Origin of the sequence: Bradyrhizobium sp. ARR65, from assembly GCF_000472385.1 — a bacterium.
GTDB lineage: Bacteria > Pseudomonadota > Alphaproteobacteria > Rhizobiales > Xanthobacteraceae > Bradyrhizobium.
On record NZ_AWZU01000004.1, the window covers coordinates 113,647 to 171,317 of the forward strand.

At 60.8% G+C, this 57,671-nt stretch carries 44 protein-coding genes and 1 pseudogene (2 of these 45 only partly in view); 17 read left to right on the forward strand and 28 right to left on the reverse strand.

Features of this window, described 5'->3' with window-relative positions:
* A protein-coding gene (locus F758_RS0106870; RefSeq protein ID WP_024507170.1) for a tyrosine-type recombinase/integrase crosses the window boundary here: on the reverse strand, nt 1-298 show its start. 860 nt of this gene lie to the left of the window's left edge; only the first 298 of its 1,158 coding nucleotides appear in the window; it begins with the start codon at nt 296-298; the stop codon falls past the left edge of the window.
* A 268-nt stretch (nt 299-566) separates the two neighbouring features.
* Between F758_RS0106870 and F758_RS49305 the strand changes: the two genes are divergently transcribed.
* Nucleotides 567-1,070 (forward strand): hypothetical protein, encoded by a 504-nt coding sequence (locus F758_RS49305; protein WP_157449886.1) that lies wholly within the window; start codon nt 567-569, stop codon nt 1,068-1,070.
* Nucleotides 1,071-1,160: 90 nt separating this feature from the next.
* Here F758_RS49305 and F758_RS0106875 read toward each other — a convergent pair whose 3' ends face one another.
* A complete protein-coding gene (locus F758_RS0106875; RefSeq protein ID WP_024507171.1) occupies nt 1,161-3,287 on the reverse strand; it encodes a nuclease-related domain-containing protein in 2,127 nt (708 codons plus the stop codon).
* A gap of 836 nt (nt 3,288-4,123) precedes the next feature.
* Between F758_RS0106875 and F758_RS0106880 the strand changes: the two genes are divergently transcribed.
* Entirely contained in the window at nt 4,124-5,329 is a 1,206-nt protein-coding gene (locus F758_RS0106880; RefSeq protein WP_024507172.1) for a hypothetical protein, read from the forward strand.
* 313 nt (nt 5,330-5,642) lie between these two features.
* Here F758_RS0106880 and F758_RS52975 read toward each other — a convergent pair whose 3' ends face one another.
* The 6 genes from F758_RS52975 to mblB form a co-directional block, all read right to left on the reverse strand.
* Nucleotides 5,643-5,831 (reverse strand): DUF2130 domain-containing protein, encoded by a 189-nt coding sequence (locus F758_RS52975; RefSeq protein WP_024507173.1) that lies wholly within the window; start codon nt 5,829-5,831, stop codon nt 5,643-5,645.
* 106 nt (nt 5,832-5,937) lie between these two features.
* Entirely contained in the window at nt 5,938-6,306 is a 369-nt protein-coding gene (locus tag F758_RS46345) for a hypothetical protein (protein WP_051386721.1), read from the reverse strand.
* Between the two features lie 354 nt (nt 6,307-6,660).
* Nucleotides 6,661-7,692 carry a ComEC/Rec2 family competence protein gene (locus F758_RS0106895; protein ID WP_024507174.1) on the reverse strand — a complete coding sequence of 344 codons (1,032 nt, stop codon included), beginning with the start codon at nt 7,690-7,692 and terminating at the stop codon, nt 6,661-6,663.
* A gap of 47 nt (nt 7,693-7,739) precedes the next feature.
* Entirely contained in the window at nt 7,740-8,387 is a 648-nt protein-coding gene (locus F758_RS0106900) for a hypothetical protein (RefSeq protein ID WP_024507175.1), read from the reverse strand.
* Nucleotides 8,384-10,660: an anti-phage 6A-MBL system cap2_3 protein gene (gene cap2-3 / locus F758_RS0106905; protein WP_024507176.1), complete on the reverse strand. Its 2,277-nt coding sequence runs from the start codon at nt 10,658-10,660 to the stop codon at nt 8,384-8,386. Before cap2-3 ends, F758_RS0106900 begins: the two co-directional genes overlap by 4 nt.
* 15 nt (nt 10,661-10,675) lie before the next feature.
* Nucleotides 10,676-11,866, reverse strand: coding sequence for an anti-phage 6A-MBL system MBL-fold protein (gene mblB, locus F758_RS0106910; protein ID WP_024507177.1), 1,191 nt, complete (start codon nt 11,864-11,866; stop codon nt 10,676-10,678).
* A 185-nt stretch (nt 11,867-12,051) separates the two neighbouring features.
* On the opposite strand from mblB, the gene F758_RS0106915 reads away from it, so the two are divergent.
* Both F758_RS0106915 and F758_RS0106920 read left to right on the forward strand, forming a co-directional pair.
* Nucleotides 12,052-12,972: a helix-turn-helix transcriptional regulator gene (locus F758_RS0106915; RefSeq protein ID WP_024507178.1), complete on the forward strand. Its 921-nt coding sequence runs from the start codon at nt 12,052-12,054 to the stop codon at nt 12,970-12,972.
* A 130-nt stretch (nt 12,973-13,102) separates the two neighbouring features.
* Nucleotides 13,103-13,708 (forward strand): hypothetical protein, encoded by a 606-nt coding sequence (locus F758_RS0106920; RefSeq protein ID WP_157449887.1) that lies wholly within the window; start codon nt 13,103-13,105, stop codon nt 13,706-13,708.
* 383 nt (nt 13,709-14,091) lie between these two features.
* On the opposite strand, the pseudogene F758_RS51590 reads toward F758_RS0106920, so the two are convergent.
* From F758_RS51590 to F758_RS0106940, 4 genes and pseudogenes are all read right to left on the reverse strand, one after another.
* Nucleotides 14,092-14,309, reverse strand: a pseudogene (locus F758_RS51590) (IS630 family transposase); the annotation flags it as partial.
* An 8-nt stretch (nt 14,310-14,317) separates the two neighbouring features.
* Entirely contained in the window at nt 14,318-14,560 is a 243-nt protein-coding gene (locus tag F758_RS50720) for a hypothetical protein (protein ID WP_198026420.1), read from the reverse strand.
* Between the two features lie 427 nt (nt 14,561-14,987).
* Nucleotides 14,988-16,106, reverse strand: coding sequence for an IS110 family RNA-guided transposase (locus F758_RS0106935; protein WP_024507181.1), 1,119 nt, complete (start codon nt 16,104-16,106; stop codon nt 14,988-14,990).
* Nucleotides 16,107-16,206: 100 nt separating this feature from the next.
* On the reverse strand, nt 16,207-16,995 hold the full coding sequence (locus F758_RS0106940) for a hypothetical protein (protein ID WP_024507182.1): 789 nt from the start codon (nt 16,993-16,995) through the stop codon (nt 16,207-16,209).
* A gap of 761 nt (nt 16,996-17,756) precedes the next feature.
* Here F758_RS0106940 and F758_RS43410 point away from each other — a divergent pair.
* Nucleotides 17,757-18,206, forward strand: coding sequence for a putative metallopeptidase (locus F758_RS43410; protein WP_245286428.1), 450 nt, complete (start codon nt 17,757-17,759; stop codon nt 18,204-18,206).
* Here the strand turns inward: F758_RS43410 and F758_RS49320 are convergent.
* Complete coding sequence (locus F758_RS49320; protein ID WP_024507183.1) at nt 18,197-18,667, reverse strand: hypothetical protein; 471 nt, start codon at nt 18,665-18,667, stop codon at nt 18,197-18,199. The genes F758_RS43410 and F758_RS49320 overlap by 10 nt on opposite strands.
* A gap of 85 nt (nt 18,668-18,752) precedes the next feature.
* Between F758_RS49320 and F758_RS0106955 the strand changes: the two genes are divergently transcribed.
* Both F758_RS0106955 and F758_RS49325 read left to right on the forward strand, forming a co-directional pair.
* A complete protein-coding gene (locus tag F758_RS0106955; protein WP_024507184.1) occupies nt 18,753-19,007 on the forward strand; it encodes a hypothetical protein in 255 nt (84 codons plus the stop codon).
* A 26-nt stretch (nt 19,008-19,033) separates the two neighbouring features.
* Nucleotides 19,034-19,189 (forward strand): hypothetical protein, encoded by a 156-nt coding sequence (locus F758_RS49325; protein WP_157449888.1) that lies wholly within the window; start codon nt 19,034-19,036, stop codon nt 19,187-19,189.
* 493 nt (nt 19,190-19,682) lie between these two features.
* Here F758_RS49325 and greA read toward each other — a convergent pair whose 3' ends face one another.
* Both greA and F758_RS0106970 read right to left on the reverse strand, forming a co-directional pair.
* On the reverse strand, nt 19,683-20,165 hold the full coding sequence (greA, locus tag F758_RS0106965) for a transcription elongation factor GreA (RefSeq protein WP_024507185.1): 483 nt from the start codon (nt 20,163-20,165) through the stop codon (nt 19,683-19,685).
* Nucleotides 20,166-20,437: 272 nt separating this feature from the next.
* A complete protein-coding gene (locus F758_RS0106970) occupies nt 20,438-21,712 on the reverse strand; it encodes a tyrosine-type recombinase/integrase (RefSeq protein ID WP_157449889.1) in 1,275 nt (424 codons plus the stop codon).
* Nucleotides 21,713-22,099: 387 nt separating this feature from the next.
* Here F758_RS0106970 and F758_RS0106975 point away from each other — a divergent pair, with 387 nt between their 5' ends.
* Both F758_RS0106975 and F758_RS0106980 read left to right on the forward strand, forming a co-directional pair.
* Entirely contained in the window at nt 22,100-23,563 is a 1,464-nt protein-coding gene (locus tag F758_RS0106975) for a sensor histidine kinase (protein WP_024507187.1), read from the forward strand.
* A complete protein-coding gene (locus F758_RS0106980) occupies nt 23,560-26,523 on the forward strand; it encodes a bifunctional [glutamine synthetase] adenylyltransferase/[glutamine synthetase]-adenylyl-L-tyrosine phosphorylase (RefSeq protein WP_024507188.1) in 2,964 nt (987 codons plus the stop codon). The genes F758_RS0106975 and F758_RS0106980 overlap by 4 nt, the downstream gene beginning before the upstream one ends.
* 151 nt (nt 26,524-26,674) lie before the next feature.
* Here F758_RS0106980 and F758_RS0106985 read toward each other — a convergent pair whose 3' ends face one another.
* The 5 genes from F758_RS0106985 to F758_RS0107005 are packed head-to-tail and all read right to left on the reverse strand — an operon-like array spanning nt 26,675 to nt 32,630.
* Nucleotides 26,675-26,887 (reverse strand): formate dehydrogenase subunit delta, encoded by a 213-nt coding sequence (locus tag F758_RS0106985; RefSeq protein WP_024507189.1) that lies wholly within the window; start codon nt 26,885-26,887, stop codon nt 26,675-26,677.
* Complete coding sequence (gene fdhD, locus F758_RS0106990) at nt 26,877-27,707, reverse strand: formate dehydrogenase accessory sulfurtransferase FdhD (protein WP_024507190.1); 831 nt, start codon at nt 27,705-27,707, stop codon at nt 26,877-26,879. The genes F758_RS0106985 and fdhD overlap by 11 nt, the downstream gene beginning before the upstream one ends.
* A gap of 3 nt (nt 27,708-27,710) precedes the next feature.
* Nucleotides 27,711-30,590, reverse strand: a complete 2,880-nt coding sequence (fdhF, locus tag F758_RS0106995) for a formate dehydrogenase subunit alpha (protein ID WP_024507191.1) — start codon at nt 30,588-30,590, stop codon at nt 27,711-27,713.
* A gap of 10 nt (nt 30,591-30,600) precedes the next feature.
* Nucleotides 30,601-32,157 (reverse strand): formate dehydrogenase beta subunit, encoded by a 1,557-nt coding sequence (locus F758_RS0107000; protein ID WP_024507192.1) that lies wholly within the window; start codon nt 32,155-32,157, stop codon nt 30,601-30,603.
* Nucleotides 32,154-32,630 carry a formate dehydrogenase subunit gamma gene (locus tag F758_RS0107005; RefSeq protein ID WP_024507193.1) on the reverse strand — a complete coding sequence of 159 codons (477 nt, stop codon included), beginning with the start codon at nt 32,628-32,630 and terminating at the stop codon, nt 32,154-32,156. The genes F758_RS0107000 and F758_RS0107005 overlap by 4 nt, the downstream gene beginning before the upstream one ends.
* Before the next feature lie 246 nt (nt 32,631-32,876).
* On the opposite strand from F758_RS0107005, the gene F758_RS0107010 reads away from it, so the two are divergent.
* Nucleotides 32,877-33,773: a LysR family transcriptional regulator gene (locus F758_RS0107010; RefSeq protein ID WP_024507194.1), complete on the forward strand. Its 897-nt coding sequence runs from the start codon at nt 32,877-32,879 to the stop codon at nt 33,771-33,773.
* 265 nt (nt 33,774-34,038) lie between these two features.
* Here F758_RS0107010 and oxlT read toward each other — a convergent pair whose 3' ends face one another.
* Nucleotides 34,039-35,355: an oxalate/formate MFS antiporter gene (gene oxlT / locus F758_RS0107015; RefSeq protein WP_024507195.1), complete on the reverse strand. Its 1,317-nt coding sequence runs from the start codon at nt 35,353-35,355 to the stop codon at nt 34,039-34,041.
* A gap of 507 nt (nt 35,356-35,862) precedes the next feature.
* Between oxlT and F758_RS0107025 the strand changes: the two genes are divergently transcribed.
* On the forward strand, nt 35,863-37,194 hold the full coding sequence (locus F758_RS0107025) for an acetamidase/formamidase family protein (RefSeq protein ID WP_157449890.1): 1,332 nt from the start codon (nt 35,863-35,865) through the stop codon (nt 37,192-37,194).
* 105 nt (nt 37,195-37,299) lie between these two features.
* On the opposite strand, the gene F758_RS0107030 is transcribed toward F758_RS0107025, so the two are convergent.
* The gene (locus F758_RS0107030) at nt 37,300-40,632 is read right to left on the reverse strand and encodes an adenylate/guanylate cyclase domain-containing protein (RefSeq protein WP_024507198.1); all 3,333 of its coding nucleotides are present in this window, start codon (nt 40,630-40,632) and stop codon (nt 37,300-37,302) included.
* A 226-nt stretch (nt 40,633-40,858) separates the two neighbouring features.
* Between F758_RS0107030 and F758_RS0107035 the strand changes: the two genes are divergently transcribed.
* Nucleotides 40,859-41,332, forward strand: coding sequence for a cupin domain-containing protein (locus F758_RS0107035; protein WP_024507199.1), 474 nt, complete (start codon nt 40,859-40,861; stop codon nt 41,330-41,332).
* 369 nt (nt 41,333-41,701) lie between these two features.
* Here F758_RS0107035 and F758_RS0107040 read toward each other — a convergent pair whose 3' ends face one another.
* The 6 genes from F758_RS0107040 to F758_RS0107065 form a co-directional block, all read right to left on the reverse strand.
* Nucleotides 41,702-42,706, reverse strand: a complete 1,005-nt coding sequence (locus F758_RS0107040) for a patatin-like phospholipase family protein (protein WP_245286429.1) — start codon at nt 42,704-42,706, stop codon at nt 41,702-41,704.
* Between the two features lie 870 nt (nt 42,707-43,576).
* Entirely contained in the window at nt 43,577-45,895 is a 2,319-nt protein-coding gene (locus F758_RS0107045) for a PAS domain-containing sensor histidine kinase (RefSeq protein ID WP_024507201.1), read from the reverse strand.
* A 205-nt stretch (nt 45,896-46,100) separates the two neighbouring features.
* Nucleotides 46,101-47,480, reverse strand: coding sequence for a cation-efflux pump (locus F758_RS0107050; RefSeq protein WP_024507202.1), 1,380 nt, complete (start codon nt 47,478-47,480; stop codon nt 46,101-46,103).
* Nucleotides 47,481-47,592: 112 nt separating this feature from the next.
* The gene (locus F758_RS0107055) at nt 47,593-48,561 is read right to left on the reverse strand and encodes a zinc-binding dehydrogenase (protein ID WP_024507203.1); all 969 of its coding nucleotides are present in this window, start codon (nt 48,559-48,561) and stop codon (nt 47,593-47,595) included.
* A 36-nt stretch (nt 48,562-48,597) separates the two neighbouring features.
* Nucleotides 48,598-49,593 carry an NAD(P)H-dependent flavin oxidoreductase gene (locus F758_RS0107060; protein ID WP_024507204.1) on the reverse strand — a complete coding sequence of 332 codons (996 nt, stop codon included), beginning with the start codon at nt 49,591-49,593 and terminating at the stop codon, nt 48,598-48,600.
* A gap of 267 nt (nt 49,594-49,860) precedes the next feature.
* Nucleotides 49,861-50,286, reverse strand: a complete 426-nt coding sequence (locus tag F758_RS0107065; RefSeq protein ID WP_024507205.1) for a CBS domain-containing protein — start codon at nt 50,284-50,286, stop codon at nt 49,861-49,863.
* A gap of 412 nt (nt 50,287-50,698) precedes the next feature.
* On the opposite strand from F758_RS0107065, the gene F758_RS47400 reads away from it, so the two are divergent.
* The 5 genes from F758_RS47400 to F758_RS0107090 form a co-directional block, all read left to right on the forward strand.
* A complete protein-coding gene (locus tag F758_RS47400; protein ID WP_051386724.1) occupies nt 50,699-50,932 on the forward strand; it encodes a hypothetical protein in 234 nt (77 codons plus the stop codon).
* Between the two features lie 258 nt (nt 50,933-51,190).
* Nucleotides 51,191-52,825 carry a porin gene (locus F758_RS43420; RefSeq protein ID WP_198026421.1) on the forward strand — a complete coding sequence of 545 codons (1,635 nt, stop codon included), beginning with the start codon at nt 51,191-51,193 and terminating at the stop codon, nt 52,823-52,825.
* A 187-nt stretch (nt 52,826-53,012) separates the two neighbouring features.
* The gene (locus F758_RS0107080; RefSeq protein WP_024507208.1) at nt 53,013-53,336 is read left to right on the forward strand and encodes a hypothetical protein; all 324 of its coding nucleotides are present in this window, start codon (nt 53,013-53,015) and stop codon (nt 53,334-53,336) included.
* Complete coding sequence (locus F758_RS0107085; RefSeq protein WP_024507209.1) at nt 53,333-55,873, forward strand: tetratricopeptide repeat protein; 2,541 nt, start codon at nt 53,333-53,335, stop codon at nt 55,871-55,873. The genes F758_RS0107080 and F758_RS0107085 overlap by 4 nt, the downstream gene beginning before the upstream one ends.
* A 464-nt stretch (nt 55,874-56,337) precedes the next feature.
* Nucleotides 56,338-57,671: the 5' portion of a tetratricopeptide repeat protein gene (locus F758_RS0107090; RefSeq protein ID WP_024507210.1), read on the forward strand. The gene runs 898 nt beyond the window's last position; only the first 1,334 of its 2,232 coding nucleotides appear in the window; the start codon lies at nt 56,338-56,340; its stop codon lies off the right edge, out of view.

Consider the following 57,671-nt stretch of genomic DNA (forward strand, 5'->3'; position numbering starts at 1 on the left):
GCAATGAACCTGGCTCGTCCAGGTGCTTGGGGTTGCTAAGGCGATCGATGTCGCCATTGGTGTACCAGTGAGAGAAACCACCCAGCGTCTCCGACCCGAAATCACTGGCAGGCCGCCTTGCCAGGCGGGGGCGATTGTAAGCATGCATCAGGTCCGGGTCTTCCAGCCTGCGCATTAGGTCCTCGCGCGAGCCGAGAAAGCCCTTGATGATGATTTCGCCGGTCGCCCGCCTGTAGACGTAGTATTTGCCGCGGGCACGCGCGACTTTAAGTCCTCGGAGCCGCACCCTGACCACCATGTGTTCTTTCCCCGATCCGCCTGATGGGCCGGGATGGTGGCGTATTTTGCAGTGCCGAGGCAAGGCTTTGAGCAGAACGGTGTCGGCTCCTTCTCCACAGGTCGATGGCGTCAAGGTCGAACATGCCGGTGTCTGCGTCCGGCTCTGGGAAGCCCCGTTTGATCAGGTTCGGCAGCAACTCGTTAAAGCGAGTGAGTGTGAGGTGTAGCCGCCGCGCCGCCTTCTCGGGTGGCACGTCACCTGGATCGACGCGGTAGCGGATCTGTGCTTGTCGAAGGCCGGTCATCCGACCATCATGTCCTTAAGAGTGCCGTACAGTCGTCAATTGCGCCTCGTACGATCGGATACGAGAGCGAACAAAGAAAAACCACCGACACATTTGTGCTTGCCTCGTTTTAGTCTTGCCTCGCCTAGTTGTGTGGCTCAAGGCGTTGCCTGGGCGACACCGCTTAAATGGCGGGACGAACGTTTCCTCAAGTCGAGATTCAAGTCTTCGATCGAATCATTCAATCACAGCGCCAATGGTGTCTCTACTGAAAGCAGAGAAGGTTTGGAGCGTCTTGGGATAGCTGAAACGGCCGCAAGGCCACTATCCACCAGCAAAATCGAAGAAGGGGATAGTGATCATATTTTGTTGACGGCTGATCACTGGGCTATCCTCAACATTGCGGCAGCCTTCAAGGCGGGATTTGTCGGAAACGCCGTATTCCCGTCCCTGGTTGCGAGCGGTCCAGCGGAAGGCGAATTGACGGAGGAAGTTGTCCCTGGTTGATGCCACCGACGGTCCGCGAAGAAAATCAGCCGAGCCCCCACAAGTTAGGCGACGGATACCGAAAATTCGGGGAAAACCCGTCGGGAGATGTCACTTGATACGAGACTGAGCTTGCCGCCACTTTCGGTCGGCCTCCCGAACGGTTTGTCGCTCGACAAGTCTCCTCTTGTGTAAGTCAGAACGCGAGGTGCCTCGTTGGATGAACCCGTATTCGGCTGAGAAGAGCCTTCCCATGCTCATCACGGGAGTGTCCTTATCCATTATGTCCGTCACCGCGACCGCGGTCTGTTCGCCGAGATCGAAATAGAACGGTGCGTGGTGCGTCCGTGCGATCAGCTCCTTTAGTGCTGGTGGCTCTTGCAGGTAAGCAAGAAAGTCGGCTGGCTTGTGCGCTTCTCCAGGCCGGAGTGATGTGACTGATTTTCTAGGTTTGGTTGTCGCCGGTTCAAGCGAGCTATGGAAGAAACGCTTAAGAAGAGAAACGTCCGTCATGTAGACGCCATTCCGCGCTCCAGTCTCTGCGTACGGCAACGAATTCAAAATGCAGGGAACGATTATCTTGTCCTTTACCTCGATCCCCGACACGTTACGAGCCGCGTCGGCATGGTCGCGTAACGCGTTAGCCAAACGGATGACCTGATTTACGGCAGACTTCATCTCCAAGGCAAAATAGTAAGCTGCGGCCGGGCTATGGGCCGACAATGTTCGGTTCTTGCACTCGAAGACGAAAAGATGATCGTCCCAAGGCACGACGACGTCGTACTCGAATTCTTCTCCCTCGATCTTCAGCCTAAAGGCTGTCGCGGCTAGTCCTTGACTGGTGAAATAGCGCAGCACTTCCTTCTCGAACGCTTTGCCTTTGCGCGCCAACTGCTCACCCTGTCGTCCGATGGCAGAAAGCGTTACGCGACCAGCCTCGGAATATAGGATTGCTGGGCCGAAGATCATCAGCGAGCCATCCCGCATCCTCACGAGCGGTTGGTCGAAAAGATCACGGCTGGCTTTGCGCAGTGAAGTTTGGTCAATAAAGATGTCGGCAGTTCCGTTCTTCAGGCCGACTCGTTCCAAGAGTGAGCGCAGCTCGCCGCGGGAAACGATGTGGCGCAGTCCCTTCTTACCCAGCGTGCGGTAACGCTCGCCGACTAAGCTTTGCAGCGTAGAATATCCGCGTATCCATTCGACAAGTCTCAGGCCGCACGGACGCTCTTGGTCGTCAAGGATGAAATAGCCGAGCACCTCGCTGAGCGAAATACAGGAGTGGCCTTCCTCCGGCGACACGTATCCTTTCGGCGGAAGTTCAAGAGGGCCGTCTATCCCCGAAGCCCAAGTCTCAAGGTTGGTATTTTGCAGTAAGCCATGGTACGTCCGCGCGAGCTGATCGGTAAGCCGTTCATTCGCGTAGTAATCGTAGGCCTCTTCGGGGGTAACGAGTTCATACTTGATGGCTCGTGCGGCATCCTTCGGCACCCATTGCCGCGCGGGTGCACCCAGAGATATTAGCTCGCCGCCAAAGTATCGACAGCGCTGTTCCAAGCGCTGCCAAAGGCGCCAAGAAGCGGCCAACGCAAGTGTGGCCGTCATCTTTTCATTCTCATCGTCGGTGGGCTCCGGCGATGTTGGTAATACAAGGAAGCCCTCGTCATCGAACCAAGACTGCTGGTGGCCGAGCAGCAGCAACGTCATCGTCGTGATGTTGATCAAGTTCCCGAGCGCGCCGTCCGGATTGAACGATGTGCCATCCCGACGTCGTACGCGGAAATGGCTCAACTTTACGTGTCTTCGGCGCGCCAGATCGGCCTGAAAATCTCTCATCATTTCATCGAACGCATGAGCCGACCAGGCCAAACCAGAAGCAGCTTGGACCTCGGGTGCTAATTTGGCGGCCTCTGTCCGGGAAAGGCTACGAAGTATCTCCGCATAGCCCTCCTCGATATGATGACCAAGTACCTTGAGTTCGTCGACTTGGCATGCCCAATCGCGGCCAAGGTGTTTCAGGAAATGCGCTTCGAGGTTCGCTAGGAACGCATCGCGACCCCGACGCCGAACCGGATCAGGCCGCTTCAGTAGGAGGTCGCCGTTCCGGCGAAGAAGGTCGAGAAGCTGTCTCGCGCAAGCTTGATCCAACATGAGCGTAGAAAGGTGCTGTTCAAGCTTGGGCCAGTCTAAGTGCTTCAACGTCTTCTTGACGATACTCTCACTCAGTGTTCGGGTAGACATTGCAGAAGCCGAATGCTCATCATTTTGTCGATCCCGACAGACTGCTGGGCGAGATCCATTGATTGACCAGACCTAATATCCGTGACCGCTTGAGGTCAACAAGCATCCGATAGCGAGGCCGGGCGTCGCGGGCCAAGCCGCCGGCCTCGCTCGCGCGCGGGCACCCCATTCGGAGACCGTGATCACAGCAGCCGCAGCGCCCCGGCCTGCCTCTGACCCGATGGCGTTCACCGACCTAGGCGGGCAGGCACGCAGTACTGCTTTGCCTCGCTAGTGTCATGTTCCCAGGTTGCCCCCCTGCCCGGGTGCATGGGAGCCAGTGCAAGCGCCTGAAAGGCTGTCCGGATGGTCGGGGGTCGCTGACGGATTGAGAACTGCGAACCGGAGCTTGTCTGATTGGCTGCAGAGGCTACAGGAATTCACTTCCGCGCAGCAAACGCCCCTCGAACCTATCCCAGAATTGCATCGCGTCTAGCTGCCATGTGAATTTATAAACGCGCCACAGGCCACTATCGCGAATCTTCTCGCCTGTATCGTTGAATGGAGTCAGTTGGCTGACTGATAAGGTTTGGCCGCAAATGGCGTCAGTTCGTCAACTGATAAGGTAACGAGAGTTTGCTTATCAGTCCTCAAATGGATGGACGCTCAAGACCAGCGGGTTCAACGACCAGTCGAGGCCAGCTCTGCCGAATTACCGGGAGGAAGTCTTCGGCCCGGCAAACGCCCTTTCGGCCAAAGCGCGATGTCTAGCAGGTCTGGACGCCGGTCTTGTAAATCCTGCTCAAGAGCCCACTTCCTACAGGTTCACCCACACCGATTTCGAGTGCGGCATTCGCATGACCGAACCCGATCCTTATGCCGATGACCCGTTTTTCAGGCGTGTTTTCGATGGCGACTGGAATGCCTGCATCGGCCGCCAGGGACACGAGGAGAACTATCTCGACGGCTATATCGAGGCCGCGATCGAGCTGGTCGATGCCATCATCGAAAAGAAGCTGTTCGCCAAGCGGGACACGCTTGTGCTGCCCATTCTCTACAACGCGCGGCACGCGATCGAGCTGGCGCTGAAGTTCACGACCGATCGTCTGCTTGAAGCCGGCCTATTAAAGAATGACGGGATCAAGCGGGATCACAACATCAGGGTATACTGGGAACGGCTGCATGGAGCGGATGTCGGCGACGAGAAACTGCGGGCGGTGATCGCTGCGCTGAAGCCGTTCGTCGACAGCGTTTCCCGCATCGATGCCGACGGTCAGGAGCTGCGGTACCACCGCAACCGTGACAATGATCCCAGCCTTTCGGAATATTCGACAGCCAATCTGAAGCTGATCCAGCATAGCCTTCGCGAACTGGAGAGGCTGCTCAGCGACCTTAAGTACCGCAGCGTGGATTTCGTTGGCGAATGGAGGACGGGAGCGTGCACCGCGCGTTGCTCGCGGCGCGACCTGTTCGAGATCGCGCGCCTGATGCCGCCGCGAAAAGATTGGTCAATGCAGGTTTTCGACGATCAGAAAGAGAAGGTGAAGGCGCGCTTCCAGCTCAGCAATAGGCAATTCTCGAACGCGCTGAATGCGATCCAAGGTAACCGTGAGATGGCCGCCATTCTCGGCATCGAGAACGGCCTGCTCCATCTTACGGACGATGACGTGGTCTGGGTCGTCGAACAGTGGCGCCGTATTCATCCAGTTCGCGACGAAAACGAACACGGGGGTGTCGGTCTAGATTATTTCGACACCGGCCGTATCGAAGGCATGAAGGAACACCTGGCTCTTTACGTCCAAGTCATTGAAGTGATCAAAAACCGGCTCTCGGCGGATGCGCTCGCCGATCTAGAGACGATCTTCTACCTGGAACGGGATCGTATTTTCACCGAATACTACGCTTGGCGCGTCGACCAGGCGCGCACTGAGCATGCTGCGACCAACGACCCGAAACAGGAAATCCGCCACCTCGTCGAGAAGACCAACCTTCTGCAGTGCTTGCAGCGGGGGACGGCGAAACTGGGCCGGCTGGCGCTCGCCGAGCGGCTGAAGGCGCTTTAGCGAGCCGCGCAACGCGTGGCATGGCAGCTTTCGCCGACGACTTTCTTGGGCGAAAGGCTCGGAGAGCTCGCCTGCCGAGCGAGACCTGCACCAGTTTTTCGATGGTGAGCGTTGATCGTAATGTGGTCAGCGGCTCAACTAATGAGGAAATTAAGAAAAGCTCGCCAGTTCAGGATGCAGCTGGCTGAAAGCGTCGTCAAAAAGAGAGGGGCTCAGGCCTTCACCATCAACTTGCGTTCTTTGTCGATATCTTCTCGCATGTCTTTGAAGCGCACGATGATGGCTTCGATTCGCTATTTGAACCGCGAACCAGTCAGATATTGATAGAATTGATCAGCCTTGGACTGCTGACTAGCGTGCGCTGGCGAGAGATAATGAGCGCTACGTCGGCTGTGGCCGCGCGCTCGTCGTCGCGGAGCTTCTGCAGCCAAGCATCAGACCAATTTTTCGTATTTTGAGCTCCCAGAGTATCACGCCCGCCGCCGTCGCCCCGATTTGCCATCGATGGAGGCTGAGTTATAGGTGCGCGATTTGCATGTCCCCGTTTTGGCTAACCGAACCGCGCTTGGAACGACCGTTGGTGCTTCAATAGGCGCGAATCGTCTGTGTCAGGTCCAATCCCGGTAAGCATAGTTAATGAGGTCTCGCACCAATTCCAGGAGGCCCGCCCACGGATATTCGTTGAGCGGTACGCCATGTGCGAGATCGTTACGAATGTCCCACAAGCTGGGACTGGTCTCGCCCGTAACCATCCCAAGTGCTTTTGACAAAGGACCACAGCGCCGATTCATTGGGATTTTGGCTTCGGTGAGGCCGTCGTGATCGACCGTGTATTTCAGGAGATCGGCAAATGATGGATTCTCTGCCCACCATTTCGCGCCTTTCGTGACGTTTCGCTTTTCTCCTTCTGCTTTCTTGTTGATGAGGTTGCGTCGGCGTTCGATTTCTTTGCCCGCGTATCTATCGGTCAGCGCCAACTCGAGGGGGCGGTCAAAGCCATGAGCTCGCCAGTCTTGATTAAATCGAAGTCAATCCATGTAAGAATGTAAAGCCTCTGTGCACGGTCAAATTTAGCCGACACAATGAGTGGGAGCGCCGGGTGTAGATTAAATTGCAGAATGAACGCACGCCATTCTGCGAATGTTGCGAAGGTTGGGAAACTGCCGGGGTTGCCGGGCATTGGCCATGGCACACGGAATGGCTCTGCACCCTGGCGAGCTGCGGCGATAGAGTCGAGGTAGTCAGGAGAAAGCACCGCGCCTTGATTCTGCTGTGGTAGAATGCCCTCGTGAAATGGTCGACGGCCCGGATTCCGAGCGCCCGAAACGCGATCAGCGTTTGGCCAAAAATGGCGAAAGAGCCCCGAGACCAAGCGCTCTTGATAGTGAATCGTCGTGCGTATTCAGCAAGCCGAGTGCGTCAAGACCCGATCCCGGCGCAAACGACGCTAAACCTGCGCCGAACCAGGTTTGCCCAGAGCCAATCGCACTCAGGGCGTCAAATTCCGGCGCCGCGGCCGGCGTCGGAATCTTCCGCGGCCAATCTGGAACTTTGACACGTCGTATTGTCCACTGATTGGCGTCGATATCTAACCTCATCGAGCCGTCCTTACGCGTAGTCGCCACATAGCGCCGTTCGAGAGCGTTATGTGCGAACACCGCTCCAGTGCAGCGGTTACGATACCAAGTGTTGGTATCCTGGCTCTCATACTGGTGTTCGTCATCCGAGATGATCACGAGCTGCGGCCGGATCAAATCGAACAGTTCGGTGCAGCATCCGTTTTCCCGGCCATGATGGGAGGCCACAAACACGGTCGTGCCGATCAGGTCGGCGCGGAACTCCGGTATAGTCAGCAACCGCCGCCAGCCCGCCACCTCGAGATCTCCGGTGAACACGATCTTGAAGGCGCCGAACTGCACAACTATGGCAAGGCTCAGATCGTTGGTCTTGTTCACAACGCCGGGGATAAAAGACCAAGAATACCATCGGATTTGAACTGGGCCAAAATCCGGCTGCGCGCCCGGCAGTCCTTTGGGACGAGCAAGCCATGCCGCTAGGGCTTTAGCTCCCGATCCCATTCCGTCTTCTTTAAGAACTGCGAATTCCCGCGTGCCGATGGTCGGATTTGTGAGGACCCAGGGCACGTTGCAATCTTCGGTCATCCCCTTGAAGTCGCTGAGGTGATCCTCATCCAGATTTGTCAGCGCAAGGAGGTCAACAGTCTGCCCGAAATAATGTAGCGAAGGAGTCCAGAATGTTTCCTCGCCCCAGCGGTCACCACAATCAATCATCATCCGCCGGCCGTTTGGAGCGGTGATCACGGCGCATTGACCATGGCCGACATCGAAGATTTCAACGCGCATGAAGCAAGGCTCCTTGCAACAATATTAACCGATTCTATCGGGCCACTTCAACGCGACGCGACAGCGAGCGAATTCTGAACCAGCCGCATATCGTAGGCTTTTGCAGCGAGACACATCAGCACGTAGGCCAAAACGAGGAAAACGCCGTAGATGGCGAGCGTCTTGCCATCTTGGGCGAACCAGGCCGCGATTGGCAGCAACAAGATCATCAGCAGGAAGTTAATCGTGCCTATATCGCGCGCCGCGAGATACGATTTGTGCGCGTCGAGGACACCGACGTCGTTGGCGTGCTTTTTGTATATCGAATAGAATAGCCGGTCTTGTTCGGCAGGATCGGCGGGCAGCGGACCGTACTTCTTCTCAAGTTTGCCCATGTTAACGCGTGGATCCGATGGGCCGATCTGCGTAAAGGCACGCGCACCAGGCAGAGGATTGGACCATCGCCAGTGGATCAGCCGATCCCGGAATAGGGGCGGTATCAGGCCAAGCAAGACGAGCCGGGTCAATGCAATGAGACCAAGAGAAATCGAGCCTGGCGCTAAAAAAGCTTGCAGCTTCCGTGTCAACTCTGGCTCAGCGAATTGAATGATCGGCAAGGGTTGGAAAACGACGTAAGCGAAGGCGACCGCATGCACGACCAGGGCTGTCCTAATAAGCCAAGCGTTTTGCTCTTTCAGAGATTTTGACGCGGTCATTCAGATGCCCTCTTGTGCATCAAACTGTAAAGCCGGGTTGGCGCTGCAATGAGCAGCACCGACGGCGGCGGCCGTTCCATTGCAAGTTTCTTCGCCGTCGCGCGATCGAGCTCGGATGGCCCCTGGTCGGCAAGGTGGGAATGCCAGGTGCCAACATCAAAAAGCGTGTTGCCGCTCGCGCGATGCCGAGCCTTGATCGCTGTTTTCAGGCCTTGTGTCCCTAGCACAAAGACGGATGCTGACCGAACGCTATCGGGAGGAGCATCGATCACGTCGACGACTGTTATCGCCTTGAGCCGGGCGCTGCACATTCCGATCAAAAGGCCGCCGGTTTCGACGGTCGGATAGCGCGCGACCTCGGCTCGAATTTTCGTCAACACCTTTTGGGACAACCGGATGGTCCAGCCTTCCGGACCGTCTATTTCAATCACCTCAAAAGGTGAGACATCCTGCCGTTGCCAGTTTGTATCCGAGGTTGCTTCCGCCTTGCTGCCGATGATAATCGAGCCCGCGGCAATCGTGTTTTGGGTGCAACCGACGAACTCTTCGGTCAATGCCGCGGTCATGGCCGACAAGCGCATATCGGTCATCGGCATGGTCAGTGCCCCACATCCTTGTCCGATCTGGATTTCGGTCAGCCCGAACGCCGGGTCAAAGAGCAGCTCGCGCAGGCGATCGTCGGTGATGCTGGCGTACAGTTCTGCGACAAGATCCGAAAGGGTCGGATTATGGGACGCGCCTTCAACAAGAAGAAAGCCGCCGTTCCCGCGGCCAAATAGCGCTGCCTCTGCAAGGCGGGGTTTGACTTCCCTTGCCGGAAGGGCAGACAAAGCCTCTCGAACACTGAGAGAGGCAGTTGTGTTGATCGCGTAGCCTGCTTCCTTTGGCAGGATCAATTTGCGCGTTTCTCTCACCGCGAGGTCCGTGACAGCGTCCCCCTGTTGCACCGAGGGCTTTTGGCCGAGCAGCTCAAGCTCCTTCGCAAGCTCCGTCGCCTTCGAGTTTGCGTATTCTGGGCGCGCAAGAGCATGACGTGCCATGTTGTGAGGGCGCAAGTGCCTGTTGTCGCTTACGACAGAAATCGTGACGCCCGATCGCGCGAGGTGCATCGCCATTTTCGATCCGACGCTACCGCAACCGATCATGGCAACCGGCGGGACAGCCGGCGCCCCGGAAACATTGCGCAGCAACGCCGGATTTGTTGCGTCGATCTGTGTCGTGGGCATGACCGGCTCGTCGTCGCCGGCTGCAAGCAACGACGATCGCTGTTTCATCGCTCGGATGTCGAATACATAGGGAAGCAATTCTATGTTCGATTGCGACCCAACCAGCGCGGCGGGACGGCGCGCGCACAGAACGATTCCGACTGGGATCGGTACCTCCAGATTAAAGCCCTGAAAGCACCGCTCGAGATTGTCGACAAAAATGCGTAGCGCCCGGCCGCAATTTAGTTCGTCGGCCCTCTCCAGCAGTCGACGGTAGATGTCAACTGTCTCAGGCATGTACGATCCGGCGACAAAATCGGCGCCAGTCGGCAATTTATCGGGCCAGATAAGACAACATACCGTGTCGCCGGACCACAAACCGTTCCGTTTGCCGCGCACGAACAGTTCTTTGTCGTCGCGTTTGAGAGGCACTTGTTCTTGCGTGACATTCAGCCATGTCCAGGCGTCACGTCCGATCAGGGATCCGTCCATGCTCGATCGCAAAAAGTCGGCTTTGAGCACGCGATACCCGCCATTGCGATCGACGGCCGCGCGGCAAGCCTCGGCGTCAATGACCAAGATATCAGATAGATCGCGGCGTAACGTCGGCTCCCATCCGCGTCCGTGGTGGATCAACGTGCGTTCCGCCGCGCGCTGCAGCCACAGAACCAACTGATGCACGAGGTGAAAAACGCCGAGTTCGACGAGCCCGAACTGAAAGAAATACTCGCGCTGGCTGCCATCCACGAGGCAGGGCCGCGGCAGTTGGGTTAAGGGCCCAGGTTGAAGGTGCGGAAGATCCCGAGGAAAATCAGAACGCAAGTAGAAGGAAGGCGACGACCAAGGATAATTTCGCCAAAGCTTTACAGTGACCGTCTCGGTCGTCCGTATGCCATTGGGGCTTGCGCCGTCGACCTTGTATTCGAGGGGCATTTCGACGTTGAGGTCAAGTTCGATCAGGCAGCTCTTGTCGCCCACCGTGATCAATCTTCCCGCGCGGCACTCCGCATGGGCTCGCGCCGCCAGCAGGAACTGCTCGCCGTGACTGCGAAGCTCTTCCTCGGCCATGTTGCGATTTACCCGCTATCTGCTCTGAGCTTTCCCTAACGATCCGTGGGGCCGGGCATGCGATGCGGTTGCACTGATGCCAAGTGCGGGTGCCGCGAGCGCCGCAGCCGTACCGATCTTACGGACGATGCCACTCGATTTTATCTCAAACGTAAGAGCCATTTCTTTTTCGGCCCAATATTCGTCGGTACAGAAAAAGCGATCTGCGTCGTCATCGACGATATCGACATATTCCCGCTTGGCGCGCTCGTGCGGCGGGTTATCGTCGTCGGCTTTGATTGGTTTGCAGCTCGCAACAATGATCGCGCCTTTGCGGGTCTGCGAAAGGGCGTTTCGCGCGTCGCTATCGACTTTGACTTTCTCGCCCAGTTCGCTCCAGCGGTCCGAACTCAAGCTGCGCCATGAGCAATGATGAGGCGGCAGCATGATATCGTAGGTGAGCCAGTCGGAATTGGCTTTCCCGTGAGACTTCCACAAGCGCTTCCAGATCTCGACTTCGGCATCACCGCCCGTTAGATATCGGCAACGATCGCTGATGCCGCCGCCGCGCAGTGAAAAGCGAAGGATAACCGAGGATTGGTTATGCCGAAGTGTTTCCTCGTCATCATCATTTTCAGGTGGTAGGGGACCAAGCAGCCTTGCTTCGAATGCTCCATCCGCCAGCCCGTTACAGGCACTGATCGTTTCGTTGAGCTTGACGACGATGTCAAGAATATCGTCGGTCTTGCCGTCAACGTCTTCGCCCAGGATCAGGATACGGTCACCTTCGGCAGGGATCGAGCCCTTTTCGCGGAACAGTTTGACTCGCCGGCGCGCCTCCTGCCGCCACGCTTTGGCATCATCGCACAGGGGTTGCTCGGCATCCGCTCGCCGGAACACCACAGGCGAGGACCACATTTCCCGGATCAGAATCTTGTCGTCTTTCTCTTTCCACTCATCCGGAGGTCCGAGATGAAAGTGATTGCGAAGGCCGGTGATGTGGTCGGAATGGGGATGGCTCGACAGGAAGCCATCGACATAAAGTCGGCCGGCGTCGTCTCGCCTGAGCCGCCCTCTCAAATCCTCGGCGACGTCCGGCATTTCGTGGTCTTCGTTGTCAGCATCGGCACGGATATTGATATCGATCAGTAGGTTTTGGCCGTTATCAAGACAGACGAGAGTCATGTCGCCGTTAGAGACGGGAAAGAAGGTGATGGAAGCAGTCACGTGATGCGTCCTTGCTCTGTAACTTGTTGATGTTCTTCAGATGTTCCCATCCAAACAGCGGCATTTCGGAAAGACGGGGTTGCCGACCCCCGTATCCATCCATAAGATATGGGAATATGCGGAAAGTTAGTCAAGTAATTTGACGCGTTTTCCTGTGAGGAGTCAGGTTTCTTGGAGGTCCGGGTATGGAGGACGGTGGCGAGCAACTGCGCTGGGGGGTTCGCCGACGTCTCGAGTTCATCGATTTCCGTCTCTTTTGGGACGGCCGCTTCAATCGGAGCGACCTGGCGAATACGTTCGGTATCTCCGCGCAGCAAGCGTCGGCCGACATTGCTCAATACGAAAAGTTCGCCGCCCGAAACCTCCACTATGACCGGGCAGAAAAGGCGTACATGCGCACGGAGGCGTTCTCGCCCGCCTTCATCGGCGAGACGATCGAGCGCTATCTGCTGCAGTTGGTCGCAATCGAGAACCGGTGGATGCGGGCTGAGGACACTTGGTTCGACACCATTCCGCCGGTCGAAGTGCTCACGCTAGGTCGGCGACCGACCGATCCGACCGTGCTCTTGCGTGTCCTCGACGCCATCCGCAACAAATCCGAGATCGATATCGAGTATGCTTCGCTGACAGGCTCAATGCAGCCGTCGCGGACGATTGCCCCTCACGCACTCTCACATAGCGCCGGCCGTTGGTACATCCGCGCCTGGTCACGCGATCACAACGATTTTCGAGACTACAATCTCAACAGAATCGCATCCGTGACCGACCATCGGCCGGCGTCGGTCGATTCGACCCTCGATTTCGAATGGGTTCACATAATCAATCTTGTCATCCTGCCAAACCCAGATCTGAGCGATGAGCGCCAAGCCGCCGTAGCCGCCGAGCACGGCATGACAGATGGCCGCCTCATACGACCCTGCCGCCTCAGTCTCAGCTTCTATCTCATGAGTGAATACAATTTGGACGTCGAACCCGGTCTCCTGAAGCCAGAAAAGCAGCAGATCATTTTGCAGAACCGAGACGAGGTGACTCAAGCTCGCGCGCTGTCGCGAAAGATGTCGATTGAAGCTCTCGCAAGAACTTCAGCATCCAGGTCTTCGACATGATCAGGAACGAGCGCCAACGTCTGCTGCTATCTCTCGAGGGTTGTCGGCCACCATGGTCGTAGTCGCAACTTTACTGTTCGGAAGCCTCGCACGTGCCGATCACGCGGAGGGCTCCGATACTGATCTTCTTATGGTGAGTCTCGACAAGGAGACCCGTCATGTTTCTGTCGGTCATCTTTCCCTATTTTTGTATCCATGGCATCAACTGCAGCAGGATGCGCGCGATGGTGACCTGTTCGTCTGCCACTTGGCGAGGGAGGCGAAGCCGCTCATCGATCCAGACAATTACCTCGAGAAGCTTCAGTCTGCGTTCCAATTCCGATCGAGCTATCAAGGTGAGATTGATCGAGCTACAGACTTTGGGATGTATCTCGCTCGGTTCGGTGACGAACTCAACGCGACCCTGCTGAATAAGCGTGCGCTGTGGTGCATCCGCACAATCCTCATCGCTCGAAGTGCTGAACGACGCGATCCAGTTTTCGCGCCCCAGCAGCTTGCTGAGAATACGCAATCGGCCGCGGCCCGCGACCTTCTGACTAACCGGCACATCCATCGCGATACTGCGGCGGTCCGACAACGTCTGCGTAGCTTTCTCGAAGACGAGACACAGTCGAACGGGGTCCTTGAGGCTGCGGACCGCGCGCATTTCATCGAGAGGTTTGATGCGACCTCAAACAGGGTAGCATTGCAGACGCTCCGGCAGGAGCAAGAAAGCCGAGCGGGCTATTTTGGGTGACGCGCCCTTTCAGGCCGCTTCGCAGGCCGAAGAAGGAAAAGCCTTGCTGAAGACTGTGTTGCGACGGTTGCGAGATTTGAGTTTCAAGGGGGTGCGGCCTGGGGCTGAAAACCTGATATGAGATCTCACCCAATCGTACAGGCTGCTCCGCGTCCCGTCCGAATGTATAAAAATACCTGATTGGACATCTATGGCGCGCCGCGGCCATCTACACCCTCCACGGCAAAGTTCAACGACATCGATCCACAGGCGTGGCTTGCCGACGTGCCTGCCTGCCGGATCACTCCGCCAAGCGCATTCACGAACTGCTGCCTTGGAATTGGCAGCCTCGAAGCGTCGCGCACGCCGCCTAAGCGCGATCAGCCCACCGCCAAAACGGCCTAGCCGGGGGGCGTGGCCGGATGCGTACACTTTTCATCGACCGACAGCACCAGTGCGTGTTCCAGCGGATCGACATAGAGGCCGACGATGTCTTGAACCTTGGCGCGAACTTCGGGTCGTTCGACAGCTTGAAGGTCTTCACCCAGTGCGGCTTGAGGCCGTGCGCCGCCCAGATGCGCTGCACGCTGCAGTGGCTAATCCCAGCTGTCCTGGCCATCGCCGGCGGGCTCAGTGCGTCATCTCGCCGGGCGGTTCGGCCAGCGTCATCGCCAGCGCCAGATCGTGGGCTTGCCTTTGCGGCTTGCATTTGCCGGTCTGCCGTTGGATCGCCATCCTGCCGACCCCGTCGCCGCTCAACGGCACAATCCGGGCCCGCCACACGTGCTTCTGCGGGCTGTTTCCCGATCCGATCACGGCTTCCAGCCGCTCTCGATCGCCCGGTCCGAGTCGGACATCAACTCCCTTCCTCATCCCAGCAGACTCGCACATCTGCGAGCCGAGTGGAACCATTCGTCAGCGTCAATCCACTCTGATGTCCCCAGTCAAGCACACAGCGCACGGTTTCCCATCTCCACGAGGACTCATCGTGAAGTTTTTGTGCCGATGGATCGTGCAGAGGAGAAGGCGGGACCCAAAGACGTCGGTGAACAGGCTCTGATGCGCGGGTTGGATACCGCATTTCCGTTTTTTCGTCTGGGGCTGTCCCTGGTCTAGCGTCGGGCGTCGATCGGATGATCGGCCACATAATGGATTTCAGGATTTCCCCTGCCGTGGTCCCACCTTCACCCCTGCACGATTGATGTCTGCGACTGCCCCCCTGATCTTGATTGCAACAAAGGGGGCTGTGGGCCGGTCGAGCGCACCTCACGACTCGAGCGGTCCACAGCCCCCAACGATGTCACGCCTGTCGAGGTGGCATGAGCTCGCGATTGATCGCCCAAATGAAGGCGGATAGCTCTCGGGCAATCGCCGTGACGATTACGGTTCGCCGCTTGCCCTTCCGCTCGAGTGAGCGGAAGCGTCCGCACAATCTGGTTTGCGCTTTCCACGCAATCTCGCGCGCGCCTCTCGGTGCGGCCTCCACCTTTGGCTGCTTGTCTCGGCTCACGCGCGGCGGATATCGATAGCTCCAGGCCGCCTCCACAAGAATACGTCGCGCCCGCCCGTTACCGGCTTTGGTGATGCCGCCTCGCTTGACCTGGTCGCCAGTCGAGTTTTCTGTGGGCACCAGACCCAGATAGCCCATCAGCTCGCGCGGATTTTGAAAGCGGGAGAGATCACCGATCTCGGCCAGCACCCCCACAGCCGCAATGAGATCAATCCCACGCACCGCCTGCAGGGCCGACACAACCTTGGCGAGCGACCACTCGGGTACTACCTCGCGGATGGCATCTTCCAAACGCTCCATCCGCTCACTTTCCTGGCGTATCCCCTCAAGTAACTCTTCGAATGCGATGCGCTGCTCGCGATGCTCGAGCTTCTGCGACATCAGCCATCTCATGTGGGTTGGTCCCCACGTTGTCTTGCCCGGATAGATGAGTCCCAGCCGCAGCATCAATGACGAGATCTGTTGACGCTTCCCCTGGAGGTCCTTCTTCACTGCCTGACGGGCGCGCGAGAGATCGCGCATAGCCTCATGGCGCTCGTCCGGCACCCACACCGCGGTGAGCTCGTCCGCGCGCAACAGCTTGGCGAGGCTTACCGCATCGCGCCGGTTCGTCTTCACTCGATCGCCGGCCTTCTTCGGAACGAGCGAGGGGGCCACCACCAGGCAGTCATGGCCGAGGCTCTTGAGCAGTCTGTAGAGGCCATATCCTGTCGGCCCTGCTTCGTAGCAAAACGTCAAATGACAGCATTTCGCTGCAAGCTTTGCCACCAGCTTTCGGATCGCTGCCTCCGTAGCAGGAAACTCCCCGAGATATCGTACCTCGCCGGCACGGCCGCCATCGGCAATGGCTATTGCATTGCGCGATTTTGACGTATCGATTCCGACAAAGACCTCGGTATGATGACCCACGACTCGCCCTCCTTGTTTGAGGCTCTGCCCGGTCCATCCGGGTAACCCTCGTCGCAACATCGAGGGTGAGTCGCCCCATTTTGTGGAGGGGACATACAGTCTAGCTGCTTCCAAACGCCTTTAAGACACTGCCGATCGCTGTGAGTGCGGCCGCCGCTGCCAATATGGGACCCTTGTCGTATTCGGCAAGCTTTAGCGCCACAAATTCAAAGATCTTGAATATCAGGATCAAGCAATACACCGCTAAAATGTAGAACGTGAGAAAGAGTATAGAGTACAGGACAAAAAACGTCAGATAAAACGCGGTCCAAAAGACTAAAAGCACTGGAACGGTAATGATCGACCAAGCCTTCACAAATTCAATATATCTGTTCCAAAGCAATATTAACGGCGCCATTGCGGCGACCATCGCCAGCAGGATCAGAACGTAGGCCGCCCAACCACGCAACAGCATCTTCCAAGCGGCATTGGGCCTTGTGATGATCCCGAATAGCTTTCGGAGTGAAATCCGCCCAATGGCATAGACAACGAGTGGGGCTGCAATGAATGCGAGAGGTACCAGCCACATCCAGAAGGATAATGCGCCGCGGTCTTTCACAAATTGAACAACCATAAATCCTACAAAAAACGTCGTAATGAATAGCGCTGCTACCCCGTAGAAAACGTCAAATGTTCGCTGCCTTTGAAGTGCTTGCACGTAGGGCCACGTGCGCTGATAGGATAGCCAATACCAAGTCCTCATGGATATGTCTTTAATGCGGTCTCTAACGGCCTGCGACAATGACCAGTCGAGTAAGGCGAGGGCGCCAGCAACGCCCCCACACACAATCGCAACCGTTCCCAAGGCAGGTGCGACCGTTGCTAAAACAGATTGAAGCTTGTCAAACATAGTCAGTGCCTGACAATCAGAGGATCAGGCGACGTATCGGATAGCCGCGTTCTTGCAGCTCACTGCTCGACCGAAGGTTGCCTGAGACCTTATGCTACGCCAGTTTTACAAAGGATCGCAACGGGCAGCTACGCCAATCAACGGCGGCAATATCGATTTCCGAAATTCTGTAAGGGGGCCTGCTCGCACAAGCATTGAGTTATCCCCCAGTGTCGTTAACGATTCAACCCGCGAAATTTCGCGGCGATCCTCAAGATACGCTTTTCACGTTAACTCGTCTTGTCGGCACGATTTGACGGAGCGAAAAATTTCTGCCACCGTTTCCGAAATTCGAGGTGGGACACATCCACTCGTTAGCCCGCCGCTAACCGCAGCGGGTTTTTTGATTCCGGACTTCTCGCATGGATCAGCACGCCGCCCTCACAGCCGGTCGCCGATCGCGCGAAGGTCATGACCCAAGAGTTTCCAGACGATGATCGTTTGAGAGATTGGGCCGCGCGCATGCTCGCCGTGGCCGAGAGTCTTTGCCGCGCGTGACGCTCACGGATGTTTTTGCATGGCTGAGGTCGTCAGGCTGTTCCCGGAGCCTTCGCGGTTGAGACGCCCGGCGCCTCCCGCGGCCATGCTCGATCCCGCGAACCTTGAGCGCCCACCTTCGTCCCCGCGCCGGAGCTCGAAACGTGGATGCGTTCGACCTTCACCGAGGAGGGCGCGCCGCTCCAGAACGATGACCACTTCCATTTGGCATGGCGCATGTCGGGGTGCTCTGGACATCGATCGAGAATTCGCGCCACGCGCGCCGCGTCGTCGGCCAGGCGGAGCGCGGAGAGCCCGCGGCGAAGGGGAAGTGGGCTCTAGCCAGCGCTGGATTGCAGATCTCGCAATTGTTCCGCGCAGTCCCGGATTTCATCCTGACGTTTGAGGCCGGCTATGCCGCGATCTGCTCCGATGCGCAGTGGTGCGCGCTGGTTGAGCATGAACTGAGCCATTGCGGCGTTGAGCGCGACATGTACGGCACACCGAAGTTCCGGAAGTCAACCGGCCTGCCGGCGTTTACGCTGGTCGGGCATGACGTTGAGGAATTCGTGGGCGTGGTCCACCGCTATCGCGCGGCAGCTGCCGGCGTCCAGGCCATGATTGATGCGGCCGCCGAGGGCCCGACGATCGCCGAGGCCGATATCGACTTCGCATGTGGCAACTGTCAAGGATAGCCTAGTTGGCCGTCGAACGCCGCATCGAGCAAAAAGGCAAGCCCGGCAAGCGTCAGCCCCAGCATGAAGACGACAAGCGCGACGCCGTATTTGTGATCAAAGAGCAAAGAGGCGGCCCCAATAACGGTCAAAGCATTGATCCCTAAAAACAAATAGTAGATGGCCTTGGCTGCGTTCCTCGCCATCCTATAGGCCAAGGATCTCTCGCGTGCCCCCCGCTTAATGATGACGGATGCTGCAGGAGGCGCGGAGCTCTCTTTGTCCGGCTCAGCTACTTTTTCCGGAGTTGGCCGCCCAGCAGAAGCGGCTTGCGAACTTGATAGCGTATCCGAAGCGGCTTGTGGAGCGAGGTCGCGCCGTTCGGCCGCTTTAGCGCGCAACGTAATAATTGCCGCAGTGATTGTGGCGATAGCGCTGATGACGGACGCAATGATGCTCGCTGTAGGCGCATCAATTGACATTCTAAATCTCCGATCTGCCCTGCAAATGGGCGCAGCCTACCCAAGTCTCGGCAAGAGTCGAGGGAGTTCCACAGCCACAACCGAGATGCACCACGTCCACATCGGCACGGGGTTTGCGCTCGTCGTCTGCTTCTTTGGCCTTGGCCTGTTCGCCATCCTCTTGGCGCTCATCGCCCCGATGCGTCGCGATCGGGTCGTTACCCGGAAGGCCGATGAGATTCCTCCCGATCATCGCAACTATGGGCTCAACCGTCGATCGGCTTCGCGGCCATCCTATTCCGGTTATGCCGGTTCACCTGGTTATGCCGCCGCTCCGATCGGGGCTGCTCCGGTGATCTGAACAGCGGGGCGAACACTGCCGACGTCATGCTCGGCACCATGGCAGGCGTCGCGAGCGGCGAGGCCTTGGTCGGGGGACATCGCGGCAACGTCTTCATCGAGGAGACCGTTGTGCGCGACGACTTCGGAAGCAGCGGCGGCTTCGTGTGCGACAGTAGCCCGGCCGATGACACCGTGCTTTGATATGACCTGGGGCGGCGACGATCAGAGCTAACCCCTCTGATCATTTCTTCACTTTCTCCTCGGCGACGTCGCACGCTCAACAATAGGGGCGGCCTTACTAACGCCAGGCCGGTTTGACGACACCTTTCTCCGCCAGGCGTTATCGAAGGTCGGCTGCAGGCGAAGAGCAATCGTGAGACCTGATGTCGGACCAGAAGGGCGTGGCACGACCTTCCTGCCCAGTCGGCTTCGGAAATCCAGGGCGCGTCTCTGCAACGCGACGGCGATCGAGTCGTCTACGTCAGCAAACGCGGCGAGGGGCCGCTTAGAAATATTAATGACTTCCTCGACTTTCTGGACGAGTAATCGCAGCCAACACAGAGTCCAAGTCAGATTTGATTCAACTGGCACAGAATCGGTTTGGAGCCGTTTATTCCCTTGCTGCGTTCCCTTTGTTGCGTGTGTAGTCTGCGCCAGTCCAACGCTTCCAGGAGCTCGCGGCGGAGTGTCCCTTTCAGGAAATCTCGATGATTTCAATCTCCTGACCCGATGTTTCGACCACATCCCCAAGTGCCTTGCCCATGAGAGCCCTCGCTACGGGTGAAACGTAGGAAATCGTACCCGCTTTCGGATCTGCTTCGTCCTCGCCGACAATACGGTATTTCTGGACACGTCCGTCGGCACGACTGAATGTCACGGTACTTCCGAAAGAAACGGCATCGATCGATGTAGGATCGGGAACGACCCGTGCGGTCCGAACTCTCGCCGCGAAATACCGCGCGTCCCGCAAAGGAACGGCTCCCTGCCGCCGCCGTTCGTTTACGTCCTCGATCTTCTGCGCCGCTTCGTACGCCTCCTGGGCCTGTTGGAGTTGGCGCTCTAGCGCTTGCAAACCTGCGGCAGTGACGAGATTGGGGTTAAGTGAGATGGGCCGGTCGGGCAGCAGGGTCTCAGATGCCGTTTCGGCACTTTCTTCCTTGGTGAATGCGACGCTCAACTTCGGAACTCCTGAACTGATCACATATCATGAGCAATGGCGGTAGGACGAGCATACTGCGAGGATGATCCTCCTCCTGTAGGATACAGAGGACCTATATTCGTGCTGAAAACCGAGTTAAAGCGTTGAGGATTTCCAGTCCTGGTGACGACGCGAGTGCGCATTATGGCATCGTGGAGATCGGATACCGAGAACGGGTGATCCCGCAGACCTCCCGATGATGACCGGGTCTTGTACAGGATGTGGATCGTTGGGCGCTGGCCTCTCTTTCTTCAAGCGGCTGACTTGACCAGCCTGAGTTCGGGCTTCTCCTCAGGCGCAGATTTCGGCTTACGCTTGGGCTTGATGTAATCCGCCCACGCTTGTAGCGCGATCCGGCGCCGTTCGATCATCTCTGCGGTCCAGTACGACAATTCACTCTCATCGCCGACGCGATGCGACAGGCAGTGCTCCAGCACTTCGCGGCGGAAGTTGTGCTTGACGCTTTCGCCGCCCCAGTTGCGGAAGGTCGAGCGCATGCCGTGCATCGTCGCCCTGAACCCGGCCCGCTTGATGCAGCCCGCCAGCGCGTTGGCATAAAACGGCTGGTGCTCCGCGACTTTATCGGACGGGAACACATAGCGACCAGTGCGCGGCATTGACCTGATGACCTCGATGGCCTGATCCGACAGCGGCACCAGATGATCTTTCGGGTCCGCCTCGCCCTTGACCTTCATCTTTGCGGCTGGAATCGTCCATTGCTTCTTGTGGAAGTCGATCTCGTCCCATTCCATCAGCCTGATTTCCTGCGAGCGGGCCACCGTCAGGATACCGACTTCGGTGCAGCGGGCCGACACGCCCGTATCATAGCTCAGCGCGGCCATCAGCGCCGGGGCTTTCTCATAAGGTATGGAGGCGTGACCCTTCTTGCCTCCCTTCTTCTTCCGGTTAAGCCTGCGCGGCGACGGCAGGAGCGGCTTGAGGTTGCCGCGCCAGACGGCCGGGTTGTCTCCGGTGCGCAGCTTGAGCGCCTTGGCGGCATCGAACAGCCGCTCCAGCCGCTGCCGGGTCCGATCCGCCGTGATCGGCTTGTCGAACCAGATGGTCTTGAGTGCGGCGAGGACGTGGTCGGTCTCGATCTCGTGCAGCTTCATGGCGTGCAGGAGGTTCATGTCAGCAATGGAGCGCTTCCATTGCTTCTCTTCCTCCGGGCTCTTGCCCTTGCACCAGTCCGGGTATTGGCTCTCGGCGAACTCCTTGAACGTGATCCCGGCCTTTCTTTCGACCCGCTTCTTGATGCGCGGGTCGATGCCTTTCTGCTTGAGGTCGACCCGGAACTCACGCACCCGGTCGCGTGCCCCGGAGAGGCACAGCACGTCTCTAAGATGACTGTCCTTGTCGCCGAGCTTGGCGAATTCCATGCGCTGGCGTTTGCCTTCGAGATCGGTGAAGCGGTAGGTCCAGATGCGCTCGATGGTGCCGCCCCGCTCGACCACCGACAGGAACAGGCCATGGCCGTCGCTGTGGTCGCCACATGGCAAAGATTTAAGTTTTGCCGGGTTTAACAAGACCTTACTCTCCAAATCGGCAATCTGGCCGTAGCGCGCCCAAAAACGATCCGTGACGGCCGAAACGAGAGTGAAATTCGGCCTCTAACCCGCAGGTGTTGGCGCGTTCTCGACCGCCTTACCAGTTGCCGTCACGGATCGATTGGGTTGCCCCCGAGTGAGACGTTTCGGCTCGATGAACCACATGATAGTATCGTCACGGATACTTTGGAAGAGGCGCGGCCCTGAACTTACCGATTTCTTACCGCGTCAGGTTCGCGCTCGGACGACAGCGGGTGATAGAGGATGATAACAAATGGAGCTAAGCCATTGGAAACGTTCACGTCACCCGATAGCGAGTGACAGGCCGTGATAGCGCGCAATCCCCTCCAAATCGGTACATGATCCGTGACGGCATTCGGTAAGCTGATCCGAACCACGGCGTTCCGGCTGACGCTGTTTTATCTTTTTCTGTTTGCCCTGTTTGCCGCCTCGCTCGTCGGCTATTTCGCCTGGAATACGCGCCGACTGATCACCGAGCAGATCACCAGCACGGTGAATGCCGAGACCGGCGAGATCACCGACATCTACAACCGCCGCGGCCTGCGCGGGCTGGTCTTCACCATAGAGAGCCGTGCGCTGCGACCCGGCTCCAATCTCTACCTCGTCACAACCCCGACGGGCCAGGCGATCGCCGGAAATGTCGGCTCGCTCGCGCCCGGCGTCATGGGGACCACCGGCTGGTCCGAGACGGCTTACCGGCGGCTCGAGGATCAGGACAGGACCGACCATCGTGCGCTGGTGCGCGTGACGGAGCTTTCCAGCGGCTTTCGCCTCTTGATTGGTCGCGATCTCGACGAACGACGGCGCATGTTTGTGATCGTCGCCAAGGCCGCCCAATGGTCGGTCCTGGTGGTCGTGGTGCTCGGCATCGCCGGCGGCATTTTCGTCGCACGGCGGGTGCTGCAGCGGATCGATGCGATGACCGGCACCACCCAGCAGATCATGGCGGGCGATCTCTCTGGCCGGCTGCCGGTCGGACGCAGCGGCGACGAACTCGATCGTCTGGCGGGGAACCTCAATGCCATGCTCGAGCGCATCGAAGCGCTGATGAAGGGATTGAAGGAAGTCTCTGACAACATCGCGCATGACCTGAAGACTCCGCTGACCCGCTTGCGCAACCGCGCCGAGGAGGCGCTGGCGAAATCAAGCTGCGAGGCCGATTACCGCGCAGCTCTCGAGCGCACCATCGAGGAGTCCGACGGGCTCATTCGCACCTTCAACGCGCTGTTGATGATCGCGCGCGCCGAGTCGGGGCAGGCGCGCGGCAACATGGATGATTTCGATGCCGCCGACGTCGCCAGCGGCATTCACGAGCTCTACGAGCCGCTGGCGGAGGAGGATGATATGAGCCTGCGGCTGAAAACCGCACCGGCGCCGCTGCACGGCAACCGCGAATTGATCAGCCAGGCGCTGGCCAACCTCGTCGAGAATGCGATCAAGTATGGCAAGCCGGTTCCCGCCAGCCAGCCGGGTACGGTGGTCAGCCTGGATGCCAAGCAAATTCTGATCGAAGCCAGGCGCGAGGGCGACCAGATCCTGCTCAGCGTCACCGATCGTGGCCCCGGAATCCCGCCCGGCGACCGCAAGCATGCTGTGGAGCGCTTTGTTCGGCTGGACTCCAGCCGCACCCAGCCTGGGTCTGGGCTCGGGCTGAGCCTTGCATCCGCGGTGGCGACGCTGCATGGCGGCGAGTTGCGCTTGGGTGATGCCCATCCCGGACTGATTGCCACGCTGGCGATACCCGCGCGCGCCGCTTTCAGTGACAGGCTTGCGGCTCAAACGCAGGATGTGCCACAGAAGGTGGCATGATCCTTACCGCGCCGGGCAATGCGGATCAGTTGAGTTTAGCCGCACGGTTCGTTGAAGGACCGTATATTGCCGCACCCGAAAAGGCCGAACAGAGACTGGCGGACTGGCTCGCCGAGCTCGAGCCGGAACAGTCGGCCGCGTTCGCGCCACTGCTCGACCACCCCTTTGCCAAACGCGTTTTACTCGGGATTGCCGAGTTTTCGCCCTATCTGTTCGACCTAGTTCGCAGCGATGCGGCGCGCCTGATCCGGCTCCTGCGTTGCAAGCCGGACCGGCATCTTGCTGCATTGATCGAGACGACTTCGGCCGAGGTCTTTGCCGCGCCCGGCGAGACCGAGGTGATGCGTTTGCTTCGCCGCATGAAGTCGGAAGCGGCGCTTCTGATTGCGCTTTGCGACATCGGCGGCGTCTGGCCGGTGATGCGGGTCACCGCAGCGCTGACCGAACTCGCGACCGTCTCGGTCCAGGCGGCGCTACGTTATCTGCTGCGGCAGGAAACCGTGCGCGGGCGCTTGTCGCCGCCCAATCCCGAACGGCCCGAGGAGGGCAGCGGCCTGTTCGTGCTGGCCATGGGTAAGATGGGGGCGGGTGAACTCAACTATTCCAGCGACATCGATCTGATCGTGTTCTTCGATCCCGCCGCACCGACCTTGGCGCGCGACATCGAGCCGCAGCCCTTCTTCGTCCGTATCACGCAGGCGATGGCGCGCCTGTTGCAGCAGCGCACCAGCGATGGCTACGTGTTCCGTGTCGATTTGCGGCTGCGGCCGGATCCCGCCTCCACGCAAGTGGCGATGTCGACGGAAGCGGCGCTGCATTATTACGAGCGGGAAGGGCGCACCTGGGAGCGTGCCGCGATGATCAAGGCGCGCGCCTGCGCCGGCGACCTTGCGGCGGGCGAAGCGATGATCGCGGAGCTTGCGCCCTTCGTTTGGCGCAAACACCTCGATTTCGCCGCGCTTGCCGACGTCCATGAAATGAAGCGGCAGATGCAGACCTACCGCCGCCAGAGCGAGATCGCCGTCGAAGGTCATAACGTCAAGGTCGGTCGCGGTGGCATCCGCGAGATCGAGTTTTTCGCGCAAACCCAGCAGTTGATCGCCGGCGGCCGTCATGGGGAGTTGCGCGTGCGTCCGACGCTGGATGCGCTGGAGGTGCTGGCCACCAGCAACTGGATCACCTTCCAGGCGCGCGACGAATTGAGCGTGGCCTACCAATTCCTGCGTCGCGTCGAGCACCGGCTGCAGATGGTCGCCGACGAGCAGACCCACAGCCTGCCGGAGGAGGTGGAAGCTGTCGAACGCTTTGCGCACTTCTTCGGCTATGACAGCCGCGAAGCCTTTGCCAAGGATCTGCTGGTTCAGCTCAATATCGTGCAGGGCCACTACGGCAAGCTGTTCGAGGCAGACGATCCCACCGGCACCGCAAAACTGCCGCCGATCGATTACGGCGCCGGGCCCGAAGACCCGCGCCTGCTCGAGCATCTGAGAACGCTCGGCTTCAAGGAGGCCGCCAAGGTGGCGGACACCGTGCGGCAATGGCTGGCAGGCGAGTATCGTGTGTTCCGAACGGAATCGACGCGAAGCGCCTTTGCCGAGTTCGTGCCGGCGCTGATGGATGGCCTGGCGCACGCGGAAGAGCCCGATCACGCGGTCGCCGCTTTCGACCGTTTCCTGCAGGCGCTGCAGCGGGGCGGCCGGCTGATTACGCTTTTGAGCCAGAACCGCGAACTGGTGGCGCTGGTCGCGCTCGTGCTCGGCGCCGCGCCTCGGCTCGGCGAGATGCTGGCCCGGCAGCCGCAATTGATGGACGGCCTGATCGATCCGCGCTTCTTCGGCGCCATGCCGGACAGGCGCGAATTGTCGATGCGGCTTGCGGCGACATTGACGGATGCGAATGCTTACGAGGAGTTTCTCGATCGCTTGCGGCTGTTCGGGCAGGAGAGCCTGTTTCTGATCGGCACACGCATTCTCTCCGGCACCGTGTCGGCGCAGCAGGCGAGCACGGCGTTTGCCGATGTTGCCGAAGGTATCGTTCATACCGTGCACGGATTGGTCACCGATCGCTTCGCGGCCCAGCACGGGCGCATCAAGGGGCAGGAGACGGCGATCCTCGCCATGGGCCGGCTCGGCAGCCGGGAAATGACTGCGTCTTCCGATCTCGACCTGATCCTGCTCTACGACTTCGACCCTGAATATCCGGATTCCGACGGCGCGAAGTCCCTGCACGGCGCGCATTACTTCGCGCGCTTCACCCAGCGGCTGATCAGCGCCTTCACCACGCGCACGAATTACGGCGTGTTGTACGAGATCGACATGCGGCTGCGTCCGTCAGGGCGCGCAGGCCCCTTGGCGTCCCACATCAAGTCGTTCGCCGAATATCAGGAACGCGAGGCCTGGACCTGGGAGCACATGGCGCTGACGCGGGCGCGGGTGATCTCGGCTTCGCCGGAGTTCCGGGCCCGGATCGAACAAGTCATTCGTACCGCGCTGACCCGGCCGCGCGACGCCGGCAGCATTGCCCATGACGTTGCCGACATGCGCCGTGCCATCGCTCAGGAGAAGGGCGAAGGCGATCATTGGGACCTGAAACATGCCGCCGGCGGCACGCTGGACATCGATTTCATCGCGCAGTACCTGCAGCTCGTGCATGCCAGCGAAAAACCCGACATTCTCGACGTCAGCACGCTGCAGGTCCTGGAGAACGCCGAACGGCTGGGCGTGTTGCCGCACGCCGAAGCGGAGGTGTTGCGCGCCGCGGCGCGGCTTTATCACGACCTGACGCAGATCCTCAGGCTGTGCGTGAGCGAGCGCTTCAGGCCTGAGACGGCCGGCGACGATCTGCTGCACGTGATGGCCCGCGCTGGCGACGCCCCGGATTTCTCCGCGCTGGAAGCGCGCGTCATGGAAACGCAGGCCGAGGTGCGACGGCTGTTCGGCGTGATCGTGGAGGGGCGATAGCGCCCACCAACCGCCACGAGCTCCCAACTATCACCGTCACCCCGCGCAAACGGCTTCGCCGTTTGCCGCTGGAGGCGCCGACGCGAAGTGGCGGCCTCGAAGGGCGACGGTTCAAGATAGGGGGTGCTTCAGTCGAAAACCGCCGCGCCAGTTACGTCTGCTTCAGCGTTGTAATCGCGTCGCGGACGTTGGCGTCGAGCCCCGCGCCGCCCTGGTCGAGATGGGCGAGAATGGCGGAGCGCATGCGCGGGTCCCAGAACTTCCTGATATGTTCGGCGATGCCCGGCACGGCCTTGTCGTGGCCCTGGCTCTGAAAGAACTTGCCGATCTGGTTGGCCATGTAGATCAGCCGGTCAGGCGACATTTTCGATCTCCCTTGCGCTGACGTCGGCGACAATTCGCTCCGGATGGGTGAAGACTTCGAAACCGTCAGCACGCGCAATACCGATGAGGGTTATTCCCGCGGCTTTCGCCATGCGTACCGCGAGCGCTGTGGGCGCGGAGACGGCGACCATGACAGGGGCGCCCAGCGCCGCCGTCTTCTGCACCATCTCGACCGAGACCCGGCTGGTCAGCAGCACCATGCCGTCGCCCGCGGAAACCTGCGCAAGCGTCAACGCGCCGCAAAGCTTGTCGAGCGCGTTGTGCCGCCCGACATCCTCGCGCAGGCTGACGATGCCGCGCGACGGCGTCCAGAACGCCGCGGCATGCACGGCGCGGGTCTCGATGTTGATCTGCTGCAGCGGGGCGATGCCTTGCATCGCCGTCATCACCTCCCGCTGTGAGAAGCGGCCGCCCTTGGCCACGACGGCGGGCGGACGCACGGCTTCCGCAATCGAATCGATGCCGCAGAGGCCGCAGCCGGTGGGGCCGGCGATCTGGCGCCGGCGTTCATTGATGAATTCGGCCCGCGCAGGGGAAAGCCACACGCGCAGCTCTATGCCATCGTCGAGTTCGATGATGTCGAGCGAAGCGATGTCTTGCGGCGACTGCACGATGCCTTCACTCAGGCTGAAGCCGATCGCAAAATCCTCAAGATCCTGCGGTGTCGCCATCATCACCGCGTAGGTGCCGCCGTTATAGGTCAGCGCGATCGCGGTCTCCTCGGGGATCGTGCGCCTGCCGCGGCAGGCGCCGTCCTCGCGCCAGACCTGTCGATCGACTGAGCGGACGGGAAGGTGCATGCGCTACTCCGCGGCTTCGACCACGGGCGCGATGCGGCGCGAGCGGCGTGCCTGTTCCTCGTACGACTTCTGCCATTCGCTCGGACCGTTCGATGGCGAGACCTGCACCGCCGTGACCTTGTATTCCGGACAGTTGGTCGCCCAGTCCGAATAGTCTGTGGTGATGACGTTGGCCTGGGTGTCCGGGTGGTGGAAGGTGGTGTAGACCACGCCCGGCGCGACGCGCTCGGTGATCAGCGCGCGCAGGGTCGTTTCGCCGGCGCGGCTCGCGAGCCTGACCCAGTCCCCGTCGCGGATGCCGCGCTGCTCGGCGTCGTGCGGATGGATTTCGAGCCGGTCCTCCTCGTGCCAGACGATGTTGTCGGTGCGCCGGGTCTGGGCGCCGACATTGTACTGGCTCAGAATGCGCCCGGTGGTCAAAAGCAGCGGGAAGCGCGGACCGGTGCGCTCGTCAGTTGCGACATATTCGGTGACGACGAACTTCCCCTTGCCGCGGACGAAGCCGCCGATATGCATCACCGGCGTTCCCTCCGGTGCCTTCTCGTTGCAGGGCCATTGCGCCGAGCCGAGCTCATCGAGCTTGGCATAGGACACGCCGGCGAACGTCGGGGTGAGCGCGGCGATCTCGTCCATGATCTCGGACGGATGGGTGTAATTCATCTCGATGCCCATCGCCTTTGCAAGCCCGATCGTGACTTCCCAGTCGGCAAGACCGTTGCGCGGGGACATCACCTTGCGCACGCGCTGAATGCGGCGCTCCGCATTGGTGAAGGTGCCGTCCTTCTCCAGGAAGGTCGATCCGGGCAGGAACACATGGGCATAGTTCGCGGTCTCGTTCAGGAAGAGGTCGTGCACGATGACGCATTCCATCGCCGACAGCGCAGCCACCGTGTGCGTCGTGTTGGGGTCGGACTGCAGAATGTCCTCGCCCTGCACATAGAGGCCCTTGAAGCTGCCCTCGATCGCGGCGTCGAACATGTTGGGAATGCGCAGGCCCGGCTCCTTGTTGAGCTTGACATTCCACATCGCCTCGAAGCTCTCGCGCACCGCATCGCCCGCGATGTGCCGGTAGCCCGGCAGTTCATGCGGGAACGAACCCATGTCGCAGGAGCCCTGCACATTGTTCTGGCCGCGCAGCGGATTCACGCCGACGCCGGGCCGGCCGATATTGCCGGTGGCCATCGCGAGATTGGCAATCGCGATCACGGTGGTCGAGCCCTGGCTGTGCTCGGTCACACCCAGGCCGTAATAGATCGCGGCATTGCCGCCGGTGGCGTAGAGCCGGGCCGCAGCGCGCAGCTCCGTCGGATCGACGCCGGTGTAAATCGCCGTGGCTTCCGGGCTGTTCTTTGGCAGCGAGACGAAAGCCGCCCAATCCTCGAACTCGCTCCAGTCGCAGCGCTCGCGCACGAAGGCCTCGTCGACGAGGCCCTTGGTGACGATCACATGCGCCATCGCGGTCAGCACGGCGACGTTGGTTCCGGGCATCAACGCCAGATGATGCTGCGCCTTGATGTGCGGCGACTGCACGAGGTCGATGCGGCGCGGATCGATGACGATGAGTTTTGCGCCTTCGCGCAGGCGCTTCTTCATCCGCGAACCGAATACCGGATGCGCGTCGGTCGGATTGGCGCCGATCACCAGGACGACGTCGGTGTGCTCGACCGAATCGAAATCCTGCGTGCCGGCCGAGGTGCCGAAGGTGGTGGCAAGGCCGTAGCCGGTCGGCGAATGGCAGACGCGGGCACAGGTATCGACATTGTTGTTGCCAAAGCCCGCGCGCACCAGCTTCTGCACCAGATAGGTCTCTTCATTGGTGCAGCGGGAGGAGGTGATGCCGCCGACGGCGTCGCGGCCGTATTTGCCCTGGATCGCCCTGAACTTGGCCGCGGCGAAGGCGAACGCCTCGTCCCAGGAGACCTCGCGCCAGGGCTCGCTGACGCTCTCGCGGATCATCGGCTTGAGGATGCGCTCCTTATGCGTGGTGTAGCCCCAGGCGAAGCGGCCCTTGACGCAGGAATGGCCGCGATTGGCCTTGCCGTCCTTGTAAGGCACCATGCGCACCACTTCTTCGCCGCGCATCTCCGCCTTGAAGGCACAACCCACGCCGCAATAGGCGCAGGTGGTGACGACGGAATGTTCGGGCTGGCCGATCTCGATGACCGATTTCTCCGTCAGCGTCGCGGTCGGGCAGGCCTGTACGCAGGCGCCGCAGGAGACGCATTCGGAGCCGAGAAAGCTTTCGCTCATACCCGGCGAGACCCGGCTGTCAAAGCCGCGCCCGGAGATCGTTAGGGCAAAGGTGCCTTGCACTTCCTCACAGGCGCGGACGCAGCGGGAGCAGACGATGCATTTGGCGGGATCGTAGGTGAAGTAGGGGTTGGATTCGTCCTTCGGCATCCAGGCCGCATTGGCCTTGCCGTGGGCTTCCGCGAAGACGTGGTTTTCGCCCTGATAGCCGTAGCGCACGTCGCGCAGGCCGACGGCGCCCGCCATATCCTGCAGCTCGCAATCGCCGTTGGCCGCACAGGTCAGGCAGTCCAGCGGGTGGTCGGAGATGTAGAGCTCCATCACGCCCTTGCGCAGCTTCTTCAGCCGCTCGCTCTGGGTGTGAATCACGAGGCCGGGCGCGACCGGGGTGGTGCAGGAGGCGGGCGTGCCCGCGCGTCCCTCGATCTCGACCAGGCAGAGCCGGCAGGAGCCGAAGGCGTCCACCATGTCGGTCGCGCAGAGTTTTGGGATCTGCGTGCCGGCCTCCATCGCCGCGCGCATGATCGAGGTGCCCTCCGGCACCGTGACGCTCTGGCCGTCGATGGTGAGCGTCACGAGGTTCTCGGATTTGGCGGGGGGCGTGCCGAAGTCGATTTCCTGGATCAGCGACATCATGATCCTCCTATTCCGCGGCCTGCAAGCGCGTGGGCGCAGGACCGAAATCTTCCCTGAAATGTTTCAGCGCGCTCATCACTGGGTAGGGCGTGAAGCCGCCGAGCGCGCAGAGCGAGCCAAATTTCATGGTGCTGCAGAGATCTTCAACCAGCGCGATATTCTCCGCGACACGCTCGCCACGGCGGATCTTCTCGATCGTCTCGGCGCCGCGGGTCGAGCCGATCCGGCAGGGCGTGCACTTGCCGCAGGATTCAATCGCGCAGAACTCCATCGCAAAGCGCGCCTGCTTGGCCATATCGACGCTGTCGTCGAACACGACGATGCCGCCGTGCCCGATCAGGCCGTCGCGGGCGGCGAACGCCTCGTAGTCGAATGGGGTGTCGAACAGCGCCCGCGGGAAATAGGCGCCGAGCGGTCCGCCGACCTGCACCGCGCGTACCGGGCGGCCGGTGAGGGTGCCGCCGCCGATGTCGTCGACCAGCTCGCCGAGGGTGATGCCGAAGGCAGTCTCGAACAGACCGCCGTGTTTGATGTTGCCGGCGAGCTGGATCGGCATCGTGCCGCGCGAGCGGCCCATGCCGAAATCGGCGTAAGCCTTGGCGCCCTGATCGAGAATGAACGGGATCGCCGCGAACGACAGCAGATTGTTGACCACCGTGGGCTTGCCGAACAGGCCGTGATGCGCAGGCAGCGGCGGCTTGGCGCGGACGATGCCGCGGCGCCCTTCCAGGCTCTCCAGCAGCGAGGTCTCTTCGCCGCAGACATAGGCGCCGCCGCCGACGCGGACTTCGAGGTCGAACGTGTAATTGGAGCCGGCGATCCGTTCTCCGAGCAGCCCGGCGCGCCGGGCAACCGCGATCGCCTCGTTCATCGCAGCGATGGCGTGCGGATATTCGGAACGGCTGTAGATATAGCCCTTGATCGCGCCGACCGCGATGGCCGCGATCGTCATGCCCTCGATCAGCACGAAGGGATCGCCTTCCATCAGCATGCGGTCGGCAAAGGTGCCGCTGTCGCCTTCGTCGGCGTTGCAGATGACGTATTTGCGGTCCCCGCTCGCCTGCGCCACGGTCTTCCACTTGATCCCGGTCGGGAAGCCGGCGCCGCCGCGGCCTCGCAGGCCGGACGCCGTCACCTCAGCGATGATGGCGTCAGGGGTGAGCGTCAGCGCCCGCTGCAATCCCTTGTAGCCGTGATGCGCGCGATAATCGTCCAGCGAGCGCGGATCGACGATGCCGCAACGTGCAAAGGTGAGGCGTGTTTGCCGTTTCAGCCAGAGGATTTCTTCCGCAAGGCCAAGCCGCAAGGCGTGAGGGCCGTCGCCGACCATCGCCTCAAGCACGGAGGCCGCATCTGCCGCCGTCACGGACCCAAACGCGACGCGTCCCGCCGCTGTCGCCACCTCGACCAACGGCTCCAGCCAATAGAGGCCGCGTGAGCCGGTGCGGACGATGTCGATCGCAACGCCACGCTTGTCGGCAGCTTGCTCAAGCGCCTGTGCGACCTCGTCGGCGCCGACGGCGAGCGCGCCGGCGTCGCGGGGGACGAAAATGCGGATCGTCATTGTTGTGCCTCCGCGATCAGAGCGTCGAGGCGGGTCTGATCGAGCCGTCCGACCAGGCGGCCGTCCAGCATGGCTGAGGGCGCCGTGGCGCACAGCCCAAGGCAATAGATCGGCTCCAGCGTCACGCGGTTATCGGCCGTCGTGTTGCCGCAGGCGATGCCGAGCTTGGCTTCGGCGCGCGCGGCCAGCGCGTCGCCGCCGGCGGCCTGACAGGCCTCGGCGCGGCAGAGTTTCAGCACGTGACGGCCGGCGGGCTCTTTGCGGAAATCGTGGTAGAACGTGAAGACGCCGTAAACCTCGGCTCGCGAAAGATTGAGTGCCGCTGCGACCATCGGAATGGCCGGCTCCGGCACGTAGCCGAAAGCTTCCTGCAGGGCATGCAGGATCAGCAGCGTGGCGCCTTCGCGATTGGCATGTTCGGTGATGATTTCGGCGCCTCGCGTTTCATCCCAGGGTTCGTAAACGGCCATTATTGGGCTCTCGATGACAAATTGTGCTTCACCCACAGAGACTGAATTTGTGGGAAATATCAATAAAGCCGTCCCATGCTGCGATAGTGCAAACCGATTAATCGGGAAGTGATATTGTGTCATACGAAACCTCGATGGAAGCCGATGCAGGCCGGTGCAGGCTGCTGCCGGGCATTTGGCGTGTTGGCCCGGAAAGCGGCGTGCTATTGGTGGCAAGCAATGGGCGAGTGAGTTGCAAAGGCGTTTTTCGTGATCGACAAGCTTGAACTTCTGCTGGCGTTGGCGCAGGAGCGGCACTTCGGCCGCGCCGCCGAGGCCTGCGGCGTGACCCAACCCACGATGTCGACCAGCATCAAGCAGCTCGAGGAGATCCTCGGCGTGATGCTGGTGCAGCGTGGCTCGCGCTTCCAGGGCTTCACGCCGGAGGGCGAGCGGGTGCTGGATTGGGCGCGGCGGATCGTCGGCGATGCCCGCGCCATGCGCCAGGAGATCAACGGGCTGAAGGACAAGCTGTCAGGCGAAATCAGGATCGCGGCGATCCCGACGGTGCTTGGCATGGTCGCCTCCCTGACGACGCCGTTTCGTGCGCGTCATCCGGACGTGCGCTTCCGCATCGTGTCCTGCACCTCGGCCGATGTTCTCGGGCTTCTTGAAAATCTCGAGGTCGATGCGGGACTGACCTATATCGAGAACGAACCGATCGGCAAGGTTCGCACCATTCCGCTCTACAACGAGAGCTATCGGCTGTTGACCTCGCCGGATGCGATGTTCGGCGATCGCGACCAGGTCACCTGGAAGGAAGTCGGGCAGGTGCCGCTCTGCCTGCTGACGGCGGACATGCAGAACCGCCGCATCATCGACCGCGCGCTGCGTTCGGTCGGCGCCGAAGCCACGCCGAGCCTGACGTCGAACTCGCTGCTGGTTCTCTTCACCCATGTAAAGACCGGGCGCTGGGCCAGCGTGATGCCGGCGAAGCTTGCGGAGACGCTTGGCCTTGCGGACACCGTCCGCAGCATTCCGATCGTCGACCCCGATGTCAATTACAGCATCGGCATGGTGCTGCCGCAGCGCGACCCGATGACCCCGCTGATCGCCGCGCTGGTGAACGTCGCGCGCGAAGTCGCGCCCAAGCTGCAGTCGTCCTAGGAGCACCATTGTTTGTAGTGACGCGCGGGTACCGCTCTTTTCCGTCACCCTGAGGCGCTCGCGAAAGCGAGCCTCGAAGGGCGACGGCCCGGCTGCTGCAGCCGGGGCCGTTCATCCTTCGAGGCCGTCGCTTTGCGACGGCACCTCAGGGGTGACGGAGCAATTGAGAAAGTTTCAGCAGCGCCGCAGGCCGGATTAGCGAATCGCAATCCGCCGTCTATCCGAGGGTGAGTTACGCTTTCGCTTACCCACGCTCCAATCTCCGTCAGGTCGGCTGCGCGCCGGCCGGCCAGGCTGTCCCTCCGACCGGTCGCGCCACCAGCCTTTGCCGCATCGGCTTCAGAACAAAGATGGCCATCAGCGCGGCAATGATGTTGAAGATCGAGGCGATGATAAAGGCGCCCCTCCAGCCGCCGGTCTCCATCACCAGCACGTTGGCGAGCGGCACGAGCAGCGAGGCCGTTCCTTTCGCCGTGTAGAGCAAGCCGGCATTGGTCGTGGCGTACTTGACGCCAAAGCAATCGGTGCAGGTAGTGGGAAAGAGGCTGTAAATTTCGCCCCAGGCGAAGAACACGACGCCGCTCAGGAGCACAAAGCCCAGCGGGTTTTGCCCATAGACATACAGAGCCCAAATCCCGATACCCTCCAACACGAAGGCAATCAACATGGTGTTCTCGCGGCCGAGAAAATCAGAGACCCAGCCAAAGAACGGTCGCGTCAGTCCGTTGAGAACTCGATCTATGGTCAATGCAAACGTCAACGCAGGCAGGGTAATACCGATGAGCGTGACCGGGATGGTGTCGAGATGGAAATCCTTGGCGATGGGCTTGAGTTGCGCCGTTGCCATCAGTCCACCCGCCGCCATCAGCACAAACATCACATACATGATCCAGAACGTCGGCTCTTTGAGCACCTGCAGCGGTTCGTATTGAATGCGACTTTGCTGCACGAGCGCGCTGGTCGAGGCTTCGGGGGCTTGGCCGGGCCGCGGGGCGAACAGCAACAAGGACAGCACGATCACGACCACGCCTTGGCCGATACCGAACGTGAGGAACGTATTTTCGTAGCCATGAGTTGAAATCATCTTTTGAATGGGAATGATCGTGAGCGCCGAGCCAATGCCGAAGCCTGCGGCGGTCAGCCCGGTCGCGAGCCCGCGGTGGTCGGGAAACCATTTGAGCGCGTTGCCGACGCAGGTGCCGTAAACAGCGCCCGCTCCAAGGCCCCCTAAGATCTGGGCGACGTACAGCATCGCAAGCGAGTTTGCGAAGGAGTTGAGAATCCAGGCGAGCCCGGTGAGACACCCACCCGCAAACACCATGATCCGCGGCCCGAAGCGATCGACGAGATAACCCTCGGCGGGCACCAGCCAGGTTTCAAACAGCACGAACAACGTGAACGCAACCTGGATCGATGCGAGGCTCCAACCGAATTTGTGGCTGATGGGAATCGTGAAAAGCGTCCATCCATATTGGAGGTTGGCGATCATCACCATGCAGATGATGCCGATGATCAATTGGCTCCAACGGGTCGCTTCGGAAACCCGCGCGGCAGGCCGATCGGTTTGTGACATCGCGATCATTGGGGTCACTCCTCGCCCTCGTGTCCGGTGCGGTACATGTTCGCGCAGCGTCCAAATGCTGTGTCGGAGTGCGGCGGACAGCTAAAGTGAGCTCCTCTCTTCGGACCCCAATGCCCGGAAGTTGTTCAAGTTCCGGGCATTAGCCTTTGTGCTAAATCCGTGCGGAATGTCGGGTCTGGGTGCAACCGCGTCGATTTTTCTGCGGCATCTAACCGGCGGCAGAGGTGAAGACAGGTGCTGCGGTAGGTCAGAACCGGACCTGCCCTCCGCAGGCGGGGACCGCGACCGACCACCGCCATGTCGACGGCAAGCGAGCAACGTGGTACTGCAACTTCTCTCGATACGTCAAAGCGACGCGAACTCGTCGGAGGCCCGTGATAACTCCGCGGTCTAGCCGTCGAGCCAGCCGAGGGGGCGTTCCCATGGTGCGTTGCTCGACCGCGAGTGAGCGCGGGTAGCGGTCCATTTGACGCGGCATACCGCGCGGACGCTTTCTTGGGGGTCATCATGCCCGAGACCCACGCCGACGGAAGTGAGCACGCCCACCAGCACTCTGATCATCACCTCTGCGCCAATCTCTTCGGCTGCGGCGACGAGAAGGGCACGGGCATCATCCGCGAGGACATCAAGGATGCTGCCTTTGGCGATCGCGCCTGCGATAGCCTCCTCCATATGGACGAAGTCGATCAGGAGACTCTCGACGGCTATTTGTCGGCACGCGGCCATTGGCGCCGCAAGTTCCTGCAAGCGAGCAGCTTCATGGGTGCGCTCGCCGCGGTCGAGCCATGGTTCGCGAGGCTGGCGCGGGCGCAGCAGCCCGGCGCGACGCCGAGGCGGCAATCCGACGCTGGAGGCCGCGTGCACGTGGTCCCCTCAACGCAGGAGACGGTGCGGCTCGGCGTGTTCGACGCCAACCTGGCGCCCATTCTCACCATCGACTCGGGCGATATCATCAGCTTTCCCGACACCTGGTCGCATTTCCTCAATGAAATGGAGCCGGGCGTGCCCATCGACACGCTGGCGAAGCTGCGCGTCGACAATCCGGGCAAAGGGCCGCACTCGATCATTGGGCCGATCGCCGTGAACAAGGCCGAGCCGGGCGACGTGTTGGAGATCCGCTACGAGCGAATCCGACCCTACGAATGGGGCGCCGTCTTCAACAACCCGGGCGCGCTGGGGACCGGACTCTTGCCGCAGGACTATGCTCAGGGGCAGGTCAAGTATGTCGATCTCGACCTGCGCGCCATGAAGAGTGAGTTCCTGCCCAACGTCACCATTCCGTTGAAACCGTTCCAGGGCACCTTGGGCGTTGCGCCACCCGACGGCTATTTCCCGCCGCTAAGTTCTGGTGTCACCAGCTCGGTACCGCCGGGCCCGCACGCGGGCAATCTCGATCTCAGCGACCTGTCCGAGGGCTCGATGCTCTACATCCCGGTGTGGAAGCCCGGCGCGCTGATCTATACGGGCGATAGCCATGCCGTGCAGGGCGACGGCGAGATCTCGCTTACCGCCCTTGAGACCCGCATGAAGGAGCTGCGTATCCAGGTTATTCTCCACAAGCAGAAAAACCTCGCTTGGCCGGTCGCCGAGACAGATTCACACTGGATCATCATGGGTCTCGACAAGGACTTGAACGCAGCGATGACTCTCGCAGCGCGCAACGCCATCAAGTTTTTGGCGACCCGGGCGAAGATCAGCGAGCTCGACGCCTACGCGCTGTGCAGCATCGCGGTGAGCTTTCGCGTGACCCAGGTGGTGGACATCGTGCGCGGCGTCCACGCGCTGATACCTAAGTCCATCTTCGCCCCCGAGCTCAGGCGCGAGATGACGATGGTGTGAGCGGCGTGTTCGAATGGGCTTTGGGCGCGCTTTGGCTCCTGCGCGTGTTCCTGGAGCAGAGCCGGGCGTCGAGTCCCGGCGCAAGACAAAACACGAAAGGCTGTTTCAATTCGCCTTCTCTAACCAGTCCTTGGCGCTCTTGAGATCAGTCGTGTCAAGACCCTCATCAAATTTGCAATAGATCGGCGCAAGTATCCCCTCGGCCTCCCTGCGCCGGCCTCGGGCTTGGAGGAGCTTTGCGAGGCTCGTCGCCGCTCGCAACTCGAGAAGGCGAGCCCCCTGGGCATGGGCTGCTTCAAGAGCCCGGTGCAGACAGCTTTCCGCTTCATCACCGTCGCCAATTTTGCAGAGCAGCTCACCCTTCAATCGATCCAGTTCGGGTGCGAACCAGACGTCGCCGCTGTTACCGTCCGCCTCATCGATGAGCCGCAATCCATCCTCCGTCCTACCCGCAATCAAATGCGCCTCCGCAGCGCGTGCGAGCCGATAGGGAACGTGAAATCTGGACCCTGTTTTAAGCCAGTTGGCTAGCCCTTCCTGCATCAGAGCGATGCCGTCCTCACTCTCTCCCTGCATAACACGCGCCCAGGCGCGCAGCATGGTCGCGTTCGCTATGCCAACGGCCGATCCGTGCATCGCGTGCATGGGCAAGCCCTCGCTCACGTAGTGCTCTACTTTCGCTGGCTCCCGGCGAATCTGGTGCAGCTCCGCTGCAAACCAGAGCGCCTGTGCAAGACTGGGCGGATGGTCGAGATCGCGCGCGAGCGCCAGGCCTTTCTGCATTTCGTCAACGGCCTGGTCCGGATATCCCATCGTCGCGGCGATGATAGCGTTCGACGCGTAGGCGCAAACAGCGGGATCGTGGCCTCCATATTGCAGGGCTTGCCGGCCATGTGCTTCGCGTCGATAGAGCGCAACGCCTCTTTCGATATGGTGACGCGCCGTTGCCAGGTGACCTGTCACCATGAATGACGGCCAGGCTGCGTGATGCGCCTGCAAGGCGAGTTCAGAATTTCCGCTGGCGTTGGCCATCCCGAATAGCTCGTCCACCAGGCGCGCGGCCGTCGCAAACTCGCCGCGTGAAAAGGCGATGAGCCAGGCTCCCCACACGGTCGGGAAAAGATCCGGGACCCGTTGCCCGGCACTGGCCAGCTCCCGGGCTCTCGCATACACCTGACCGATCTCAGGTGCCACCGACGACCGCGTCGTCATTAATGCGGGCCCCAGAGCGATCAGGAGCTGCAACTCCTGGTCCGCGTAGCTGGCTCTGTCCGGAAGCGTTTCGAGAAGCTGCAGCGCGTTTCGAAAATGAGCGATCGCCTCCTTGTTGGCCGAGCCCTTGGTTGCGCGGTCTCCTGCGCGTTGCCAGAAGGTGATGGCCTCTCGCGGCATTGCGGCGAGGGAATAGTGCCGCGCCAGAAGCTCGGGCTGGCCGTCGCCGACATCGAACTGTTGATCAAGAACGGTTGCGATGCGCGCATGCAGCTGCTGTCGTCTTTCGCGGAGCAGGGTGTCGTAGGCAACATCCTGCACGAGCGCATGCTTGAACAGGTAATGCGCGTCCGGAGGCAGGCCCTGCCGAAACAGCAAGCCGGCACCCACGAGACGATCGAGGGCCAGTGCCAGCTCGGCCTCGGTTCTTTGCGCGACGGCTGCCAGCAAGGCATGCGAAAATTCCCGCCCGACCGCCGCACCGATCTGCGCCACCTCCTTCGCCGGGCCAAGCCGATCAAGGCGCGCCAGCAACGATGCGTGCAGGCTCGCCGGAATTGCTTGAGCATGTGATGCAACCATCGAGGCGGTTCGTCGGGCCGCCCCCTCATTCTCGGCCTCCAGCACCGCCTTCGTCATCTCCTCGACAAACAAGGGAATGCCATCAGTGCGCTCCACGATCTCGGCGCTCACGTCCGCCGGCAACTCTTTTGTCCCGACCAGACCCGCAATGATCGCGGCCGCGTCGCGTGAAGGAAGCCGATTGAGCGTCATGCTTGTGACATGGGCCTGCCCTTCCCAAGCTGCCTGGAACTCGGGACGGAAGCTGATGAGAAGCAGCGCATGAAGGTCTTCTATTCGCTTTACGAGGAGGTCGAGCACCTCAAGGCTCGTCGGATCGATCCAATGCACGTCCTCGAAGATCATCAGAATCGGATTCCGGGACGCCAATCGGACGAGTTGTGACGTTAAGGCTTCGAGCGTCCTTTGTTTGCGCTGTTCGGGCGCGAGTTCGATGCTCGGATATCGTCCGTCGTTCGGAAGGGACAGCATCCCGGCCAGGAGCGCCGCGTCGTGGGGAGAGGTTGAGGTTTGCAGAAGAAGGGCATCGAGCTTGTCGAGCTTCGCTTGCGGCTTATCGTTGTACAGCAGTCCAGCGGCGCGTTCCATCTGCCGAGCAATGGGATAGAGCGCACTGTCGGTGTGCTGGGGCGAGCAGAAATAGCGCAAGCGGGTGTGCGGTTCGGTTGCGATGTGCTCCATGATCGCCACCGTAATCCGGGATTTTCCGATGCCGGCTTCGCCCGAGAGCAATACGACTTGCCCTTCGCCCATTTTGGCGCTGGACCAGCGGCGCAGAAGCAATTCGACTTCTTCCTTGCGTCCAACCACTCGGGTCAAGGCGGTTGTGTGTAGCGCATCAAATCGGCTTTCCGTGTAACTCGGTCTCAATGCCGCCCAGGCGCGCACCGGTCCCGAAATGCCCTTGAGCTCTCTTGAACCGAGATCCTGGAATTCGAAGAGATTGCCGAGAAGTGCTCGCGTAGTCTCTGCGACGACGACAGCATCCGGATCGGCAATCGCCTGCAGGCGGGCGGCAAGATTGGGTGTCTCACCCACGACGGCCTGCTCCTGAGCCGCACCCTTGCCGATGAGATCGCCGACGACCACGAGCCCTGTCGCGATGCCGATCCGCACCTGCAACGGTGAGCCGATTGCGGTCTTGAGGTTTGGCACGGCTTCGACGAGAGCGAGACCGGCGTGCACCGCGCGTTCCGCATCATGCTCGTGGGCCTGCGGATATCCAAAATAGGCCAGTACGCCGTCTCCCATGTACTTCGCGACGTACCCGCCATTGTGCTCGACAATGGTCGCGCAGCAGCGGTGATAAGCCTGGACGATTCCACGCAAGTCCTCGGGATCGAGTTGTGCTGAAAGGGCAGTCGAGCCGACAAGGTCGCAGAACATGACCGTGAGCTGACGGCGTTCCGGCTCGTCGCGCGTCTTCTCGGCTCGATCGGGATCATCAGCTGAACGGGGCACAGGGCGCGCAAGCTCGCGGATTGCGCGGAGCATCTTTCGACGATCTCCAAGCAGGACCCCGAGCTTCTCGAGGTCCTGGTCGGTCAGATCCGGCAGAACACTGACATCAATGCGGTTGGCTTCGAAGCGCTCCGCGTATTCGGACATGCCGAGCTTTTCCAGCCAGTCGGCAATCGGTTGCATGACTCACCGCCGGTCGCGAGGTACCCACCGCGAAGTTTGGAGCCAATGGCAACATTCTATTGTAGCGTTCGGCCGATTGCACGCAAATGATACTGCACCCAGCCGACTATGGCGTTAAGCACGCCGGCCGTCGGCATTGGGGTAGGGCGCTCCCTCATCGCGAATACTTCTGAACCGGCGGCCCGGCGTGATCGACAGATATAGGCGCGCTCAATGGAGGCCGATCATGAAAACAGGAACGGTTACCGTGGTATTGCTCCTCGTCGGCGCAACCGGTGCTTTCGCCGATGACATGAAGATGCCGATCAATGCCTCCCAACTCGAATGGGCGTCGGCACCGAACTTCGTGCCCGAGGGGGCGCAGATCGCCGTGCTGTCCGGCGATCCGTCAAAGGATGGGCTCTATGTGATCCGGTTGAAAATGCCTGCCGGATACAAGATCGCGGCCCACAATCACCCGACCACAGAGATGGTCACCGTCATTTCCGGCGATTTCCACCTCGGAATGGGCGACAAGCTCGATGAAGAGAAGAGCATGCTGCTGACTGCCGGTGGCTATGCGGAGGCGCCTGCCCGGATGAACCACTACGCCTGGGCGAGCAGTCCGACGATCGTGCAAGTCCACGGTCAGGGGCCGTTCGCGATCACCTACGTCAACCCTGCGGATGATCCGAGAAGCAAGCCGCAGGCGTCAAAGTAGCTGACCGCAGCTTGGAGAAGACCGGGACCGGCGGCATCCTCGCCGCCGTCTTCGGCGCGGCCAGCGCTATATTGAAGAGCTGAGCGATCCGCAGGGCTAGCGCCAGGTAGTAGGTGCCCTCAAACAGGCCCGTCATTGCGAGGAGCGAAAACGACGACCCGCCGTCGCTCGCTGCGCGAGCTATGGCGAGGCGTGAAGTCCCGCCGAAGCGCCTTTGCGCGTAGGCGGAAGCAATCCAGACTGTATCCGCGAACAAAATCTGGATTGCTTCGCGGAGCCTGTCATCGGGCCGCGCTTCGCGCGGACCCGTTGGCTCGCAATGACGGCGGAACGCGCGCGCCCTCCGATTCGCTCAGCTCGGCGACTGCCCTAGAGAAACATTTTTTCGATATCGAGCGTCGAGCGAGAGCCGATGTGTTCGAAATTTTGATCGAGCCACTTGCTTGCGGTCTCCCGTCCCGCATCGCGCAGTCTGCACAGCAGCTTCCATTCGGGGTGAAATTGCGTTGCCGTGCCAAGCTGCGACATCAGATAGTCGTTGCCGATCCAGTGCATGAACATGCGTCTGTGTTTGTCTCCGTCCAACTCGCCGCTGTCGATCAGTCTTGTGGCAAAAGCGACGGCGCGCATCTCTCGCATCAACGACGAGTTGAAGCTGATCTCGTTGATCCGATGCAGGACATCTGCCGCGCTGGCCGGCAATTCGTCTCGCGTGATCGCCGTCACCTGCACAATGATGACGTCTTTCGCGCCCTTACGGTAGATCAGCGGGAAGATCGCCGGGTTTCCAAGGTAGCCACCGTCCCAGTAGTGCTCGCCGTCGACTTCGACCGCCTGGAAATAGGGAGGAAGGCAAGCGGAGGCGAGCACTGCGTCGACGGTAATAGCGGGTGTCTCGAAGACCTTGATCTTCCCTGTGCGGACATTCGTGGCGTTGAGGAAAAGCTTCGGCGCCTGCGGCGAGTGATTGAGCTGTTCAAAATTCACCACTCTCAAAAGCAGATCCCTGAGCGGATTGAAATTGAATGGATTGAGCAGCGTCGGCGGAAGCGTGTGAGTCAAAAAATGAATCAGTGCGTGGAATGGATGGTATTCAGGCGGCAGCCTGAACGCTTGAATCCACTGATTCCAACGCGAGAAAAGGTCGAACATCAAATCCATACGTGAGACTTCGGCCCAAAATATTTCCAAGTTTTGCCGGGCCGCCCTGGGCCCGCCGGCCACCATGCCGGAAGCAAGGACCACCGCGTTCATGGCGCCCGCGCTTGTGGCGCTGATCGCCTCGATTCCCAGCCTGCCGTCCTCGAGCATTCGGTCGATCACGCCCCAGACAAAGGCGCCGTGGGCTCCGCCGCCCTGGAGCGCCAGGGTCACGTATTTCAACCGATGAGTTGTCACCTTTTCACGCCCGTCGCCATGGTCCGCGCTGATGATCGGGGAGTAGCGCCGCTTGTAGCGCGACCAACCTATGATCTTTTTGTGCTGATGGACAACTGGTTGGCGCGTTGGGACGGCTCAACCGATTGGCCCGCGCGGGCACAAATCAGTTCGATTTTGTCCCGCCGCTTCGTTCGCCTGCGTCCTGCGCTGCCCAAAATCGCGTGCGCGCAAAATCCAATTTCGCGAGCCGATTCAAGCTGATCAGGCCTGTCCAGTCGCGCCGTTAAAAATATTGCGCTTTCGCTTTTTCAGAAATTATGATTACTCATGCGCATCCCGCTTCGGCATGAGGGGCGTACGCGTCGTCACGAACGTGGAGCGGAATGCGGTGGACGCGGATGTGTCGAAGACGAACGATACGGAAGCGGACGGCGAAGTCGTGTGGTCCTGGCGCCCCAAGGCTGGCGCTAAGCTTCGCGAAGATGCTTCACGCATCTCGCGCGCGACGGTGACAACAAGGTCTGGTTCACCGAGGAGAGCGCGGAGTAAGCCGTAAACCACTGCGCAGGGAAGGCCGGTGTGATGCCGCCTGTACCTGTGGTCTTCGCGCGCCTCGCGCAAGTTTTTTGCGCGGCGGCCGTGGGTGCAAGCGGGCACCCGGTCTTCCCTGCGCCCTCTGTACCTGAGGAGGGACAAGGTTGATGCAAAACTCGGGCGAATTTCGTCGCGAGAGTGCGAAGTCGTGCGCTCAGGGTTTGACAATCAAATCCGGGTCCGTCAGGCGAGCCCCGCTCGGCGCGAGTCCGATCGCCTCTCCCCGCAAGCGGGGCGAGGTAACTTGACCAAGGAGGGCGCGATGATAACTCAAGCCGCCACTTGCATCCTCGGATTCGCCTTGCGCGCGTCGCGCGGCAAGATCACGCGGACCACGGTGCCGGCGCCGAGTTTGGAACGCAGCTTCATCGAGCCACCGTGCAGATGGGCGAGCGATCGTGCGATCGCAAGCCCAAGTCCCGAGCCGTGGTAGGTCTTGGTGAGCTGGCTTTCGACCTGCTCGAAGGGGCGGCCGAGCCGCGCCAGCGATTGCGGCGCGATGCCGATGCCGGTGTCGGCTATCAGGAGCACGATCCGATCGGTCATGACGTGGCTGCGCATCACCACGCGGCCGCCTTCGGGCGTGAATTTCACCGCATTGGAGAGCAAGTTGACCACGATCTGCTTGGTCGCCCGACGGTCCGCGACCACAGGAATGGAGCCCTGGATATCGGCGTCGATCACCAGATCCTTGTCCTGTGCACGACCCGACACCACCCGCAGCGATTCAGCGAGCGTCTTGGACAGATCGAGCGTTTCCAGATCGAGCCTCATCCGTCCCGCCTCGATCTTCGACATATCGAGGATGTCGTTGATCACGTCGAGCAGGTACTGACCGCTGGTCAGGATGTCGTGGCAATATTCGCGGTATTTCTCCGACCCGAGATCGCCGAACATGCCGCTGCCCATGATCTCGGAGAAGCCGATGATGGCGTTGAGGGGCGTGCGCAGCTCGTGGCTCATATTGGCCAGGAATTTCGACTTGGTCTGGTTGGCTTCCTCCGCGCGGTTCTTTTCGCGCGCATATTTTTCGGCGAGATCGGCGAGCTCGATGGCCTGGCGCTCAAGCTCGGCCTGCGAGCGCTTCAGGTCGTTGACGGTGGCGCGCAGGCGAAGGTCGTTCTCGACCAGCTTCTGCTCGTGCGCCTTGATGCGGGTGATGTCGGTGCCAACAGAGACATAGCCGCCATCCTTGGTGCGGCGCTCACTGATGTGCAGCCAACTCCCGTCTTCGAGTTGGGCCTCGAAGGTGCGCGCGCCCGGCGTCGGGCTGACCACATCATGCTGGCGCGTGCGGACCTCCGGCATGCTGCCGACCTCGATGATGGTCTCATAGGACGTGCCCGGGATCACCGCGGAATCCGGGAGCTTGTGCAACCGCTGGAAATGCGAATTGCAGAGCACCAGGCGATCGCTCGCATCCCACAGCACGAAGGCCTCGGGGATGGTTTCGATCGCGTCGCGCAGCCGCAAATCTGCCTCGACAGTTTTTTCCGCAAGACTCTTCTGCTCGGTGATGTCAACCGCGATGCCGATCAGGTGCAGGCTGTCGTCGCCATGGATGAGCTCGCAGCGCACACGCAGCCAGATCCAGTGTCCGCCGGTGTGCTGCATGCGGAAGCTCTGGTCGATGTGGCTGATCTCCCCGGAGATGAGCTGTTCGGCGATCGCGAACAGGTTGATGTCGTCGGATTTGACCAGCGCGTTGACCTCGCCGAAGGTCAGGAGATCGCTGCGGCTGTCCAGCCCGAGCATGGTGAACATCGATTGCGACCAGAAGATACGGCCGCGCGACAGGTCCCAATCCCACAGGCCGCAGCGGCCGCGGTTGAGCGCGGTATCGATGCGCCCGCGCACTGCATCATTGATGAGGTCGCCTTCGCGGGCGCGGGTCGATTGCCAGTGGAAGGCAAAGCCAAGGATCAGCACCACGAAACCCGTGGTGGCGGAGAGCGTCACCGACAGCGCCGCGTCCGAGCCCCAGATGGGCTCGTTCTTCTCCTGAATCACCATGATCTGGCCGGGCAGCGATTTGATCAGGCGAGAGACCGCCAGAGCACCGCCGCCATTAGGCAGCACCATGTCGCTGGCATCGTCCTGCCGGCCGGGCGCCGTCAAGAGCTGCGCGGTGCTGATGACGTCGAGCAGGCGATCGGCCTCGCCGAGCGAGGCGTCGATGGGCAGCCGGGCGAGGACACGATGGTCGGCACTGCTGACGATGAAATGCCGTCCCGGAGCAATGCCCCAGAGCGGGATGAGGTCGGGCAGGATCTCCTGCAGATGCGCGATGTTGCCGAGCCGCTGCATGCGCGGCGAGGCGAGGCGGTCGATCCGCTCGGCCAGCAGGTCGGCGAGCGCGGCGAGATCGCGCTTTGTGGCCGCACGCTTTTGCCGGTTCTGATCGAGCACCTGCACGAAGGCGCCGAGGCAGATCGTGATCAGAAAGGCGATAATGAGGGTCGGCACAGCGCGGCGGAGCGTCGGCTCCGCAATCAGGAGCCGGTGGTAGGCTGGTTTCGCGATCGACTGCGCCAATCCCTTGATCGAATCGGATTGGACGCACGCATCCGCCGCGTGCGCGCGCGCCATGCCCTAGACCCCCACGGAAGTATTTCTTGCACCAGTCCGGAAGGTCCCCAGCACCTCCCGAATCATGATGATTTGAATCCAGTTTTTGCGGACTGTCGAGAGTCAACGATTCCTTAACGCAAATAAATCTTGTCCAACGAAGAATCGCGCAGGCGGAAATTTGCAGCCCACTGAGTCCGAAACGGGAACGCTATGCGACAAAACGTCAGACGTGAGGCGGCTCGGCGTGACTAATGACACGTTTCACGCTGGGAAAAGCGCGGCGCAGCGCGCGCTCGATCGCATCCACATTCTCGTGAACCTTGATCACGCTCATCGAGGGAGCGGCGCGACAATGGAAGTTGACGATTTCGCCCGCCGCGGTGTCGCGCACGCGGACGTTATGAATGTCGCTGATCGCGGTATCCGCGGCAAAGCGCGACAGCGCCTGCGCGATTGCTTCCACCCGCTCGGGCGCGGCGTCGCTGCCGAAAGGCAATTCCGGCTCCAGGGGTTCGATGTGGGTGTCGACCTCGACGTCCTCGCCGAATTCCTCGCGGATGTTGCGCTCGAGCCGGTTGGCGATGGCGTGCGCATCGACCAGCGGCATCTCGGCGTCGACCTCGAGATCGATGCTGACGATCAGCTTGTCGCCGAGGTCGTGCACGGTGACGTGGTGGATAGCGAGGCCCGAATTGCGCGCGATCACCATGATGCGTTCGCGCACGCTTTCATTGCTCAGCGCGACGGGGACGGCGGTGAAGGTCAGATCTGCATCGCCCAGTGCCTTGGCAACCCCGGCCTGCGATCTCTGCTTGATCTCCTCGACGCGGTCGATCGGCAACGTACGTGGCACCTGCACGACCGCGTCGATAAAATGGGTCGCGCCGACCATGCGCGCGCGCAGGCGCTCGACGTCAACGACGCCCGGCACCATCCTGATCGCCGCCGTGGCGCGCTCCGCGACGCCCTCCGGCGCCCGGTCGACCAGCGTTTCCACCGTGGAGCGCGCCAGCCGCAAGCCGAGCGCCGAGATCATCACCGCGACCGCGATCGCCGCCGCGGCGTCGCCCCAGCCGACGCCGAATGCAGAGAGCGCAAGCCCGATAATGACAGCGACCGATCCCGCGACGTCGGAGGAAAAATGCAGCGCATCGGCGGCGAGCGCCTGGCTCTGGGTCTCGTGCGCCGCGCGATGCAGCGCCCGCGCGCGCCAGAGGTTGACCGCGATATCGACCAGCAGCACGAGGAAGGGAATCAAGGAAACCGTGGGCGGCGGCGCGCCTTCATGCAGGCGGCTATAGGCCTCGACCAGGATGCCGCCGGCCAGCACATAGAGCAGGGCGATCACGCCCAGCGCCGAGATGCTCTCAAGCTTGCCGTGGCCGTAATGATGTTCCGCATCCGCAGGACGGTCGGACACGCGTACCACCATCCAGGTGATGATGGTGGCAACGACGTCGACCGAGGAGTGGAGGGCTTCGGAAATCAGCGCGAGCGAACCGATGATGATCCCGACCGCGAGTTTCGCCACTGCCATCCCGGCGCTAGCAAATACCGAGATCGCCGCGACGCGGGATTTTGATGGGAGATTGGCCTCGCTCATGGCGTGCGGGTTTAGCAGCCCGCCTTGCGACATGAAAGCGCGGATCAGGCGCCGCGCGGCGCCCGCTCACAGCTTCGCTTGTTGCAAATTGTTCCGATTTGAAACCGCACTATCAAAGCGTCACGACGATCTTGCCGAGATGCTTGTTGGCGTGCATATGGGCGAAGGCCGCGCCGATGTCGTCGAACTTGAACACCTTGTCGATCGGCAGTTGGAGCTTGCGGCTTTCCACCGCAGCCCAGATGTCCTTCTTGACCGCGTCGAAGATCTCGCGGATTTCCTCGATGGTGCGGGTGCGGAACGTGACGCCGATATAGTTGATGCGGCGCGCCGCATGCAGGTCGAAGTTGAAATCCGCATGCGTGCCGCCGAGCCGGCCGACATTGACGATGCGGCCCTTGATCCTGGTCGCGGCCAGATTTTGGTTTGCGACCTTGCCCGAGACCTGGTCGACGATCAGGTCAACGCCTTCCCCGTTCGTCGCCTTGAGCACCTCATCGACCCAGCCGGGATCGGCGGAATCGATCGCAAGATCGGCGCCAAACTCCTTCAGTCGCGCTCGGCGCGTGGCGTCAGTCGAGGATCCCACCACGAGGCTGGCGCCCTTGAGCTTGGCGATTTGCATTGCCATCAGTCCGACGCCGGAGCTCGCGCCCTGGATCAGCACGGATTGTCCAGCCTGCAATCCGCCGACGGTGACGACGGCGTTATGCATGGTTGCGAGCGCGACGGGGAGGGTGGCCGCCTCCTCGAAGTTCATGTTCGAGGGCGTGCGGAACAGCCTGCCGTGATCGGCAAGCGTATATTCGGCAAAGGCCGCGGCGCCCGAGCCCATGATCCGGTCGCCGACCTTGACGCCCATCGCGTCCGGTCCGAGCGCGGCGACTTCGCCGGCCCATTCCATGCCGAGCACCGTGCCGACGCCGCCGGCGCTGCCATGGGCGTGGCCCTTGGCCATGCCAAGATCGGCGCGATTGAGGCTGCAGGCGTGCACCTTGACCAGCACCTGCGTGCCTTTTGGTGCGGGCTTAGCAATATCGGCGATGGCGGCGCCGTCTGCGCCGTAGATGTAGGCTTTCATGGGATCAACTCTCGCTTTGGATCTTCGACATCGCTGCTATGCCGCGACTTCGCGCTGCGCCGGCGACATGATGCCTTCCAATCGGCTGCGGATGATGGTTTCCGCTTCCCGCACGATGCGGGAGACGAGTTCGGCGCAGCTTGGAATGTCGTGGATCAGGCCCTGCGCCTGGCCGGCGGACCAGATGCCTTCGTCCGCATTGCCGGTTGCATAGACCATCTTGCCGCGTGCGCCGGCCACGAGTTCGCGCACCTGTTCGAAATTTGCGCCTTCCTTCTCCATCGCCACGACTTTGGTCGAGACGGCATTCCTGGCGACGCGCGAGGTATTTCGCATGGTGCGGAAGATCAGCTCGGTCTCGCGCTCGTCATTGGCGACAATCCGCTCCTTGATGAGCTGATGGATCGGGCTCTCCTTGGTGCACATGAAGCGCGTGCCCATGTTGATGGCCTCCGCGCCCAGAGCCAGCGCCGCGACCAGGCCGCGGCCGTCGGCAAAGCCGCCGGATGCTATCAGCGGTATCTTCACCTTGTCGGCGGCGGCGGGAATCAGGATCAGGCCGGGCGTGTCGTCCTCGCCAGGGTGGCCGGCGCATTCGAAGCCGTCGATGGAGATCGCATCCACGCCCATGCGTTCCGCGGAAAGCGCGTGGCGCACGCTGGTGCACTTATGCAGCACCTTGATGCCGTGCTTTTTGAATTCGTCGACATGCTCCTGCGGCTTGTTGCCGGCGGTCTCGACGATCCTGATGCCGCTTTCGATGATGGCGGCGCGGTATTCCGCGTAAGGCGGCGGCTTGATCGTGGGCAGGATGGTCAGATTGACGCCGAATGGCTTGTCCGTCATCTCGCGGCAGCGCGCGATTTCGTTGGCAAGATCCTCTGGCGTCGGCTGGGTCAGCGCGGTGATGAAGCCGAGCGCGCCGGCGTTGGCAACGGCCGCGACCAGTTCGGCGCGGCCGACCCATTGCATGCCGCCTTGGACGATCGGGTGCTCAACGCCGGCGAGCTCCGTGAACCGTGTTTTCAGCATGTCTTGCCCAGCGCTCCCTTCGCGTTTTCGGCGCGCAGGATGGCGTCGGGGCAGACAAAAGTCTACGGCCAAGGGTGCGGCCCAGGCAGTCGGGTCATGCAGCGACAAGCGCCTTCGTTTCCGCGAGACGGACGATTCCGTCATAGAGGCCTGCGATCCTGGCGCGGTGCGCAAACAACGGCGGAACCGACTCCGACGCCGACGTCGGGGTATGGGTCACGGCCCCGGCTGAAGCGAAGCGGGCCTCGAAGCGGAGCAGGGCGGCCTTCAGGCCGCGCGCGGCTCGCTAGTCGTCATCTCATCGACGGCCGACGCGATATCGCGCATGCTGATCACGCCCGCGAGCGCAAAATTGTCGATCACCGGCAGATGCCGGATGTGATTGACATTCATCAGATGGCGGACGTGTTCCAGCGTGTCGTTGGAGCTGCAGGCGACCAGCTTCTGTACCGAGATGAGCTGGGACACCTTCACATTCACACCGGCGGCGCCGTGCTCGGCGATCGCGCGCACCACATCGCGTTCGGTGAACATGCCGACCGCCGTGTTGCCTTCGGAGCGGACGACATCTTTGACCACGAGCGCGCTGATGTTGTTGGCGCGCATGAGGCGCGCCGCAACGCCGACAGTCTCGTTCATTCTGATGGTGACGACGCGGGCGGTTTTCTTACGCAGGATGTCTCCGACTTGCATTGCAACCTCCTGTGGCGGTGGTCAACTCCCTAGTAACGCAATTCTGGTATACATTATGCCAACTGTCAATTGCGGATTGGCAGGGAACTCCCAAAAAAGCATGGCGGCCCGCGCTCCGGAAGGCCACGGTCGCGCTAAGCTGCCGAAGGTCTTCGCCAACACGTCATCCGGACCGCCCATGGAATCAAGTGCGACAAGAAGTTGCGGCGACTGCACGGCCTGCTGTGATGGTTGGCTGCAGATCAAGGTGCGGGGCCATCGGATTCATCCGGGAAGCCCGTGCCCGTTCCGTGCCGCGCACGGATGCTCGATTTACCAAGAGCGCCCTTCCAATCCTTGTCGCGAGTTCGTTTGCGGATGGCTGATCGGCTCGAGCCCATTGCCCGACTGGATGCGCCCAGACCGGTCCGACATGATTATGCTCGCGGCAAACTTCACCTGGCGCGGATTGCCGGTTGACGTGGTCGTGCCAGTGGGCGAGCGCCCGAAAAGAAAGGCGTTGGACTGGTTGAAAGAGTTTAGTTCGGCGCGCAAACGGCCGCTGCTTTATCAGACCCAGGGCGAATGGTTCGCGTTTGGCCCGCCGGCTTTCCAAGCTGAAATCTCCGAACGTATCCGGCGGGGCGAGAAGCTCTGGGACGAGTGAGGCCTCTGGAGGCCTTTCTACAACCAGAAGTCGTGAAAATTCGTCGCCATCAATTGTTAGTGCCATAGGAATTTCATTGCCGATCATCACGCATCGCAGCAATTTTGCTGCGGCACGGTGCGACATTTTGTAGCATTTTTACGACAGATTACCGAAATTTCATTTATGCACGGCTGCGCGCCTTCCTTTTGGTATTTGGTATACCTTAAGCTTCCTCGCCTCGGAGTTGAATCCGACAAAAACAGGTGGGGACACGCTATGAAAGGGAAGTTTCTATCCGGTACGGCCTGTGCTGCGCTTTGTTTGCTCTCATTTGGCGGGACGGCGCGCTCTGCGACACTCGACGACGTGATGGCGCGTCTCGACAAAATTGAAAAAGAAAATGCCGAGCTGCGAGCCAAGGTGCGTACCTTGTCCGCGGCAAAGCCCGCGGCGCCGGCTGCTCCTGCCGCTACAGAAAAACCAAAAAGCAATCCGGTGGTTCACGCCGCCGTCGCAAGTTCGCCGGCCCCAGTGCCGCCTCCGGGTCCGAGAATTGGCGGCATTCCGGTTAAAGCCGGTCCTTTGGCGCCGCTGATCGATAACACGACCGTCACCCTGTACGGATCGATCGATCTCTCCGCCGACGTCTTCAATAATTCCGTTTTCGATCAAGGCACGAAGTGGGGTGTCGCCAGCAACATCTCCAGCTTCGGCGTGCGCGTGAGGCACAATCTGGCGCCCTATGGCTGGGACGGCATGGCGGTCGTGGCGCAGTTGGAATCCCAGGTGGATTTCGCCGCAGCGCCGAACGAGCGGGCGGCATTCGGCACGCGCGACAGTTATCTCGGCGTAGAGGGGCCATGGGGTGCGGTTAAGGCCGGTAAGACCGACACGCCCTATAAGAGAGCCACCAACGCCTGGGATCCGTTCTCCCGAACGCTGGGCGACTACAACTCGATCATGGGGAATACGGGCGGCGATAACCGCGCCGAGTTCGATTGGCGCATGAATCACGCGATCTGGTACGAATCTCCGATCTGGAATGGCCTCCAGTTCAGCGCACTGATCTCGCCGGGTCAGAACTATGCCCGGGACAATAGCGACTACGCCTATGGCGACTATTTTCAGTGTAATGGGGCTTCGACGCGCGGAAGCGGCAGCAACTTTCCAGGCACGGGCGGAGCCGTTCCGGGTAATATCGGCGGCAACGGTTGCACCGACGGTTCCTATGGCAACGCTTATAGCGCTGCGTTGAACTATAAGAATGGTCCGTTTACGGCGATGGCCGCGTACGAGCTTCACGAGGGCGTCAACCGACACGGCGACGACGGGCTCCAGCCGGGTCTGATCGCTCCCGTTTTCCTCGCCGACGGTTCTCAGGTCTTCACCGGGATCCACAACGAATGGGCAGCGAAGGTCGGCGGTGGCTATCGCTTCAATGACGGCATCGGTGATCTTCAATTTTACTCGTACTATGAGTGGATCCGGCGCGAAGTGACTCCGATTGAGCAACCGTTCAATGAACGCTCGCGCGACGGCGTCTATGCAAGCGTGACGCAATTTATCGGCAAGCAGTGGTCTGTCAGCGCGGCATATACCCACGCCTTCAGAACGCCCGGCAACCCCGCAATGCTGAGCGTCAACGATCCGGTGCTTGCGCCGGCAGCGACGCTGCAGGCAAACCTGTTCGACGATTCCGCGAACCAGTACACAATCGGCGCGCGCTACTACTTCAATGATTGGGCGAGCTGGTACATCGTCGCGACGGAGCTCACGCAGGGGCCAGGCGCCCACTACTGCCTCGGCGCAAGCGGGCACGGTTACCAGGTCTGCGGCCGTGATGCGGCCAACGACACGATCGGCGGCGCCACGATTAAGGCTGCGACGACAGGCATGACGTTCAACTTCTAGAGGATCAACGAACTCGATGAGGGGGGACTCGCATACGAGCCCCCCTTGTTGAGGGAATGATTGGGCACGATTGGAGTTGTCTGGTCTCCAAAGAAAATCCATATCCTCAAATCAGCTGGGCGGGTCGACTTTTTCAGGTCTTCGCCAAGATCAAGCTGATAGAGTTGACGGCTAGGAGGACCACGCGATGGATATGCAACCGCCGCCGACCATTATGCAGTTCGCGCAGTCCGAACAGCCGCCAGAGGCTCCCGCAGAGCCCGCTCCCATCAAGGTCGACGTATCAAAATACATCCCAGAATCGGCAACCGCAGTGACCATGATCGTGACGCTCAACACGCCGACAGGTCAGGCCCTTATCTATGCCGAAGGCCATGAGAAAGATGCCACGCTGTTCAAGGGGCCCCGCTCGATCGAGGAGGTCAAACTTGACGGTCCCGTCGTCTACGTGAAGCTTTATGGAGCGACGTCCTTCGATATCCAATACACCAATTACCGGCAGCCTTATTGAAGGCGGTCCAGTTCGGAACGAACGGCACTGTGGGATATCAGACACCGCAACAGCTATTGGAAGGCGCCCTGGCGGCGCAACGAAGGGGTTCGTTTGCGGACGCCAAGCGTCTTTATGCGTCGCTGTTGGAAATTGATCCCGGCAACCCGGTTGCCTGCGGTAATCTTGCAATCATTGCCGCCCAGCAGGGCGATCTCGATGGCGCAGAACGACTGCTTCGGCGCGCGACTTCGCTGCGCCCAGACGATGCCTTGAGCTTCAATAATCTCGGGCTAGTGCTGTTACAGCAGGACAGAATATCGGAGGCGATCGTTGCGCATCGTCGTGCTATCGAGCTGAGGCCGGCCTACGCTGAAGCTCATTTCGCGCTGGGCAACGCATTCAAGCAACAGGGCGCACTTGCGGACGCGATCGCATCCTATGGCAATGCCATTGCAGCACGGGCGGGATATGCCGACGCCTACAACAATATTGGCGTCGTGTTGCAGAGACAGGGCAGGCGCGCCGAAGCAATCTCCGCCTATCGAAAGGCAATCGAGTTGCGGCCGGCTTACGCGGAGGCCCAGTTCAATCTGGCCGCGATCCTGCACGAGAGCGGCGAGTGCGCGGCCGCCGAGGCGGCGTATCGGCAGCTCATCGGGCTTGGAAACAATGTTCCCCTGATACACAACAACCTCGGAGCTGTCCTGCAGGACCAAGGCCGCCTCGATGAGGCAATCGCGGCCTTTGACAAAGCGATTGCGCTCGCTCCGGATTTCGCCGAAGCGCACTACAATCGCGGCTTTGCGTTGCAACTGCAAACCCGGCTCGACGAAGCCCTGGCTGCCTATGGCCAGGCCATCAAGCTCCGGCCCAATTACGTCGATGCCATCAACAGAGGCGGCATCGTGCTTCAGGAAACAGGCCGCGCGCGCGAAGCCGTCCTCATTTACCGGCGGCTGCTCCAATCGATTGGCGACCAAGCCGACGTCCTCAACAACCTGGCCGCAGCGCTGTTGGCCGATGGGCGCCCGCACGAAGCGCTCGAGGCGCTGCGGCAGGCGTTAGCGATCAAACCTGATTTTCCGGAGGCCCACTATAATGCGGGAAATGCCCGGCGAGAGTTGGGCAATCTCGAGGAGGCCGTCGCCGCGTACGGAGATGCTTGGCGGCTCCGAGCCGATTACAGCGATGCCTTTAGCCAGCTCGTTTATCATCGTTGGCGCGCTTGCGACTGGGAAGACCACAAGGGCATCTCGGGTAAAATCGTCGACATGGTGGGACGGGGAATTCGAGTCCCGCCATTTTACTTGCTCTCGAGCGGGGCATCCGCGGCCGATCAATTGAGCTGTGCAAAGCGCTGGATCCAGCCGATGTTGCCGCCTGATCGAGATGTCTTTTCTCGCCACGAGGTGACGAATGGCGCGCGCATCCGTCTTGGTTACTTGTCCGGCGACTTTCACCAGCACGCCACGGCCCATCTGATGGCCGAACTATTTGAACACCACGATCGCAACCGGTTCGAAGTGATAGCTTACTCTTACGGTCAGCACGACAACAGTGCAATGCGAGCACGGCTTGAGCGTGCATTCGATCGCTTCGTGGATATCAGCCATCTGTCACACCGCGAGGCTGCCGGGCGAATTCAGGCCGACCGAATTGGAATTATGGTCGATCTCAAGGGGTATACGCATAGGGCGCGGCCGCAGATCGCGTCGTATCGCCCGGCGCCGGTACAGGTGAGCTATCTCGGATATCCCGCGACCACCGGAGCAGATTTCATCGACTACATCATTGCCGACAAGTTTGTCGTGCCAATTGATCAACAAGAGTTCTTTTCGGAGAAGGTGGTCTATCTTCCAGGCTGCTATCAGGCGAATGACAGGAAGCGTGAAATCGCGCCGAGTGCAGCTTCCCGACAGGACTGTGGGCTGCCCGCCCGAGGTTTTGTATTTTGCAGTTTCAACAACACATACAAGATCACGCCTGTCTTCTTCGATATCTGGATGCGTCTGCTCAAGGCGGTACCCGGCAGCGTGCTTTGGCTTCTTGAAACAAATCAATTGGTCAAACGCAACCTGCGCCTCGAAGCGGAGAAGCGCGGCGTCGATCCCGATCGGCTGGTGTTTGCGCCGATGGTGTCGCCGGCTGCGCATCTCGCGCGTCACGGCAATGCCGACCTGTTTCTGGACACGTTGCCCTGCAGCGCGCATACGACCGCAAGCGATGCACTTTGGGCGGGTCTACCGCTGGTGACATGTGCTGGAAAGACGTTCGCCGGCCGGGTGGCGGGTAGCCTGCTGACCGCGGTCGGTTTGCCGGAATTAATTGCGACCTCGCTCGAAGATTACGAACGCAAGGCGCTCGCGCTGGCAACGGATCCGTGCCTTCTGTCGGAACTTCGCGCCAAGCTGCAGAGAAATCGCGATTTGTCGCCGCTGTTTGATCTGCCCAGACTGACCAGAAACATTGAGGCGGCGTATGTCCGTATATGGGAGACCTGGCGCAATGGCGGAGCACCCGTCAGTTTTTCGGTTGAAGATCAGACCGAGCCTTGACGCCGACGCCCGGTCTTGCGCCGCGCACGCGCTCGAGATCGGGTAATCTAGCGTTTGATGCGCGACATTGGTGGTGTAGGCTGTCCAAACTGCGCGCAGTGAGATCATCAATGGGGGAATTCGCGTCATGTGGATACGGACGACCATCGCGCTGATCACCGCCGTGGCATTTGGTTGTGCTTCGACCGGGGTTGCCAACGCCCACAAGCCCAGAAAACATCGCGGCCTCTATATCGTTGGATACGATAACTCGCCCGTGGCGCCGGCGCCGTATTACGGGCCGCGGCTCGTCCTGCACCCCGCGTTAAATATTGCCTGCATGACGAACTATCAGTCGACGCGTGCTCTGCCATGTGATCAGCCCGTCTGGGTTTACGGGAGTCCCTGCGAGGTCGATCTCGGCCTCGGACGGTCTCGTCCATGCGAGTGACCGCACCGCAGAGCTGTTGCGTCTGAGCGTTGCCATGAACGCCGGCAGCCGTTCCGAACAAGTATTAGTGGCTGCGATAGCCCATCATCGCTCGGGTCGTCTGGTTGATGCCGAACGCCTTTGTCGGCAGGCTTGCGATATCGATCCGAACAACGCGCGGGCGTGGCACTTGTTGGGCGTAGTGTCGCATCGGCTTCGCCGAGATGACGCTCCGGCGCATCTCGCTCGCGCGGTGACGCTGGCACCCGATTTCGCGGAGGCGCACAACGATAGAGGCGTCGTGCTCGCAGCCAGTGGCCGATTGCCGGAAGCAATGCCTTGCTTCGAAAGGGCGCTCGCTCTCAATCCCGCTTACGCCGAGGCTCGCGGCAACCTGGCGCGCACGCTCCGATCTCTCGGGCGCCTCGATGCGGCCGTGACGCATTTCGAACGGCTTGTGGAGACCGTGCCGGGATCTGCGGGGCCGCACTTCGAGTTGGCCGCCATCCTGGAAATGATGGGGCAGGTAAGGCGTGCGGAGCAACATTGTCGGCAGGCGATCATGCTGCATCCGGGCTTCTTCGAGGCCTGCGTCCATCTTGCGCGCATGCTGCAGATCCAAGACCGTCCCTTGGAGGCCTTAGGTTACGCAGAGCAGGCGCTGGCATTGCGCCCGGATAGTGCCGGCGCGCACAACAACATGGGCAACGTTTTGCGCGCCTTGGGGCGGCTGCAGCCCGCGATCGAGCAATATGAAGCGGCGTTGCGGCTCGATCCGAACTTCGTCATGGCGCACTACAATTGCGGTCTGACCTTGCGCAGTCAGGCGCGGATTGCCGAGGCGCGCGAGCATTTTGCGCGCGCATTCGCGCTTCGGCCGGCGGCGCTCGAAGCCGAACTGGCTTTGTGCATGGCCGAGCTTCCTGCACTTTACGAGTCTTCGGCCGAGATCGGCAAGCGGCGCTCCGCCTATGCCGATCGCCTTGAGCATCTTGCCGCAGATGTGAAGCAGGCAGGGGTTCCGGCGCGGCTGGCCGACGAGATCGGGTCGCATCAGCCCTTCTATCTGCCGTATCAGGGCCGCAATGATCGCGAGCTTCAGTCCATCTATGGCGCGCTCGTCTGCAAGGTCATGGCGGCGAGGTACGGCGCGCCGCCAATGCCCAAAGCGCCCGCGCCGCACGAGCCGATCCGGATCGGCATCGTCAGCGGTTTCTTCAGACAGCACTCCAATTGGAAGGTTCCGATCAAGGGCTGGTTGAAGATGCTCGATCGCGATCGGTTTCAACTCTTCGGCTATCACACTTCGTCGGATCGGGACGCCGAAACCGAGCTGGCGGCGGGATTGTGCAGCCGCTTCGTTCAGGGGCCGTTGTCGCTCGATGCGTG

Coding starts and splice junctions, on each gene's coding strand:
- fdhF (WP_024507191.1), bottom strand. CDS start 30,590: ATGTCGCTGATCCAGGAAATCGACTTCGGCACGCCCCCCGCCAAATCC.
- fdhD (WP_024507190.1), bottom strand. CDS start 27,707: ATGCACCTTCCCGTCCGCTCAGTCGATCGACAGGTCTGGCGCGAGGAC.
- F758_RS0107080 (WP_024507208.1), top strand. CDS start 53,013: ATGGATATGCAACCGCCGCCGACCATTATGCAGTTCGCGCAGTCCGAA.
- oxlT (WP_024507195.1), bottom strand. CDS start 35,355: ATGATCGCGATGTCACAAACCGATCGGCCTGCCGCGCGGGTTTCCGAA.
- F758_RS49320 (WP_024507183.1), bottom strand. CDS start 18,667: ATGTCAATTGATGCGCCTACAGCGAGCATCATTGCGTCCGTCATCAGC.
- F758_RS0106875 (WP_024507171.1), bottom strand. CDS start 3,287: ATGTCTACCCGAACACTGAGTGAGAGTATCGTCAAGAAGACGTTGAAG.
- F758_RS0106980 (WP_024507188.1), top strand. CDS start 23,560: ATGATCCTTACCGCGCCGGGCAATGCGGATCAGTTGAGTTTAGCCGCA.
- F758_RS0107060 (WP_024507204.1), bottom strand. CDS start 49,593: ATGCTGAAAACACGGTTCACGGAGCTCGCCGGCGTTGAGCACCCGATC.
- F758_RS0107050 (WP_024507202.1), bottom strand. CDS start 47,480: ATGAGCGAGGCCAATCTCCCATCAAAATCCCGCGTCGCGGCGATCTCG.
- F758_RS0107035 (WP_024507199.1), top strand. CDS start 40,859: ATGAAAACAGGAACGGTTACCGTGGTATTGCTCCTCGTCGGCGCAACC.
- F758_RS0106920 (WP_157449887.1), top strand. CDS start 13,103: ATGGTGAGTCTCGACAAGGAGACCCGTCATGTTTCTGTCGGTCATCTT.
- F758_RS0106985 (WP_024507189.1), bottom strand. CDS start 26,887: ATGTCGCCTGACCGGCTGATCTACATGGCCAACCAGATCGGCAAGTTC.
- F758_RS0107045 (WP_024507201.1), bottom strand. CDS start 45,895: ATGGCGCGCGCGCACGCGGCGGATGCGTGCGTCCAATCCGATTCGATC.
- F758_RS50720 (WP_198026420.1), bottom strand. CDS start 14,560: ATGAGGAAGGGAGTTGATGTCCGACTCGGACCGGGCGATCGAGAGCGG.
- F758_RS0106915 (WP_024507178.1), top strand. CDS start 12,052: ATGGAGGACGGTGGCGAGCAACTGCGCTGGGGGGTTCGCCGACGTCTC.
- F758_RS43420 (WP_198026421.1), top strand. CDS start 51,191: ATGAAAGGGAAGTTTCTATCCGGTACGGCCTGTGCTGCGCTTTGTTTG.
- F758_RS0106895 (WP_024507174.1), bottom strand. CDS start 7,692: ATGCGCGTTGAAATCTTCGATGTCGGCCATGGTCAATGCGCCGTGATC.
- F758_RS0107055 (WP_024507203.1), bottom strand. CDS start 48,561: ATGAAAGCCTACATCTACGGCGCAGACGGCGCCGCCATCGCCGATATT.
- F758_RS0107065 (WP_024507205.1), bottom strand. CDS start 50,286: ATGCAAGTCGGAGACATCCTGCGTAAGAAAACCGCCCGCGTCGTCACC.
- F758_RS49325 (WP_157449888.1), top strand. CDS start 19,034: ATGCTCGGCACCATGGCAGGCGTCGCGAGCGGCGAGGCCTTGGTCGGG.
- F758_RS0106880 (WP_024507172.1), top strand. CDS start 4,124: ATGACCGAACCCGATCCTTATGCCGATGACCCGTTTTTCAGGCGTGTT.
- F758_RS52975 (WP_024507173.1), bottom strand. CDS start 5,831: ATGGCAAATCGGGGCGACGGCGGCGGGCGTGATACTCTGGGAGCTCAA.
- F758_RS0107030 (WP_024507198.1), bottom strand. CDS start 40,632: ATGCAACCGATTGCCGACTGGCTGGAAAAGCTCGGCATGTCCGAATAC.
- F758_RS0107025 (WP_157449890.1), top strand. CDS start 35,863: ATGCCCGAGACCCACGCCGACGGAAGTGAGCACGCCCACCAGCACTCT.
- F758_RS0106940 (WP_024507182.1), bottom strand. CDS start 16,995: ATGTTTGACAAGCTTCAATCTGTTTTAGCAACGGTCGCACCTGCCTTG.
- cap2-3 (WP_024507176.1), bottom strand. CDS start 10,660: ATGGCCGAGGAAGAGCTTCGCAGTCACGGCGAGCAGTTCCTGCTGGCG.
- F758_RS47400 (WP_051386724.1), top strand. CDS start 50,699: ATGATTATGCTCGCGGCAAACTTCACCTGGCGCGGATTGCCGGTTGAC.
- F758_RS0107000 (WP_024507192.1), bottom strand. CDS start 32,157: ATGACGATCCGCATTTTCGTCCCCCGCGACGCCGGCGCGCTCGCCGTC.
- F758_RS0106900 (WP_024507175.1), bottom strand. CDS start 8,387: ATGACCGCGTCAAAATCTCTGAAAGAGCAAAACGCTTGGCTTATTAGG.
- F758_RS0106955 (WP_024507184.1), top strand. CDS start 18,753: ATGCACCACGTCCACATCGGCACGGGGTTTGCGCTCGTCGTCTGCTTC.